We start from the raw sequence: 57,671 nt of genomic DNA, 5'->3' as shown, positions 1-57,671 counted from the left end.
CGTTCCTAGGCGAGGCGCTGCGCGACATATTCGATCCCAAGCTGCGGAAAGACCTATGAAACACGACGATCCGAGACCGCCGCTCTCATCCAGGGGCCCGCTTCTTGAGATCCGTGACCTAAATCTGGATTTCGGCACACCGCGTGGGCGCATTCATGCCCTGCGTAACGTTTCGCTCAATGTTCCGGCCGCCCAGGTGGTTGGTATTGTCGGCGAAAGCGGATCTGGAAAATCGACGCTCGCATACACAGTAATGGGCCTGCTTCCCGAAAATGCAGATGTCGCCGCCGGCAGCATCCTGTTCGAAGGTAAAGACCTGCTCAAAATGCCCACTCAAGCGCGTCGAAACCTGCTCGGCGATCGTCTCTCCATGATCTTTCAGGATCCTATGACCGCGCTCAATCCGGTGCGGACCATCGAGAGCCAGATGATCGATATCCAGCACCACGATCTAGGTAGCCGGAGTGAAAAGCGCGCTCGTGCCCTCGACATGCTTCGCCGGGTCGGAATTCCAGATCCCGAAAGCCGCATCAGCGCCTATCCGCATCACTTCTCAGGTGGCATGCGTCAACGCGTTTGCATTGCCATGGCGCTTCTGGTGAAACCGGCGCTCCTCGTCGCCGACGAGCCAACCACTGCGCTGGATGCAACGCTGGAAGTGCAAATCATTCATTTGCTGAAGGATCTGCAAAAAGAAATTGGTTGCTCGATTCTCTTCGTCTCCCACCATCTCGGAGCGGTGGCTGAGTTGTGTGACCGGGTCGCTGTCATGTATGCGGGCGAAGTGGTGGAGCAGGGGGCGGTCCGGGACATCTTCCACAATCCTGCTCACCCCTACACCCGCGCGCTGCTTGAGTGCGATCCCGGGCGTATCAAAAAAAGCACACGCACTTTGCCGACCATACCCGGCGAGGTGCCCAGTCTGCTCGGCAGCAAGAAAGGATGTATTTTCCCAACCCGGTGTCCCCAGGCATTTGATCGCTGCTTGCAAGAGAACCCGGTCGAGTACCGCATCGGCCTGGACCAAGTCGCGCGATGCCATCTGCTCGATGAAGAGCGGTTGGTTTCGGCATGAGCGCGCTGCTTCGGGTTGAGGACCTACGGGTCCGCTTCCGTACCATGGGTCCGATGAAAGCGCTCGCAACCGGGACGAAAGCCCCTTTCATCGACGCGGTATGTGGTGTGTCCTTTGAAATCCGCAAGGGCGAGACGCTCGCTCTTGTCGGTGAAAGCGGCTCAGGAAAATCCACCATTGCGCGCACGATCATCGGCTTGCAGCGGGCTGTGAGCGGCAGCATCAGCTTCGATGGACAGGAAATTGAGGGACTCGGTGGGGCTGAACGCAAGCCTTACTTGCGGCGCATGGCGATGATGTTCCAGGATCCGGTCGGCTCACTCTCGCCGAGGCTGACCGTTCGGTCGCTCCTGACAGAGCCTTTTCGCATCCACGGATTAAGGCGTCGCGATGCCGGAGGCGAAGCGGAGCGCCTGCTTCGAATGGTCGGCTTGCCGGCAGATTTTGCCCGCCGCTATCCCCATCAGCTTTCCGGAGGTCAGGCCAGGCGCGTGGGTATCGCGCGTGCTCTTGCGCTCAATCCGGACCTGATTATCGCCGATGAGCCGACCGCAGGCCTCGACGTCTCGGTGCAGGGCGAGGTGCTCAATCTTCTCGCGCGGCTTCAGGACGAACTCGGCATGGCGATCCTTATCATCACGCACAATCTTAACGTTGTGCGCCACATGACCGATCGCATGGCAATCATGTATCTCGGCCGCTTTATTGAGGTCGGCCCGACCGATGGCATCTTTGAACACCCGCGGCATCCCTACACTGAGGCGCTGCTTGCGGCCAATCCCGAGCCCGACCCGGATGCGGTGCTGAACCGGATAGAACTCAAGGGTGAGGTGCCGAGCCTGTTTCGGCGGCCCTCCGGCTGCGAGTTCCACACCCGTTGTCGTTACGCCCGGGATATCTGCAGCCGCGTCTTCCCCGAACCTTCAACAAACCGGGAAGACCCGCATCACAGCTTCAAATGCCATTTTCCGCTGGAGCGCGAAACCGCGATGCCGTTGGAGCAGAAACCGCTGTCTTTGGCTGGACCAACCCTGAAAAACTAGTCATCCATCGCTCCTCCCACACCATGCCAAGAAAATAGAAGAAAACAAAGTCGCTAAACCATGAACTCTTCTAGAGTCCCAGGAAGATCCCACCACATGACGCTGCCCTCGATGGCCAATCCCGACCTGGCAACCGTGTTCGACAACAAGGCGCGCTGGAACCTGCCTGATTACCGCCGCAGTTGCTTCCATAACCTCCACACGACGACGCGTTATGCCATGTCCCTTCGCGCGCCCGGCGTGCTGCCGCTCAGGAAAGAGATCGACTGGAAAATCGGCGGGCGTCCCGAGGTCGCACGCTATCTTGCCATGCCACATTTCTCGGCTTTCGTCGTGGTGCGCGACGATCGCATTCTTTACGAAGCCTATGCGCCGGATTTCGGCTCCCACAGGCCGCATCCCATTATGTCTATCACAAAGACGACGCTCAACTTGATGCTCGGCCGTGCGGTGGCCGACGGTCTCGTCAATCTCGACGAGCAAGTAGGCACATATCTGCCGGAGATAGGTACGGGCTACGCTGAGGCAACCATCAATGCGATTGCAGACATGAACGTCGCCAACGACTTCAGCGAGGATACTAGCGACCCCTACGCGGCGATCTACAACTGGGAATCCGCCAACGGCTGGCGCTTGCCCCCGGAGGGTCAGATGGAAGGGACGACACGATCCTTCATCTGCGGCATCACCGGCGGTGACCTGGCAAATCGCACCGGAGAGATGCTGTATAAGTCACCTAACAGCGATGTACTCGGCTGGATCGTCGAACGCGTCAGCGGTCGGCCGCTGCGCGACTGGCTAATCGAGATTGTCGAAGCGGCAGGGCCTCGAGGGATGCTTTCACATGACCTGCGACCGTGCGGGTGTGCCGCTGGTCGACGGCGGCGTCTGCCTCACCGCCCGTGATCTCGCGCGCTACGGCCTGCTCTTCGCGCGCAAGGGCGAGGGGGTCGACGGTCGCCGCGTCGGCGATCCCGATTTCATCGATCAGACACGCCGTCATCCAGGTCCTGTCTACTCAAAGACGCGCGACTGGATACGTTATAGCCGGCAGATGAATACCGACGGAACGTGGCTTGGCCACGGCGGCTACGGCGGTCAGTACATGCTCGCGAATCCGGACACCGGCATCGTTGTCGTCTATTTCAGCGTGCTTGAGAATAGAAGCGCCTCCGATCCCGACTTCAGCGGCCCTCTGATGAAGATGATGGCCGAGATCGCTGCAGACTGATGAGTTTGTCGCCGGCCGCTTGGGAATTAAACGCTAAGCGACGCGAGTCGACCGTGAATCGACCTGAATCAGTGGTTCGGCAATTAGAACGGCTTCTCAAGTTGCGAAACCGGCGCTACTCACGGGCAACGATGCTGGGGCATCGTGAGCACCACGACGGGCGACGCCCAAACACCTGTGCCTAAGTTCAGGGGTGCACTCCATTAGTGTCCGCCACTTTCTGAAATCAGCAGTTCGACGGTTCAACCTAGGGGATGCCGATTCCGAAGTACCGCGTATGGGCGACATCAAGGATGCGATTGACCAAGCTTGAGAAGCTGTGTCCGGCGGTCATCGCGGCCAAGACATAAGAGGAGCGCATACCGATGCTCGGCATCGAGTTGATCTCCAGGACAAAGGGCTGGCCGGAGCGGTCGATCCGAAGGTCGACTCGGGCATAGTCCCGGCACTGGCAGGCACAGAAGGTCGCAACCGAAATATCCCGCAACACACTCGCAAGGCTGCTCCCGATTTGCGCCGGGCAAATCCGCGGCAGCTTCGCGGCCGCCACGTACTTCGCCTCCCAAGTTACAAGACGCGTTTCGCGGTCGCCGAAGTCGAACTCCACCGGAGGTAATACCTCTGGCTCTCCGTTTCCCAGCAACGCGACGGCGATTTCTCGCCCGTCTATGTATTCTTCCACGAGTGCATCCTGCGCATACTGGGTGACGATCACCTCCACGGCATGCCTCAACTGAGCAGGTTCATGTACGAGCTGCAATCCGAGGCTGCTCTCTTCCACACGCGGCTTCACTACCACTGGGAATCGCAGGTCGCCGGTACTCTCGGTGCCGCGACGCATCACGCGAAAGTTGGGCGTCGGCACGCCGCATTCGCGGATGAGCCTCTTGGTGATGACCTTATCGTGCGTCAGTCCAAACCCGAGCGGGCTACATCCAGTGTATGGCACGCCGGCCATCTCAAGCATGGCCGGGACGTGGGTATAACGGTACCCGCCCTGAATTCCCTCCGCCTTGTTGAAGACGATTCCCGAGGGACGGCCTTGCGGATCGGGTGGCATGAACCGCTTGTCTTATGACTTTCCGTCGTTTCGAGGCCAAAGTGGGTTGCCGCCTGCGGGCCTTCACCACCCGCAGGCGGCGGGAGGGGTGGGATCGATGAACCGCCGGTCGTGATGGACCGAGCTAGAGTATGATCGCCCCTCTCTTTTCCATGAGGCCTGAACGGATAGCCGGGTTTCTAGACCCGGATGACAAGCACGGGACACGGAAAAGATGACCGCAACCATAGCACTAACGCTCGGAATCGACATCTCGAAAGATCGCCTCGACGTTCATCTGCTGCCGGAAGGTACGGAGGGGCAATACGCCAACGACGCCAACGGTCTACGCGAACTGATCCGCTGGCTGGCGCCTCTTGCGCCTGCCCGCATCGTCTACGAGGCGACGGGCGCCTACCATCGGTTGCTCGAACGCACGTTGGGTGCCAAGGGCCTGCCGCTGGTCAAGATGAACCCACAGCGCACGCGTGCCTTCGCAAAGGCCGCCGGCCGCTTGTCCAAGACCGATCGGATCGATGCCGCCATGCTCGCCCACTTCGGCGCGCTGATGGCGCCGCAGATCCGGCCGATCCGCAGCGATGCCCTTGATGCGCTTTGCGAACTGGTCGCCGCCCGACGAGCGCTGATCAAGGACCGCACCGCCACATTGAACCGGCAGAAGTCTTTGACCATCCCGCTGTTGAAGCGCCAGGCCGAGCAACGGTTGAAACAAATCGCTGCCCAGATCACAGCGATCGACACCGAATGCCGAACCCATATCACCAGCGAACCCGGTCTCAGACGCCGCTTCGATATTCTCACCAGCATTCCGGGGCTTGGAGAGGCGAGCGCCTTCGCCATCGTCGCTGACATGCCCGAACTGGGTGCACTCGAAAACAAGCAAGCTGCAAGCTTGGCCGGCCTTGCCCCCGTCGACCGTCAATCCGGCCAGTGGAAGGGCAAGAGCTTCATCCAGGGCGGCCGGCAAATGCTCAGGCAGGCACTCTACATGCCCGCCCTCGTCGCCATCCGATTCAATCAGCCTCTTAAGGCAAAATACGAAAGCCTCCGAGCAGGTGGAAAACCTGCAAAAGTCGCCATAACCGCAATCATGCGAAAGCTTGTCGTCCTCGCAAACGTGCTCATCAGGGACGACCGAAAATGGGCTCCAGACATTCCTTGACCAAGACGGATACTCTAGCGTAGCGAGCAGTCCTTTGTCGCCTTCGCACAGCAGCGTCTCGTGACCGCGCTCCTGCAGGGCCGCTGCCATGCTTTCATAAGTCGAGCTGGGACGGTATTCCGCGTCGGGTGAAGGCTGACCGAACTGATTGATCACGCCCGTACGATCATAGTTATAAACGATGGCTACCCGCATGAGCTATTCCTTCGATTTTGCCCGCTGTCACGTTCATTGGCTCGGATTGGCTGACCCCGCAGCCGCCTTCAGACGCAAAAGGAACCAATGCCACTGCTGGGGAATGACAGCGGCACCCGCGACGGATGCGGCAAAGCTTCAATTGGCGAGACCGCACTCAACAGTGCAGCGTCATCGCATTGATTTGGGCGGTTCGGGCAAATTTCCTGTAGATCTCCTCGGCCGGGACTGCGAAGGCCGCTAGGTCGTAACGGATCCTTCACAGTGTCCCAAGCAATCGGCGTGCCAACCAAGAGGCTGTGCGAGCAGGTGGCACAAAACCATGTGTTTCGCACCGCGATTGCGGTACTTGCGTCTCAGCGTGTCGGATTTCGGACATACAGGTCTTCAACCGGATAAGGCTGAACACGACCACATGGGCGACATGACGGCGGTCGCATCTCGTGCCAACTCGAACGACCGCGACCATGATATTCCCTATGACAACGACGCGCTCGGCATCGGAGCATGACCGCATCACCGCATCACCTGGCATCACGCGATTTGCACGCTTGGGTTGGCTAAGGACGCCGCCGCCATTATCGAGTTTGCCGGTTGGCCATCTACGGGTTTGGTGGCGGGGTCCTTCAAAAGGATCGTCCACCGCTGAGAGCGGCGAGGGGCATCTTCCGGCGTCGTTAGAACCAATTCTTCCGAAGGAGGCGCCCCATGTCGCAGTCTTCCGACGCCAATCGGACCTTTACGCTCTCGAACAGGATAGCAATCGTCGGCGTCATCGAAATGAGCAAAGCAAAGTGGCTTATCCGGATCGTGTCTCCTCAGGTGGTGTAACTCGGCGGTTACGAAGCCGATCGCGCGCGCGTCGTAAGTAGCGTTGCAACGAGTGAGCGGCGTGTCGGTGGTCATCGGCGCTTTCGGCAGGGGCTGGTTGTTGACGCTAACCCATTTCGGAAGGACCACCGATGACCGACGACATGATGAACCTGCGCACGCTCGTGGAGAAGACCCCGAATGCAGATCTGCTGCGAGCTGGAGGTGGCGCAGCCACCGGCGCCGGCTATGGCGAGAAGAACCCGCTGCGGCTCGCCCGCGCCGTTGACGAATACCACGACCAGAAAGAAAGCGCTTGTCGATCTCATCCGTCGTAATATGGGCCGACTTGGCGTCGATCGGACGCCCGAACCAAAACGGCATGTCCTCCTAAAGATGAATCATCACGACTTGCGGTGTATAGAAGGACCAGCTGTCGAAGCCCGTCAGCCAGCCCATGTTGGCGGGATCTTGGCAGATGAGCAGATCAAATCTGGCTTTCTCCATGCGTCTTTTCATGTCTTGAACGCGCCGGTCGAACTCATCGGCCAGAAAGGTTTCTGATAGTTCATGTGTACGATCCTTCTCGGAATTGAGCAGGGGCGTCCTCTAGTTCAGCGATATCCATCCCGGCATTCGGCCCCATAGTCGTCGATGCGAGATGACCATAACTGATGTGGTACTCCCCCGAAGCGGCAAGTGTCTTGCGCATTTAGACGGATTTGTCGGCAGCGGGGCGCTTCGCGGTCGACATTAGCCAGCGGTCTCAATCGCTAAACGGCGCCGGCAGACGAGGGCTGCGGTGACACGACCCACGCTCATCAATGACGTCGTGTTTTGGTGACCGGCTGGGAAGCGGCCTGCGAATCGACTTATTTTCCTGCCCAAGATGGCAGCCTTCGGGCGCCCTCGTCCTGACACTTCGAACCTGACAAGGTTACTTCAACAACCGGGGAGCAGGAAAGCGCGTTCGCTTGGCCGCTCGCCGTTGTAGCCTGCTGCTACCCCTGACGAAGTGGCGCTGGGGCGCCCGGAAGAGTCCTGCGCAGCCCCCAGAACATGCCGCTTCCGCTTTATATGCCAGTGCCCCGCGCCACCGCAGCGATCCCACCGCACCCAGCCGCCAACGCCTCGGCCGCCGCAAAGCGCCGCCGAGAGCGTTCGTGGAACACAGGACGAAGCGAACCATGGTGCGCCCGGTCCGCAAAGCCATCGCTTGCCCTCTCCGGGAACCAGATCACCGCTCATGATCCATGTCGTCGAGATCTCCTGCGATCCCGGAAAACAGGCGCGAGCGCGTCCTTCAACCATCCGGATCTCCACATTCGGAAATCGGCCCGCATATTCGATCAGGCTGGCCTTGAGGTTCCGGGCGGAGAATGAAGGTAGGGCCAGATCGTCGGCCGGACAACTCCGTCAAGCAAATTATTGCAATAAGATACTTCAAATAACTTTGCAGAACTTTCGCAATTGAGGCTCGCCGACAATGGTATCGTCCGGCAAGTCTGAGGTGGGACGAATATAAGCCAGCGCCTGTTTACGCTCTGGCCGCCGCACCGCACAAAGCGGAGATCGACGCCAATGGCAAGAAGAGCGCTCATCCTGGTTGAAGGCCACAGGAGTGTCGGTCTGCTGTACGTGAAAGCGGCCCAGCGTCTTGGCCTTCATCCAATTACCCTGTCCGCCGACTATCTCGCGGCGGAAAACATAGAGGCAATCCGTGTCGACACCGAGAATCTCGATGCACTGGTCCGCGAATGTTCCCGGCTGCGTGCGACGTATGACATTGCTGGTATCACTGGCTTCACGGACCTCGACGACTCAGCCTATGCGACAGTTGGCAAGCTCTGCCGATACTTCGATCTACCAGGACCGAACCCCGCATCGATTGAACGATGCTGCGATAAGTTCACTCAACGTCAACTCCTTGCGGCAGCCGGCGTTCCAATGCCCGCTTGTCGCTTGGCAGCGAATGCGACAGACGTAGAAAGCTGTAACGCGGAGATCGGCCTGCCTGTAGTTCTTAAACCACCCGTCGGCAGCGGCAGCAGCGATGTCCGATTGTGCCGCAATGTCGATGAGTTATCCGAACAGACAACCTATCTGTTGGACGGGAAGCACATTGCATGTTTAACCCAAGACACCGATCGTCAGGAAAGGCGATTGCCGAGACTGTCGCGGATATATCATCGCCTCCCATCCCGTGCTGGGGCCGAGCTGATACTTCAGCATGCCGTTGCCTTGATCGCTTGGTCGATCATACCATTTTCGGCTCTTGGCGAAACAGAACAATCTGCGGCCCCCGAGGGGGCTATGTTCTAAATATCAGCAGCCCGATATTTCATTTGGAGGTATGGCAATGGATGTGACGACGCAAATCATAAGGCACGTTCTCAGTTCCGGGTTGGAGACGATCCCTGAGAAAGCGATCGAACGTGCAAAGCTCTCCATCCTCGATACGATTGCTTGCGCAATCGGCGGATCGAACGATCCGATCGCGCACAGCGCGCGTCAATTGGGCGCTTTGCACGGTGGCAAACCAGAATGCACCGTTTGGGTTTCCGGAGAAAAGCTCCCATCGAGCTTGGCAGCCCTTGTTAATGCGACTACGGCCAGAGCCCTTGATTTTGATGAGACGTATGAGACTTATATCAACGGTTGTCACGCAAGCTCATATGATGTCCCCCCGGCCCTGGCACTGGCCGAACGGGATCCTTCTATCACCGGAAGAGAATTGCTGACCGCGGTCGCAACAGCTATCGATCTGCACGTGCGTCTTGCGCGTAGCGTTACCACTTATTCTTCAAATACGGGCCGCGACAATATGGTCTCGGTCTGGGGCGCCACAGCGGTCAGTACCAAATTGCTACGGCTCGACGAAGAGAAAACCCGTAATGCATTCGGAATCGCTTACGCCCACGCCGCCGGCGAATACCAGATGTATGAAGAAGGTGTCCACACTGTGGCGTTGCAGCAGGGATTGCGGGCCCGCTCGGGAATTGAGTCGGCTCTATCAGCTATGGTGGGCTTCAACGGCCCGCGGGAGCCGTTCTTCGGGAAGTATGGTTTCTACAAAGCTTTTGAACCTGAGTTCGACCTCGATATGCTTATGGACGAACTGGGCAACGATTATGTGAACGCTTACATGGGCTTCAAACCCTGGCCGTCCTGCAAGTGTAATCATTTTGGGATCGATGGGCTGCTGAAATTGCGCGAGAAGCACAACTTCGCGGGCGAGGATATTGTTTCAATTGAGCTCGGGTTGAATCATCGCGCTGAGAGTCTTGTGGTTCAGCCGCGCGACCAAAAATGGAACCCAAAGGACCCGGTTGGAGCGCGTTACAGCCTGCCTTACGCCATCTCTGTCGCAGCGCAGTATGGCAGAGTCGCAATTGGCGATTTCCGTCCCGAAGCGCTCCAGGATCCGGCCGTGCGTCGGATTATGGCCGTTACCAAGGCCGAAGTTGATCCAGAGATCGAACGCACTCACGGCCAGTATGGGAATTCGCCGACAACAGTTAAAGTAAGGCTAAAGAGCGGATCAGAACATTTTATTCGTGTGGACAAGCCGTTCGGACATCCGGAAAACCCGGCTTCGCTCATCGATGGCATGCAGAAACTTAAGGATTGCAGCGAAATTTCGATGTTGCCGTTCTCCGAGAAACAACTCGGGTTGATCGGTGACTTCATCCGGGATCTTGATAAGCAGCCCACGTTGGCACCGCTATTTGAGCTGCTAGTGGGCGGTAAGTAGTCTCGGGTGAATGGGGTCCCAGAGGCGAACTGATACAGAGTTAGGCGATTTTCATGAAACCAAATGTTAAAGGTGCTAACTCGCTGTCGAAAGCAGGTTCTCCACATCGTCTGCAAGGAGGAAACAGCCGTCGCCGGTCTGGGTGGTTGTCCTACCTACGCCGGAGAACAGCGTCATTGCATCGACCGGATCAACACCGGAGTGGCTGGTCAATACGAACGATAGCGGCGCTGACAGCAGTCCCACATCGCCGGTCGCAAACCGGAGCGGTGTCTCGTCCTCGAGAATGACCCAGCTGCTTCCTCTCACGAGGGCGAAGACTTAATCGTCTTCGGGACCGGGAAGCGGATCGCCTTAGGCCCGACCGCGGTGAAGCCGCCTGTCACCAGCATACCCGCCCGGGTCAGCTTAAGAATGTCTTAAACGGGTCGTTTGTCATTCTCGCACTCGCGCGAGCTTTTCGGATTTGCAAGTATTCACCGTACGGCCCGCAATTCATATCTTTGCCTCCACACGCCTTCAGAAAGTTGATCCCATGACATTGAGCAAGCGGCGACTGGGTATGCGAGGTCTGCGGGTTGGCGCGATCGGCCTCGGTTGCATGGGAATGAGCCAGTACTACGGGCCGGCGGATGAGGAGGAGTCGATCGCCGCGCTGCACCGGGCGATCGAGCTCGGCTGCGATTTCTTCGATACCGCGGAAGCCTATGGTCCGTACACAAATGAAGAACTGCTCGGCCGCGCTTTTCGCGATCGGCGGGACAAGGTGGTGATCGCCACTAAGTTCGGGTTTCGCTTCAAGAATGGCCGCCAGCTCGGCGCCGAAACCGATAGCCGACCCGGCTCGATTCGCAGCGCGGTCGAAGGATCCCTGCGGCGGCTGCAAAGCGACCATATTGATCTGCTGTATCAGCACCGCATCGATCGCGAGGTGCCGATTGAGGATGTCGCGGGTACGGTCGCGGAGCTGGTGGGCGAAGGCAAGGTGCGCTTCTTCGGCCTGTCGGAAGTGGGGGGCGCCACCCTGCGCCGGGCGCATGCGGTGCACCCGGTTTCGGCCCTGCAGAGCGAGTACTCGCTGTGGGAACGCAACCTTGAGCGGGATGTGATTCCTGTGCTTCGTGCGCTGGGCATCGGGTTGGTGCCTTTCTGCCCGTTGGGGCGCGGTTTCCTCGCTGGTGGCGTCAAACGGGCCGAGGAGTACCCGGAAGGCGATACCCGCCGGATCGACGAACGGTATCAGGCCTCGAACTACGACAGCAATGTAAAGGCAGCTCAGGCCGTGTTCGACCTCGCGGATGCCAAGGGCGCAAGGCCCGCGCAGATTGCGCTCGCCTGGTTGCTGCACAAGGGTGACGACATCGTCCCGATCCCAGGTACTAAGCGACGCGCCTATCTGGAGGAGAATGTCGGCACCGACAGTATCCAACTTACCGACACCGACATGCGGACGCTTGACGAGGCGCTCGCGACAGGAACGGTTTCCGGCAATCGCTACCCCGACTGGGTGATGGCCGGGATCGATCGCTGAACATTCTGGCGCTGTTGCAGGCCGGCCATTGCCTGCGGGCAACCCTCCGGTCACTGTCGCGCCAAGCGAGGTCTGGCAATCTCAAGAAGGCAGCGTAGAGGAGGGCGGCCGGATGTCGTTCGCCTCCCAGGGCTCGCCGCCGGCGACCCCTGGGGAGGCTGCCGCGGGCGGTACCTTATCCATCACCCTTCGCCGACGTCTCCGGCGATCAAGTACGCGGGGAAGGCTGAGTTCGGGCCGCCTGCGGTCAAACGGAAAATTGCGCATCCCGCGCGTCCCGCGGGATGCGAGGTGTCAAGCGCGTTGTGTTCACATCTACCTTCGGCTATTAGCGCTCGGATACAAGCCACGAATTCGAACTTAAGTCGACCTTTCGGCGAGAACCGACTGAAGCGACTTGAACGGCAATGTCGCGCCTTACCAGACGTCGAAGACACAGGCCGGACGCCCGTAACGGGGCTTCAATGCTGCGGCGAAGGCGGTAGGCTGGCAATCACAACGGCGAACCCTTACAACCCGCCTGCGCTCGGGCTGGATTATTCGCACTCGATCCCGCTCATCAAGAACCAGCTGAACGGCCAGCCGGCCAGCTGGGCTGCCCCAAGATCAACACCGGCGGTATCCGACCGACGAAGACCGCAGAACATGCGTATCCGGCAGCCATGAGCACCTAAGCACCGCGGTGCTGGGGCTAAGCTTCGCATGGGATACGCGATGGGTAGTCATGAAAAGAAATTCGACTCCTCGATGCCTTCATAGGTGAGCTAAGATCCTCTCATCATCGCTGGCCCGATAGACCCAGATGACGCCGTCCTCGGGCTCGAGACCGAGGGTCAGTTCCTGGACGAGCACTTCGCTCACGAAGAGGTGCCTGGCGCCACGCTCGATCTTGTAGACGTGATGCACCTCAATTTCCATGTCTGCGCCTATGCCTGATGACAGAAGCTCCCATGCCTTGAGGCGGTTCCAAACCGGCTGGAGGGAAGCCCGCAGCGAGCCGCGGCGGTCTGGTCGGCGCAATCGAAGGCGCGGCTGACTAAGGAGTCCCCCTAGTCTAAGTCTAGATTGGCCTTGTGAGGCTTGTGGAAGATGTAGAAGTCCCCATCCTTGCCCCAATGGATCTGGTGGCTGGAGGTAAGTAATTTGTACCGCGCTTTCGGGGCGAGGCGAAAATAAGAATTCGTATGCTGTATGAACTTGAGTTAATCGTTTAAGATTTCTGTCATAAAAATTTTTTGTATTGAATAATTGGCCGGTATTGACTCGCGTTCCCGTAAATGTTCGACGAAAAGCCTGGTCGACCATATATCCCAACAGTTGGTCGGAACTTGTCAGAACTTCGCGCCGACCAAACTGAACATCATGTGGCGCGCCAATTCCGGTAAGAAGCGCGCGGCTTCATTTACATGCGTGGCCTGCTGCCGGTTTCGTGGACACCGAGATGGGCCAGTGTCTTCGGCGATGCCAAGATGACGACCGCGCTTCTCGACCGACTGACCCACCATTGCCACATCCTGGAAACCGGGAACGACAGCTTCCGGTTCAAAAACAGCTCCGCACACGAGCCTAAAAAAGCGAAGGAGAAAGCCAGAACCTTGACCGTCAACACCGAACCGAAACATACATGAGAGGCGGGTCACTTCTCGGTGGAAATGCCGGGTCAGTTCTCGGTGGAAATCAACAGTGTTCTACTATTCCCGCGATCGCCGAGGCGAACATCCCGCGGCGCATCTCGCCGGCTGGAGCGGCATTCTGCAGGCCGATGCCTACGGCGGCTATGGCGATCTCTATGCGACGGGCCGTCAGCCGGCGCTTGTTCTGGAAGCCAGCTGCTGGGCCCACAGCTGGCGCAAAGTGTTCGAGCTGGCCGATATCGAAGCGGCGGCGCGCAAGAAGGCGCACGGCGAGAAGCCCAACCTGATCTATCCGCTGGCGGTTGAAGCCGTGAAGCGCATCGATGCCCTGTTCGATATCGAGCGCGCGATCAACGGCCTGTCGCCAGGCCAACGCCACGCCGCGCGCAAAGAGCGGAGCGCGCCGCTGGTCACCGAGCTTGAGCGCTGGATGATCGAGACGCGCGACAAGCTCTCGCGCGGACACGATCTGACCAAGGCCTTCAACTACATGCTGCGCCGCTGGTCATCCTTCACCCGGTTCCTCGACGATGGGCGGATCTGCCTATCCAACAATGCAGCCGAGCGAGCCCTGCGCGGCATCGCTCTCGGCAGAAAGTCCTGGCTGTTCTGTGGTTCCGATCGCGGCGGACAGCGCGCGGCCGTTCTCTACAGCCTGATCGTCAGCGCCAAGATGAACGATATCGACCCTCAGGCCTGGCTGTCCGACGTCCTCGCCCGAATGGCCGCCTATCCGGCCCATCGGATCGATGATCTTCTGCCGTGGAATTGGAGGTCCGCAAAACTGCGGACCCAACCAGCTGCGGCCTGATCATGCAGCGCAATAAAGTGCATCACGTCTACACCGTCAACCGTGTCGCCAGCGAACTCGGCGTCACAGAAGCGCTCATCCAGGACCTAACCCTCGGTCTTGAGCCCGAAGACGACGTCATCTGGGTGCCAACGATGACGACGGGATCTTGGCCTTCACCGATGAAGGCTTCGAGGAGGTCAAACTCCTCCTGGAAGAATATCATCGCGTCTCCCCATCGAAAGCTTGACCCGGTACCCAGGTCCTCATGGCTACCGATACGCACATCCGCAGTCTTCACCGGATGGGTACACTCCAGGGCGACTAGTAACCGCTTCAATGTCTGAGCTTCTTTGGCGTTCTTTGCCGACGATCGGCATCAAGTTGTCGGGGTTCCCGGGCGGGCATTCTCCGACGGAGCCTGAGCCTGGGTGTCTACTCGCTATGAGTGCCGACAGACCGAACGTCGCATTGTTGATCTCGCCGCTGCCATCCTAAATTCCAGATGAATCTCAACAGCCTTTAGCCCATCTCGCTGCCAGATGACGGGGATACACAAACTGAATTTGACGCACAGTGCTAGCTCGCGGAATGTCAACGGCGTCGAGGCGCTGTGGTTGTAGAATTCGACGTTGGGAACGGGAACATGCCTAACATTGAGACCTTCCGCGATCTCCAGTGTGAGGCAACCGAATGGCGCCGCTACCTCCACCTACATCCTGAACTGGGCTACCAGCTATACAATACAGCCAGATTCGTTGCCGAGAAGCTTGGCTCCTTCGGTATCAACCACATCGAGACGGGGATAGCAGAAACCGGCATCGTCGCAATGATTCACGGTCAAGGTGGAACGGGTCCGACAATCGGGTTGAGAGCGGATATGGATGCCCTGCCGATCCTCGAAAAATCAAACAAGCCGTGGTCGTCGCAGATACCGGGCAGGATGCATGGCTGCGGCCATGACGGTCACACGGCCATGCTGCTGGGTGCCGCGAAATACCTTGCGAATACGCGAAATTTCAAGGGCTCCGTCGCCTTGATCTTTCAGCCTGCGGAAGAAGACGGCCGGGGCGGCCAAAGGATGGTCCAGGAAGGGATCATGGACCGTTTCGGCATCTCCCAGGTTTTTGGCATGCACAACGACCCAGGCCTTGAGGTTGGAAGATTCGCGATTTGCGATGGCCCGCTGATGGCTGCACTTGACGAGTTCGACATTCTCGTGAAGGGCAGAGGTGGCCATGCGGCCGAGCCGCATAAATGCGTCGATCCGATTGTCATTGCAGCACAGATCATCGTCGGACTGCAAACCTTGGTCGCCCGCAACACGAACCCGATGGACTCGCTCGTCATGTCCATCACCAAACTTGACGCTGGCGAAGCATATAACATTATTCCAGAATCCGCCAAAATAGCTGGCACCGTCAGGACCCTCTCAGCCGGCCTGCGGGACTTTGCCGAGCAACAGATATATACAACCGCCCAATGCGTTGCGCGCGGATTTAGCGGGGATATCGAATTCAAGTACAGCCGCCTTGAGCCTGTCACTATCAACTCTAACTACGAGACCAATCTGGCGATCAAGGTAGCAAGCAGTCTCGTGGGGGCTGCCGCCGTAGACGATAAGATCAAACCTTCGATGGGGTCGGAGGATTTCTCCTATATGCTCGAAGCGCGGCCGGGCTCCTATATCCTCGTTGGTAATGGACATACTGCGGCTGTGCACAACCCGGCCTATGATTTCAACGACGAAGTCCTGCCTTATGGCATCGGCTATTGGGTGAACTTAGTCGAGACGGCGTTGCCCGCATCAAGTGTGTGAAATTGGGGTGCAAAAAGCCATCCGTCCAGGGGAAAATAAGTAGAAGAACCAAAATATGAGCCTTCCCATGGACCACCGACGCTGGGCGCGCGGTGGCGCATCTGGCGCTTGATGGCCGAGGTGACGCGGCGTTTCTGGCCGCTGGTGAAGACCCCGACTTATGGCTCTGCGGTGCGTTGTGGCCGCGAAAGCCGGCGTCGCGGCGACTGGATAATCGAAAACGCCCTGCACTAGACCTGGCCTTCTCGACGACCTCTTGTGCCTCCGTGGTGCGCGCCGTCGGCGGCAGGGCCGGATAGGACACCAATGCCCTGCCCCAATCCTCGGCCAACTCCGCCGTTAACTCGGATCGCCGTGCCGCCGATCAGTCATGCCTTACGCTGCCATGCGACGGCGGACATAGCTGCTCGAGCTTGGACGCCCCAAGTCCGACCGCGCCGCCTAAACAAAGGCCTGGGACGACGGGCTCAGTGCATTCACCAAGCGATCCGTGCAACAAAGGTCTCTTGGTATTACTGCCGTTATAAACGACGCCCCATGCTCATTCGCAACCTCCTCTGGTGTCACACTACCGAAGGCGAATCCAACTCGCGCTGAAAGCGAGGCACATGGCGCTCATTATCGATCACAGGGGATTGGCAAATCTAAGACTATTCGCCCCTGCCCAAATTTTCGGGTGCCGGCCTCTCCAAGGTCTAGCCTCCTCCAGATCACGTGCAACACGAACCAGCGTTGCCTCGTCGCCAAAGCGGCCAACTATTTGCAGCCCGATAGGCATCCCGCTGGAGCTTTGTGCCAATGGCAAGGATACTGCCGGCTGTCCTGTAGCATTGAACACTCCAAGATATTGAAAAAGCGCGGCGTCTGCTTCCTTGAATTCTTCCGCAGAGAGCGTAGGGTTAGTCGTACAATAGATGCTGCCATGTGTTAGGGCCACAAATGGCATGGTGGGAGTTAGCAAGATGTCGTACGGTTCGATCGCCTCACCCACGCGGACCCGCAGTCTTCGCATGAGCTCATGTATGTCTCCCGCATGAAATGGTGATGCCCTTCGGCCATATTCATAAAGCTTTAAATTGGCGGGCTCCAAGGTATCTGCATTGATGGTGCGTCCCATTGCCTGGGCCGCTTCATCGAGTAGATGCGCGCTGCGAGCAGAATTGGCGAGCAATATTCTGAAGTATTCTGCGGACTCGTATGGCGGCTCGATTTCAGCGACCCTGTGCCCCAACTCCTCAAGCAGAGTGGCAGTCGAGTCGACAGCCTCAAGCACTTCCGGCTCCACATCAACAGCACCCCATTTTGTCATGGCAACCCCAACCTTTAGGGCCCCTGTCGGCTGTGAAAGTTCTTCTTGATAGGAACGTTTCGGCTGGACGACGATAAAAGGATCGCCAGGATGAGAGCCAGAGAAAACATCCAGTGCGGCAGCCATATCGCGCACGGTCCTGCAGATAACAAACTCTCGAGCACGACCTAACAACGCGTCTTGATTGTTTGGACCACCGGACACGCGGCCTCGAGAGGGGTTCAGCCCAATCAGCCCGCACCAGGCGGCTGGCACGCGAATTGACCCGCCGCCGTCGTTACCATGTGCGATTGGAGTAATACCGGCAGCGACCGCAGCTGCCGATCCCGAGGATGAGCCACCTGCCGACCGATTCAAATCCCACGGATTGCCAGTAATTCCATTTAGAATCGATTGGCTCATGCCCGATGTCCCAAATTCAGGCATCGTTGTTCTCCCGAGCGTCCTGAGCCCCGCCTCCCGGGCGCGGCGAAAGAAATGACTTTCGGTGTTGGGTCGATAGCCCTTAAACAGACGGCTTGCATTTTCTTGTAGGCGGCCGGCCTCGCTCGCTCCGGTGTCTTTCCGAAGAAACGGAACGGCAGCAAAAATCCCTTCGTTCGAGCCGACGACAGTCTCGGCATCTTCGTAGAACTCGATGACAGCATTTATCCGCGGATTGATCTCAACGTGCGCGTCGCGCGCTAAGCGCGTTAGTTCCAAGGGAGTAATTACAGCCGCTTTCACGAGAGACGCCAAACCGGTAGCATCATACCGGACATATTCATCGAGCCTCATCGCTACTGTCCTCTCTTCGCGTGGTGCTGGCGAAGCGTGCGACACCCGGGGGGCGCGGGCCTGCCAAGGAACTCTTTTCTACGGCGGCCTGCCGCTACCCGCAGCGCGCGAGGAAAGAATTGCGGGCTCTCACCAAACATCACTTTCGATCGTGATGTCCGAAAGGGTCAAATGCTGTTTCTAGATTTTGACCATCTCGAAACTAGATGCCGAAGGAGCTTTGGTGTCCAAAAATCTAAGGAGTATGATTTGCATCATCTGCTTGTTGCGGCCCCTCTCTGGAGCGATCGGGTAGGATTGCTCTGTTTGGAACGAGAGGAACGAACCGATGTCGAGCGCACGGCGCTGATTTACCATCTGCGCGCGCTTTTGCTGGAGCATTGTCATGGCGTAGGGGCGGCGCAAACTGGGGGCGATGGGCTTCCAGTCTTCGCCGACGAGGACGATCCCCGGCTGCCAGCGCGCAGCGGGTGCTGATCGAGGACTTGTGCACCGAGTGGTGCAGCCTTGATGAGCGGATTGCGGCCCTCGATGCGGAATTCGTGCATATCGCAGGCCAGGACGAAGCGGCTCGTCGCCTTTCGACTATCCCTGGTATCGGCGTCATCAACGCCACCGCACTGACGGCGTCGGCGACGCACGGAGCTTCGGGCGCGGTCGTGCCGGGGTCCATCTGGAATCCAAATCGACATGCCCCTGACGGCCGCAGTAGGAGCGATGGCATTTACCATCGGGGCAACGGGGATCACAGGCCGCGTCCCGAGCCGTGGCTGACCGGCGCCATTTCAATTTCCTGGCTACCCTGGGAATGAGTTCGCGAACTGCGGAGACGGCCAGAGAACGCTCATCTTTCGATTACGTGCTCCGGCAACTCTCGCGATAGATCGGCCTCCGGTAGACTGAGAGCAGGAAAATGGTCTGCCCATCTCGGTCCTAGATGGTCGCGATATGGATTCTGTGCTTACCAACCCGGGCGCGCCCATACATTCTGAAATCCTAATCCGAACAATGACGGAATTGTAAAGATATGTCGTGTTTGAACATCGATGAGAAAAAGCAACCGCTCATTGCCGTCTCGACGGATGTCCGCCAACTCTACAACTATCTTTGGCATGCGGCACCTCAGCAGTATCTGGAGGCGGCGGTCGCCGCTGCCGGCGTATTTCCGGTGCTGGTCCCTTCTTTCGGCGATCGGCTTGACTTCGAACAGCTCCTCGACGCTGTCGACGGTGTGATGATCACGGGCTCCGGGTCCAACGTCCATCCCTCGCTCTATGGCGGTGACGCGAGTGAAGCCAATGGCCCTTATGACCCTGCGCGTGATTCAACCACGCTCCCTTTGATCCGCAAGGCAATCGACCATGCGGTTCCGCTGCTTGCCATCTGCCGCGGTATTCAGGAACTGAACGTCGCACTCGGCGGCACGCTCGCGACCGAAATCCAGGATCGTCCCGGCTCGCCTGACCATAGGGCGCCGCAGAGCGATAGCCGGGACGAGCAGTTCGCCATCCGCCAAACTGTGACCGTTAAGCCGGGTAGCTGCCTCGCGGGCGTAATCGGCGCAGGCGATATCAAGGTGAATTCCCTCCATCGCCAGGCGGTCGATCGGCTGGGCACGGGGCTCCAGGTCGAAGTGGTTGCGGAAGACGGAACCGTGGAAGCAGTCTCGGTGCGGACTACAGGTGCCTTCGCAGTCGGCGTCCAGTGGCATCCCGAATATTGGGTGAAGTCTGACGAAGCGTCCATGCGCATTTTCCGCGCGTTCGGAGATGCGGTTCGAGCGCACGCGGCGGGCAGGATCGGCAACCAACAACCACAATCCGATTGAAATCGTGGCCAGACGATCATAGACCGCCGGCCCGGATCCTCTGCCATAGCACTCGAGCGCGATAGCGACTTCCTCACTGTGAACAGGGGCCTCGAAAGCCTGCGGCCGGATGCCAGGTTCCTCGATTCTCCATGGTCTTGTGAGAAATTCGGCAGTTCAAATCACCGCTTGATCGCACCGCAGCGGCAGGGTGCGACGCGGCTCCGCCCGGCGTCACTGACGCGCGAACTTTTAGCAGCCATGATCGCAAGACGTTGCGCAGTGGAGCGGACAACACCTTCCTCGCTCAGTTGGTGTCGGGCCCGTTGGCATCCTGCACGGTGGACTCGGCCACCGTTCACGATGATTGCCCATCCTCGGTGTAGGGGATGAGCGTTTGCTGGTGAAAATCTCGCCTTTGACGAGCTGCTGCTTGACTGCCGTCGCCGAAGTCCTTTCCGGCATGTGCGTCGCACTTGCGATCCGCCGCACGATGCGAACAATCTCCCCCCACTCATACTAGGCACCCATGCGGAGACCGCTCCTCGATAACGCGTTGGCGCAGCATGGGCGAGGAGCGGATTGCAGCCCTGCTGCAGGAAAGCCTGGAGGTCGCCGCGTCATCGTTGACACCACCGTGCAGCCGAAGAACGTCTGTTTCCGACCGACGCCAAACTCTTTCATCGCGCCCGTGAGCGGCTCGTTCGCCTGGCCAGGAAGGCGGGCTCGACCTGCGCCAGTCCTATGTGCGGGTCGGCAGGCGGGCGGTGATTATATATCAGCGCTACGCCCGTGCCAAACAATTCAAGCGGGCCAACAAAGCCTGCGCAGGCTCTGGGCGCACCATCCGGGACATCTCCCCCAGATCACTGCGGCGCGACAATGAAGCTGCGAGCGTTGCGTCAATCAAGGGATCTACCGCATATTTGGTGCAGGGACAGCGTTCCTTTGGTTGTCTCGTCTGTTTCTACGATCTATAGCGGCTGCCAGCAGCCTGTTTCTCAGCAGCGGATACCCAGAGCGCCCATACATCTGGCGCGTGATGGTCTTGAGACGGTTGATTAGTCCCTCGACGGGACTGGTGCTCCAGGGCTGGGTGATGCGGCCCCAAAAAAGGCGCAATGTCACGGCTCCCCGCCCGCTGCAAGCCAGCGCTCGACCGTCCTCACGCTCATGCCGTCCGGGGCGCGATCTGTCGCGGCGACATGCCGGTTGTCCGCAAATGGACTTCAGCATAGAGTTCACTGCGCTGGTTACGGCCGACCGGCGCAGGCCATCAAGCTTCGGGGAATTCCGCTGATGGTTCCGGATTGGCGTCGTCATCACCACCCATCTCGGCCATCATCGCCTTTCCGGCGGCACCGACCGCTTGGGATGGCGGCCTAGGGTCAGACGCAACGCTTCGCCCAGATTCTGGAGAAGATGCCAGCGGTCGGCGGCCCTGCATTGCATCGGGAGCACCCCAACGGGCGCCGTCAGCATAAACGCCGACACAGATCAGCCACCCGGCGCATGTAGTGGCTGTGGACGCGACGTTGTTCGGCAGCCGCAGGAGGGACAGCTGTGGGAGAAATTTGGACAATCGAAAGCTCGGGCGAGACCAGCGAACGGAAGGCATGGAGCAGGGGCGAATCACCGGCGTCGACTGCGATTCCGACTGTATGGACTCATTCGCACCGCTCGTGAATCCCGGCCCTGCGCCAAATATGCGGAAGATCCCAGAATTGTCGCGCCACAGATCACCGACGAGGCGGCGCTCGAGGCCAGCTTCCGTTGGCCACTCTACCAAGCCTCGACCATTCTACCAATTTTTGTGGCTGTTGAGCGCTGCGCTTCACATCCGACCTAAGCAGCTTACGGCTTAGGACCGCATTGTTCACGGTCGACTAACTATCCTCATCTCATCATCGACCCGCGTCTTTCTGGTGCTCAAAGCACCAATGTTGGGAATGATCACCCTGTACTTTTGGGCACCTGCGCTGGCGCGGAGAGGTGAGAGGCCGCTATTTGTTCCTGTTCGGTCGGAAATGGAGTGATCGACCAATCGATCAAGTCGACTGCATGCTGAAGTATCGCCTCGGTTCGAGCAAGGTCGGGTGAAACGGCGAAGACATAGCCCATAGAGTCCCGGTAATCGCCTTTCCTGACAATCGGCGTCTTGGGCTTAGCATGCAATTTGACCTCGGCGACACCTGATACGGCAGCCGCCCGGCTGTCGCCATCGATCCAATCGAGGATGCCATCGCGATCAGGAAGCAGGGACCGCCAGGCCGCAATGTGCGAATGCGTTTTGCGCAAATTCCATTCCTCCCCGACGACAAGCTTGATATGCTCGGTGACAAGATCGACACCGTAAGCCAGCTGAATGTGTTGAGGGCCGCCACCGAGACGCGGATTGACTTCAATGACGACTGGGCCACGCTTCGTCCACCGGAGTTCAATGCACGTTGGCCCCCAGCCAAGGCCAAGAACTCGCAAAGAGCTCAGCGAAACGTCGGCCATACAACTATGCTCGTCATCAGTCAGTGGGGCCGGAAAGATGCCCTGACGAAAGAGGAAAAGCGGTGGGCGGTCGAATTCAGAAGCCTCAATCCCAAAGACCTCATTTCCCATTATATGAGCGATATAGTGGGGACCTTGTGCGAATTCTTCAACCAGTATCCTCGGCGAAGATCGCCATATGTGCTTCCCGCCCAACAGATAGGTCGTATGTTCGGCTACCTCATCAAGATTGCGGCACAATCGGACACCGCTGCTGCCGCTGCCTACGGTCGGCTTAAGAACCACCGGCAGGCCGATTTCCGCGGCAGCGCTTTTTACCTCCATCGCATCCGCTGCCAAGCGATAAGCAGGCATTGGAATGCCGGCATCCGCGAGGAGTTGACGTTGATCGAATTTGTCGCAGCACCGTTCAATCGATGCTGGGTTCGGTCCTGGTAACTCGAAATGACGGCAGAGCTTGCCAACTATCGCATAGACTGACTCGTCGGTGCCCGCAAAGCCTGTGATGCCAGCAATATCATAGGTCTCACGCAGTCGGGAACATTCGCGGATCAGCGCATCGAGATCATCTGTATCGACCCGGATTGCCTCACTCCTTTCCGCCGCAAGATAGTCGTACTGAGTTGGATCAGCCGACAGGGTAATTGGATAGAGGCCAAGACGTCGGGCCGCTTGGATGTATAGCGGGCCATTGTTCCTTGTGCCTTCAACCATGATGAGTGCTCTTCTTGCCATTTGCGTTGATACCTCCGTTCGTGCTGTGCGGCGGTCTGAGCCCAGGCAGGCATCAGCATTTTATCCGCACCTGAGCTCAGATTTCACGGTGAAGGTACCATTGGCAGCGATCTGCGGTTGCAAAGATTCTGTGAAGTTAATTTGAAGGATCTTTCGCGATGCCCAAGAGCACCGTGAGCAGAATCTCGTGATGCCGCTAGATCACAAATCCAGGTGCACGAGCTATTCGACGTTGCCGGTGTGATCGAGAAAAGTTGCGCTCATGGCCGGTCCTCCGAGTCGCGGTCGAGAGAATCCCGCATGGTTACCAGCACGCTAAGGCGTCGTCCGGCGGTTGATGAGTCGATTGTGATGTCGCTTCGTCCCGTGTTCGACAAACGCTCGCGGCGGCGCTTGGGCCATTGGTATCGCCCCCAGCACCATTGGACGGGCGCTGTGCCAGGTGCGTAGCGGCGAGGCGTTCGATCCCGGGTGCGTGCGCCGGCCGGAGGCCGGCGGCAAGCTGAAGAGCGAGACGGACCCGAGCCTGATTGACGACCTACGGGCCCTCATCGAGTGAGGTTTGTGGGGCTGGGATTCCGTTTTGTCGGAGCTGCGACTAGCATCATAGTGTGATCGATGAATCGGCCATTCGTCAGCGATATGAGATGGGGGACCCCCAGTCGCCGCTACTTTGGACCTGCAAGAGCTTGAGCAAGCTGGCCCCGCGCGCTGTGCGACATAGGCCATCAGATCGGTCGCACGCTGGTGGGCGAATAGGCCAACCGCAAGACGCGCGAGGGGGCGAACCATCCCGATCGCGACGCCCAGTTCCACTGCATCAACGACCAGGTAGAGGCGGCGCTGGCCGCCGATGAACCCGCGATCTCGGTCGATACCAAGAAGAAGGAACTGGTCGGCGATTTCAAGAATGCTAGCCGTGAATGGCATTCCCAAGGGTCGCCGCCGCAGGTGCGGGTGCACGACTTTATCATCCCGCAGTTGGGACGCGCGGTGCCTACGGCGTCTACGATATCGCCGACAATACAGGCTCGGTGAGTATCGGCATCGATCACGACACCGCGTCGTTCGGGATCAACCCTATCGGCAACTGGTGTACGCAGATGGGCCGCGAGCGTTATCCGGATGCCACGCGCTTGATGATCGCCGCCGACGGTTGCGGCAGCAATGGTTCTCGGGTGCGGTTGTGGAAACTGGCGCTCCAGAGGCTCGCCGACGAGCTGCGCATGCCGATCACCGTCTGTCACCTGTCGCCCGGCACCAGCAAGTGGAACCGCATCGAGCATCGTCTATTCGCGTTCATCACCGCCAACTGGCGCAGCAAGCCGCCGATCAATCACCACCGACGCGGGATTGAAGGTCGCAGTCAACTCGATCCCAACACCTATCCAGCCGGCGTCAAAGTCTCTGACGCCGAACTGCACGCGGTCAATCTCGTCCGCCACGCCTTCCATGGCGATTGGAACCACACCATCCAACCCAGCGCCCCGCTTCCAACCAGTTATTCGCGGACGACACCTAACAGTTGTGATTCCGCCCTGGTGTCCAAGCGTGATGATTGCCGGACGTGGCCGAGTGAGACAAGACGTTTAGGCCTTGCCGGCTCCATCTCGGTGCCAGATGGCGATATACACAAACTGAATTTGACGCAAACTGCCCCACGAACAACAATCGGCTAAACGATGGCGCTCAGTAGCCACAGAATAATAAAACATGGGAACGTCTGATGTTCGGCGCGAAATCTATCTGCAGAACGAGCACCAGCGTGGCATGGATACCTCAACCAAAATCCCGATCTCGACTATCGGGTGCACCACACAGTGAGGTTCGTCATCGAGAAGCTGGCTTTGTTCGATATCGATCACATCGAACGGGCATCGCTGAACCGATATCATCGCCGGACCCATGTGAAGGCGGAGCCGGGCCCACGATCGATGCACGCGTGCAGCTGTGCCGGTCACGCGGCCATGCTGTGTGTCGCGAAAAGCCACTGCCGATCCTCGTGGGATCTATTTGGCAGGTAGGCGCGGATAAACCGCGTTTAACCAAGAAAAGGGGAACGGAAAATGATAATATCTCGACGCGACGTTTTTAAGATGAGCATGGCAGCTGGAGCCGCATTGTCGGTTCCATCGATCTTGCGTGCACAAGCCGCGCCGGTTGATGCGGGAACGGTCCGCATGGTGATGAGTGGCGACCTCAGCGCCTTCGATCCGATCTTCACAACGGCTGGCATAACCTTCAACCATTCCTTGGCGGTTTATGACACACTGTTCTCACTCGACTCCAAGCTGATGTCACAGCCGCAAATGGTCGGGAAATGGGGTCTTTCGGACGACAAAAAGACCTATACTTTCGAGCTCCGCGATGGTCTGAGCTGGCACGAAGGCACCCCCGTTACAGCGGCGGACTGTGTGGCCTCAATCCGTCGTTGGGCTCAAGCTGATGAAGGCGGAAAGCTGATCATGGAGCGGACTAAGGATGTCTCCAAGAAGGATGACAGGACCTTCACCATCGCGCTCAAGGAACCGTTGGGTCTGCTGATCGATCTGCTCTCTGGCTGGACATACTACCCTGCAGTGATGCGCGAGAAGGACGCCAACCGCCCCGCCACCGAACAGGTAACCTCGAACATAGGATCTGGACCGTTTAAGTTCAATCATGCTCTTGCCAAGCCCGGCGCGAGCTTCACCTATGATCGCAACGAAAAATACGTACCGCGCAGCGAGCCAAGCAACGGATTCGCCGGCGGGAAGATCGTCAAGATCGATCGGGTCGTCTGGAACAATATAGGTGACCAGCAGACGGCTTTGGCCGCGTTGCAGGCCGGTGAAGTTGATTTCCTCGAAGCTCCGCCTGCGGATCTTTACTCGGTGATCGAGGGTGATCCCGACCTAGCGCTTCAAGTTCTCAACAGCGGTGGCGTCGTACAGTGCCTGCGCATGAATTGTCTTCAGAAGCCATTCGACAACGCTAAGGCGCGCCAGGCGATGCTCTACCTGATCGATCAGGAGGCATTCTTACGGGTAACGTCACCCGACCCAAAGTACGGCAAAGTCGTTACTTCCATATTCGGGAACGACATGCCGTACTCCAATGACGAAAATACTGGATGGTTCAAGAAGGGGGCCGACCCGGAAAAGGCGAAGCAACTCTTCCAGGAGGCCGGATATTCTGGCGAGAAAGTGGTCATCCTCCAACCCACGAACATAGCGACCTTCAGCAATGCCTCTCAGCTTCTTGCGGCCGAGCTGCGCAAGATTGGGATCAACGCCGAGCTTGCGGCTGGCGACTGGGGCGCGGTTGGCGCCCGCCGTAAGAACAAAGGTCCCGTTGATAGTGGCGGATGGAGCATATTCATTACCGACGATGCAAATGCTGCCCTCAGCAACCCGATAAGCCAAGTCTTCCTTACCGCGAATGGCGAGGAGGGCTGGTACGGTTGGCCAAAGAGTGATGAATATGAAGCCCTTCGCGCGAAATGGGCAGACGTGGAAACGCTCGAAGAGCGCAAGGCATTGGCACGCAAAATGCAAAGCGTTTGGTGGGATTTCGCCGGTGACGTTCTGTTGGGCCAAATTGTCTCCCCAATCGCGCGCCGCAAGACGCTGACGGGTCTCATTGAGGCGCCGCAAGGCGTTGTCCCGATGTGGAACATGCAGAAGGGCTGAGGATATTGTGGGCACCTACATCCTCCGCAGGATGGTGTCGACCATCGCCGTCATGGCGGTGGTCGGGGTCTTCGTCTTCCTGCTTCTCAGGCTCGCGCCGGGCGACCCTGCCGCCATCATTGCGGGCAAGTCGGCCACGGCGGAGATGATCGCCGGCATCCGAAACAAATTCGGCCTGAACGATCCGATGCCTGTCCAGTTCGTACGTTGGGTGTGGGACTTGCTCGGCGGCGATCTTGGCACGTCGATCTTTGCCGGACGGCCAGTTCTCGAGCTCATCTCGCAGCGACTGGAACCGACCCTTTCCCTCTCGATCCTGACGATGATCTTTGCAGTGACTGTTGGGGTTTCCTTCGGCATCGTTGCCGCATGGCGAACGGGGGCTTTCGCCGATCGTCTCTTGAGCGTGTTCGCGGCACTTGGTTATTCCGTCCCGGTGTTTGTCATTGGCTATTTCCTCATCTACGTCTTTGCTATCAGGACCCATTGGCTGCCGGTCCAGGGATATGCGCCGATCAACAACGGCATTGGGCTGTGGTTTGTGCACCTGATAATGCCCACCCTGGCATTAGGTCTTGGCTACATCGCTTTCATCGCCCGCATCGCTCGGGCGAGCATGCTCGAAGTTTTGTCGGAAGACTATATGCGGACGGCCGCCGCCAAGGGCGTTTCGTCCTATGCAATGCTTTTCCATCATGCCTTGAAGAATGCGGGCGTCCCGATCCTCACCGTGATCGGCTTAAGTTTCGCAGGTCTAATCTCTGGCGTCGTCATCACGGAGACGGTGTTCAATATACCGGGTGTCGGTCGTTTGGTGGTCGATGCGATCAACAACCGCGACTATCCCATCATTCAAGGCGTGCTTATCCTGGTTTCGGGTCTGTACGTGCTTATCAATCTCGCGGTCGACCTTTCCTACACCCTAGTCGACCCCCGCATCCGGTACTGAAATGACGCTCTTCTCTGCACCAATTCAAACAGTCCCGACGGACCGCCTGCGAATATCGGACGTTCCATGGCTGGCAAGGCGGCATCCACTCGTCCTTGCAGGCGGTGGCTTGTTGGCGCTCCTGATCATTCTGGCGCTCGCCGCCCCACTTTACGCCGGGGATCCTGTGAACATAGATACCTTCAAGCGACTTCAACCACCCTCCGCCGAGATGTGGTTCGGAAGCGATAATCTGGGCCGTGACGTGTTTGCCCGAACGACGTTCGGCGCTCAGATCTCCCTCATGGTTGGATTAACGTCGGCGGCGGCCGCGGCTTTAGGTGGTGTCCTGATCGGTGTCATCGCAGGCTACATCCGCAGCTTTGATAACATTGTCATGCGGATTATGGATGGCCTGATGTCGATCCCGACGATTCTATTGGCCCTCGCCCTTATATCACTGACAGGCCCTGGGATCGGGATACTTATCGTTGCCATCACGATCCCCCAGATGCCAAGCGTCACACGGCTGGTTCGTTCGGTGGTCCTCAGTGTTCGGGAGCGCCCTTATGTGGAGGCTGCGGTCTGCGGAGGCGCCCGTCTGCCGAGGGTGCTGTGGCGGCATATCTTGCCTAGTACGCTTGCGCCTCTCATGGTCCAGAGTGCCAATGTCTGCGCAGATGCGATTCTGACAGAGGCCGGGCTGAGCTTCCTTGGCGTCGGCGTTCCGCCGGAGATCCCCAGCTGGGGCAATATGATCTCAAGCTCTCGGCTCTATCTTTCCATCGCTCCATTGACGGTTTTCGCCCCCGGCATCTGCCTTGCTGTTACTGTATTGGCTGTCAACCTTCTTGGGGACGGCCTGCGAGACCTGTTTGACCCGCGCGCCAAGCGGAGGCGCTAACATGCATGAAACCACACGGAGCGGCGTCCTTCTCGACGTCCGAAATCTGGAAACGCGTTTTTACGGCGAAGACAGCGTCACCCGTGCCTTAGCCGGCATCAGCTTCCAGGTTAATAAGGGCGAGACGCTTGGGGTCGTTGGCGAATCCGGATGCGGAAAGAGTGTCACCGCTCTCTCGATCCTTCGCCTGCTGCCGAGGCTGATCGCAAGGACTGTCGGCGGCGAGGTTCGCTTCCACGGACGCGACCTCCTCGAGTTGTCCGATCGGGAGATGCGAAAGATCCGCGGCGGCCAAATCGCCATGATTTTCCAGGAGCCGATGACGAGCCTGAATCCCGTCTATACGGTCGGCCACCAGATCGCCGAAGCGGTGCAGATCCACACGAAAGCGTCCCGCTCCGTTGCCATGGCGAAGGCCGAGGAGATGCTTCGTCTCGTCCGCATCGCGGACCCCGAGCGCCGCGTCAACAACTATCCGCATGAAATGTCGGGCGGTATGCGCCAGCGCGCCATGATCGCCATGGCTCTTGCCTGCTCACCGGAACTGTTGATCGCCGATGAGCCAACCACCGCGCTTGACGTCACCATCCAGGCACAGATCTTGCGGCTCATCGTCGATCTGAAAGAGCGCACGGAAACGGCCGTGATGTTCATCACGCATGACCTGGGGGTTGTAGCCGAGACATGCCAACGCGTGATCGTGATGTATGCCGGCCGGATCGTCGAGGAGGCCAACGTGATCGATCTGTTTGCGCGTCCGGCGCACCCCTACACCCAAGGCCTCATGCGATCGGTGCCGGATCCGCGGCGCGGCCGTCAGCGCCGCCTTCCAGAAATTCCCGGGATCGTGCCAAACCTGCGCGAGCCCATTGTCGGATGCAGTTTTGCTCCTCGCTGCCCGTTCGCGATCGACATTTGCCGCGATAAAGCGCCCGCCCTGCGGGATGTCGGGTCGCGCCACGCTGCGGCTTGCTGGCGTGCAGAAGAGGTCGTTGGCGCATGAGCGGTCCTCTGCTGAAAGTCGAGAATCTGACCAAGTACTATCCGCTCGGTGCGGGAATCTTGAAGAAGAGGATTCCGGTGGTGCGGGCGGTGGAGGATGTATCCTTCTATGTCGAGGCGGCCGAGACACTCTGCATCGTCGGCGAATCCGGCTGCGGCAAGTCCACCGTCGCGCGGCTCTTGATGCGGCTCATAGAGCCGACGAGTGGGCGCGTGCTGATCGACGGAACCGATATCGCAGGTCTCAAGAAACACGAGCTTCGTGCTTGGCGCCGGAGAATGCAGATGGTCTTTCAGGACCCTTATTCGTCGCTGAACCCACGCCTCACAGCTGGACAAATCATTACTGAGCCTGTCGAGAACTTTGAGCGGCTCAGCCGGAAGCAGCGTCACGCGCTGGCCGCGGATCTTCTCCAGAAAGTCGGATTGGCCCCCGAGATCATGCAAAGGCTCCCGACCGAGCTGTCGGGTGGCCAGCGGCAGAGGCTATCCATCGCGCGGGCGCTGTCGCTCAACCCCTCTCTCATCATCCTTGACGAGGCGGTGTCAGCCCTTGATGTCTCCGTGCAGGCGCAGATCTTGAACCTGCTCATGGATCTGCAACAGCAGATGGGAATCGCCTTCATCTTCATCTCGCATGACCTCGGAGTTGTAGAGCATATCGGGCGTCGAGTGGCAGTCATGTATTTAGGGCGGATCGTGGAGCTTGCGCCCTGCGAGGCGCTCTTCGCCAAGCCGGTCCACCCCTATACCGAGGCGCTGATCGCAGCAGCTCCGGTGCCGGATCCGACGCGAGCTCGGCTGGACGTGCCCGTTGAGGGCGAGGTGCCAAGTCCGATCAACCCGCCGAGCGGTTGCGCGTTCCACCCGCGCTGCCCGCTCGCGGTCGAGCGGTGCCGCATGGAAATGCCGCCTTTGGTGCTCATGGCAGATGGGCGCGTCGTGGCCTGTCATGTGCGTGCTCCGGCGACATACATCTCGGGCCAGCCGGTTGAAGCGGGCGATCAGTCGCTCGGTCCTATGACTCTGTCATAGTCATATACTCTTCCCCCGGTTGCATGTCGCGAGCACACGGCTAAGACAAACAACGAAATCATCTGCCAAGTACGTCTAGAGAAGAGATAAGGGGTGATCTGTGGCGAAACGTTCTGCCGACATTGGTTTTCATCAAGGCCAAAGAGGATATGATACCGTTGGTTCAGTTGCGACGAATATTGCTAACGGCTTCTCGATGGTAGCAGTTGGCGACCTCATCTTGTCACGGCCGCTGACCAAATACCAACATCCCGGCTTCGACCACATCGTTAAGATCCTTCGTGACGCCGATGTTACGTTCGGCAACATGGAAACCCTAATCTTGGATATCCGCTCGTTTAAGGGAAGTCCCGAGGCTGAGCACGGCGGCGCTTATCACATCAGCCTTCCGGAGATCGGACCTGATTTGAAGGCGATGGGATTTAACATCGTAGGTCGTGCGAACAACCATACGTTGGATTGGGGCCTTGAAGGCATGCGCCAGACGAGCCGGGTGCTCGATGAGAACGGGATTATACATGCGGGTGTTGGAGAGAATCTTGCACAAGCCGCCGCCAGTCGCTTTCTTGAAACCGCACGGGGTCGGGTAGCGTTGCTGTCGTTTGCTACTACGTTCGCGCCAATGTCTCGTGCGTGCGATCCCGCCGGTGAGGCACCAGGTCGACCAGGACTGAATGCCCTTCGTTTGGCGAGAAGCATAGTAGTTCCGCCGGAAATGCTCGAAAGCTTGAGGCGGATACGCAATGCGTTGCCCGAACCCGAGACGGGCCGTGAGGATCCAAACCGGGTCGTGCTCGCTGACGTGACATATGAAGCGGGCGACAAGGCCGGCTACAGCTACAAGCCCGACCCGCGTGATGTCGCCAGCATTCTACGGAACGTTCGCCGGGGCAAGCAGTTCTCTGACTTCTGCATCGTGACGAACCACGGCCACGAGCCCGGGAATTGGAGCCAGGAGACACCTGATTACGAACAGTCGTTTGCACATCGGCTCATTGATGCAGGGGCAGACACATACATCGGACACGGACCGCATTTGTTGCGAGGCATCGAGATTTATAAGGGCCGTCCCATCTTTTATAGCTTGGGCAATTTCTTTTACGATGACTTGCGGACGCCCGTGGGGGCTGACATGTTCGAGGCTTACGGCAAGGACCCACGGTTCGACACGGATGCCGAGGTAACGGTCGACGAGGAGGCAAAAGGATACCCGACGGCAGAAGGATTTGTGGAAGCGCTCTCCGCACCGATCTATTATGAGAGCGTTATCGCCGGTTGTCGCTTCGAGCAGAACGAGCTTGCCGAATTGCGACTTTACCCAATTGAGCTCGGCTACGCAAAGAGGTTTGCCAACCGGGGCCTCCCACGGATAGCCCCTCCAGCGCAAGCAAAAACCATTCTGGAGCGTCTTCAAAATCTCTCGAAGCCATTTGGGACATATATCACCATCGAGAACGACGTCGGAGTCATCAGACTGAGGCCCACCTCGCCCCGATGACCCGGCTCGGGTGCCTGAATAGCTAACTGAGCCAACAGGCGCGCACTACCGGTGACGCGGCCCGAACAGAGTCCCAGCACGTCAAGCGGCAGTGCGCCAATGCGAGCGGATATCGACCGCGCAAGTGGTGCCGACTGTGACCACACCCGTCAATCAACGCGTGTGCTGTGGCTGACTGAAGCGATTAATGGCATGTAAGATCAATATCCGTGTGGCTCGGTCTCCCGGTCGGAATCGCCTGAGCCTTGCTGCTGGCACGGTCAACTTCTTCCTCAGCTCCGACGTCACCGTAGCATCTCAAGTAACACGTCCGACACGTCAGGTCGCTCTGTCGGGTCCGCGACACAAGCTTGTCGATTCGATCTCTGGTTGGTCTCAGGCTAAATCGCTGAAAGGGATCGCAAAATTCTGTCTCTGGCCCGACCAGCCAAATTGGTATGCGGTTTGCAGCGTTGGTTGCGAGCCGGTGGAAACTGCCAACGGGCATCATATCGGCTGATATCGCAATCAATTGACGGAAAGGAACATGGCAGGACTACGTCAGATCCATTCGAGAAGGGGGCACTGCTAACCGGCAATGCCCTCCGACTCATAACGGACAACGGACCAACTTGCACCCGACCGTCCTTCTGGCTTCGTCGTGATTATCGTTCCCGTCTTAAAGCAACAATTGGACCTGTCGCAGCACGTCGAACAATTAATTCCCGTCCATTGCACCGAGAGACTGCAGTCGCTCGTCGGCGCAGTGATCCATCATCGAAGAGGAAATTTGCAAATGAGAAAGTTCGTTGCCGCCAAACTTCATTGTATCACTGTGACCGACGCGAATTTGAACTATCACGGTTCAATAACTCTGGATCCAGATCATTGCGACGAGGCGGGTATTTTTCCGATGGAATTTGTCGAGATCTGGAACAAGGCTTCAGGCGCGCGAATCAGCACGTACGTCATTTACGGCGAGCGGGGTTCTCGTTGCTGTGTGCTGAACGGAGCCGCTGCTCGCACCTGTCAGGTCGGGGATGAGATAATCGTTTGCTCCTCCGCATACATCGAGGAGCATCAGATGATAGAGATCAAGCCGCGAGTGTTGACGTTCAACCGGGACAATTCTGTCCGCGACCGCATGTTTTACGACGGTTGGATCAACGATGATGGAGCGAAGACGTTCACGGTTCGCGAGGGCTCTCCTGGCGGTAACGCCCTAGAGATCCCGAGTGGGGCCAACCGCCGATAGCTTACGGCGGACTAGGCGGTGAGGCCCGCCGTCATTGGCGTACTCGTCCGCTTAGTACCCTGATAGTCCGCCGTCATGCTCCAGCAACCACAAATCGCTGACAATGGTGCCTTCACCGCAAATCTGAGGTCAGGCATGGCTGAAAAGCTGATCAGGAAACACAGAAAGTTAGAGGCAACAGCCAATGGCAAGAAGATCTTTCATCCTCGTTGAAGGCCATGCGAGGGGTAATGGTCTGCGATACATCCAAGCGGCCCGACGTCTTGGCCTCTATCCAATTACCCTGTCGGCTGATCCAACTCAGTACGACTATCTTGCGGCGGAAAGGAGTGAGGCAATCCGGGTCGATACAGATGATCTCGATGCGCTGATCCGCGAATGTTCCCGACTGCGTGAGACCTATGATATTGCTGGCATCACAGGCTTTGCGGGCACCGACGAGTCAGTCTATGCGACAGTTGGCAAGCTCTGCCGTCATTTCGAGTTACCAGGACCGAACCCAGCATCGATTGAACGGTGCTGCGACAAATTCGATCAACGTCAACTCCTCGCGGATGCCGGCATTCCAATGCCTGCTTATCGCTTGGCAGCGGATGCGATGGAGGTAAAAAGCGCTGCCGCGGAAATCGGCCTGCCGGTGGTTCTTAAGCCGACCGTAGGCAGCGGCAGCAGCGGTGTCCGATTGTGCCGCAATCTTGATGAGGTAGCCGAACATACGACCTATCTGTTGGGCGGGAAGCACATATGGCGATCTTCGCCGAGGATACTGGTCGAAGAATTCGCACAAGGTCCCTTTTATAGCGCCGAGATAATGGGGAATGAGCTTATTGGGATTGTTCGCGTGGACTTCGGCCCCCCACCGCATTTCGTCTTTCGCGAGACGACCTGTCCGGCCCCGCTGATTGATGACGATCATGAGCGTATCGTTGATATTTCGCTGAGCAGCTTGCAGGCTCTCGGCCTTGGCTGGGGGCCAACGAACATCGAACTCCGGTGGACGAACCGTGGCCCAGTCGTCATTGAAGTCAATCCGCGTCTTGCTGGCGCGCTCGAGCCTCAACTGGTTCAGCTGGCTTACGGTGTCGATCTCGTCACCGAGCATATCAAGCTTGTCGTCGGCGAGGAATGGAACTTGCGCAAGACGCATTCGCATACTGCGGCCGCGCGATTCCTAGTTCCTGATCGCGATGGCACCCTCGATTGGATCGATGGCGGAAGTCGGGCGACTGCCATAACAGGTGTCGCCGAAGTCAAATTCTATGTTGAACCCAAGAGGCCGATCGTCAGGAAAGGTGATTTCCGAGACTGGATCGGACACGTCATCGCTGTTTCTCCCAGCTTTGCTCAGACTGAGACGATACTTCAACGCGCGGTCGATTTAATCGATTGGTCGATCACACCACTTCCGGCCCTTTGCGAATAGTGAACAATCTGCGGCCCCCACCCTCGCCAAACCAGCCTAGGTGGCGCCGAGTAAGAGGTGATCGTCGCCAGCACCAGCATAAGGCTCTTAGCGGCAATACGTCACTTCTGGCTGGCGCCACTGACCGTAGGGCGGAAAGCTTATGGTCCATCCCTCTGCTAAATGACGAACGACAGAACGCAACAGGTTGGAGCAACGAGCAGGTGGCTGTCGCAGTGAGATTCCAGTCAGCCTTCGCCGCTCCTGCGCCTTCTGCTCCATGGAGCAACATACCGCGCGGCGGGGCGTTCCTACGCCTTCGTCGGAGAGGATGATTGGCGACTTTTACAAGTCGCCGGTCAAAATACCCGCTAAAACAAGAGGAATCAGGAAACTAGACGATCGCCTTGGGGCTTGAGCGGTTGTTCGGCCAGAATTTCCCGCCGACATGTGCGACGAATTCTGGAGAGCGGCGTCGAGATCGATCTGGTTCCGTCGGTGGTTGAGGACGTTTCGAGAAGGTCCTGGGGTCGAAGGATAAGATCCACCTCGGGATAGGGTAATTTCTTAAAACGCGATGGGTTGAAGCTCAAAAATGTATTGGACGGTTAGCATCGTTTGATCCCACCCTGGTTAGGCGCGTCAGCTTGGCTTACAAAACTCGAGCATAGGCATCCTGAGACCATTTTGATGATACAGCCTCTAGTCTTCCCCCCTCCCTTTCCAGTAGAAGAATATCGTGCGCGCCTTTCGGCGCTGCGTGCCATCATGGCTAACCAGAGCGTTGACCTTCTTATTGTCAACCAGCATGAGCACATGGACTATTTCGCCGGCTACGCGCCCACGGCGGCGATGTATCAGGCCGTGCTTATCCCTATTGATGGAGAGCCATTTGCTGTGATCCGTGCCCTTGATGCTTCGGCCTTCAGCGAAGCGAGCTGGCTCAGCGATTACGTAGCATTTGGGGACAGCGAGAACCCGATTAGGATTGTAGCTAAGACGATCGTCGACCGCGGGTATGGAGCCTCCGCACTGGGTGTCGAGTACGACAGCTACTTTCTCACCGTAGATCGGGCGCGAGCCCTCAAAACCATGATGCCAGATGCAAGGTTCGTCAGCTTCTCTACCGTTATGTGGGAAATGCGGCAAATCAAATCGCCGCTTGAACTCGCCTGCCATGAAGTAGCCGCGCATATCTGCGATCGTGCTACGACGGCAGGGTTCTCCATGGCTCGGGCCGGCGTCAATGAGCGTGAGGTCTTAGCAACAATGATTGCCGAGGCGTTACGCAGTGGTGCGGACAACACGTTCCTCGTTCAGTTGGTGTCGGGCCCGCGTGCGGCATCCTACCACGGCGCGCTCGGACACCGCACGCTTGCCAAGGGGGACATCGTGCATGCAGAGCCAGTGCCGCAATTCCGCGGTTACGCTTCGCGGATGATGCGACCGAAATTGATCGGTACGCCAACCGATGAACAAATGCGGACCGCAGAAACGGTGGTCCGAATACAGGATGAGCAATTCCGCGCGATGAAGCCCGGAACGGACGCAAAGGAGGTGGACCGTATCCTGCGCGAGGGCATATTGTCTGCTAGACTGCGCGACAGCTATACAAATATCACTGGCTATACGCTCGGCCTAAAACACCCACCCCGTACCAGTGATTTCACCCGGGTCTTCCTCGCCGACAGCAATTGGAAGCTGGAGGAAAACCAGGTCTTCCATATGTATGCACCGGCAGGTGGTATGGCATTTAGCGAAACCATTGTCGTTGCAGCGGACGGCGGAAAGCGTCTGACTGGAATGCAGCGCAAGCTTTTCTACTGAGGTCGATCCATCCAGAGGTCATCGATAATCGCCACTCAGCCGATCCAGAACCTTGGAACGCGTCCGATCGCGGGGCGGCGCGGTCGATGACTGCCATGCATGCATCAATATCCGGCACTGTATAAAGGAATTAACATATGACAACAATAGGTGTTTTGTGCCTGTCGAACGACGGCGACTATATTGGCCAGAATCAGGACTTTGGTCCAGGCATTGCCGATCCATCCCGCTACACTTCCCATCCGGTACTAAGCCAAATCCCAGGAGCTTGGGCGAGCAATGTTGTTTCAGGTGATCCTGCTTGCGAAAATGGGTATATTAAGGCTGCTCAAGAGCTTGTACGGAAGGGAGCCTCCGCGATTACGTGTGACTGCGGTTTTACTGTGCGATACCAAAAAGCAATTGCGTCATCTGTATCGGTGCCAGTATCTACCTCGAGCCTGCTCCTACTCCCAACCCTGCTGTCCAGCATCCCTGCGAGCAAGAAGATAGCTGTACTCACTGCTGACTCACGGTCCCTAGATGCCGGCATTATAGCCACACTTGGTATCAATGAGCCATCGAGATTGGTTCTCGAAGGGCTGGAGGATACAGCAACCCACGCCTACATGTGGGCCGAGAAAGGCGAGATAAGTGTCGACGACGTCCTGGCCGACACCGATGACATCATCGCCCGTGTTCGAAAACATGAAAATGTCGCGGCTATTCTGTGCGAATGTACTATATTTGTGCGAGTCTCGCCCCGAATCCGGAGGGTCACAGGACTTCCAGTCTATGATGCATCACACAACGCAGGTCTCCTTATGGCTGCCCTTTGCTAAGTGTTGGCACGGGCCTTGGAGTGCAGACCAGATTACCACTACGGAACACGCTGGACTGGAAAAAATCGCAAAGTTCTGGACCATACTTCTGGCGCAGCAGTAGTTCGAATCACGTAATCTTGCAGGCTCTGAACAGTCGTCCCTGAAGAATGTTGCTGGCACCCAATGGGAGTTGTGAGCAGCCCTCGGACCACGGCGAGTCACTCCTCGAATGTTGGCCAAGCTGATCGCGGCGGGAGTGGCTTTGAGGTGGCTGCGAGCATTGCCAGGAAGAAGGCACACGATGCACTGCAGAGCATTCACTGCCTCGCCGCCTGATAGGTAGCATACCGATCCTCTCATACGCGCCTAGTCAGCTCCTTGTAACAGAACCCAGCTCTCTCATGCTCTTATCAGACCAATGTTCGGCGACGATCAGTTTTACCTGGCGCCACCTGCGCTGGTGCGAGGAGGTAAGGGGGCCGTAGGTTGCTTATTCGCCAAGAGTCGGAAGTGGAGTGATCGACCAATCGATTAAATCAACAGCACCCTGAAGTATCGCCTTGGTCTCAGCAAGAGTGGGCGAAGCGGCAATGACATGTCCGATCTTATCGCGCTCATCACCTTTCCTGACGATCGGCGTCTTGGGTTCAAAATACAATTTGACCTCGGCAACGCCTGATACCGCCGCCGCCCGACTTCCGCCATCGATCCAATCAAGGACACCATCGCGATCAGGAACTAGAATCCGCGCGGCCGCAGTATGCGAATACCTTCTGCGCAAATTCCATTCCTCCCCGACGACAAGCTTGATGTGCTCGGTGACGAGATCGACCCCGTAAGCCAGCTGGATCAGTTGAGGAGTGGGCGAGCCGGCAAGACGCGGATTGACTTCAATGACGACTGGGCCAGGCTCCGTCCACCGTAGATCGATGTTCGTTGGTCCCCAACCAAGGCCCAGAGCTTGCAAGCAGCACAACGAGATTTCGGCGATCCGCCTACGCTCATCATCCGTCAGCAGGGCCGGTTGGATGTACTCACGGCAGACGAAATGCGGCGGGGGACCGAAGTCAGCGGCGGCAATCCCAATGACCTCATTTCCCATTATATCAACGCTATAATGGATGCCTTGTGCGAATTCTTCGACGAGTATCCTTGGTGAAGACCGCCATATATGCTGCCCGCCCAATAGGTACTTCGTATGTTCGGCTACCTCATCAAGATTGCGGCACAATCGGACCCCGCTGCTGCCGATGCCAGTGGCTGGCTTAACGATCACCGGCAGGCCGATCTTCGCGGCAGAGCTTTCTACATCCGTCGCATCCGATGCTAAGTGATAAGCAGGCATTGAAACGCCGGCCTGCGCGAGGAGCTGACGTTGAGCGAATTTGTCGCAGCATCGTTCAACGGATGCTGGGTTCGGCCCCGGCAGATCGAAGTAACGGCAGAGCCTGCCGACTGTCGCATAGACTGACTCCTGGGCGCTGGTAATGCCAGCGATGTCATAGGTCGCACGCAGCTCGGAACATTCGCGGATCAATGGTTCGAGACCATCTTTTTCAACGGGGATCGCCTCAATTCCTAATGCCGCGAGATAGTCGTATAGGGCTGGATCAGCTGAGAGGGTAATTGGATGGAGATCGAGGCGCTCGGCCGCTTGGACGTATAGCGGACTATTACTTGCGCCTTCGAGCAGGATGAGAGCTCTTCTTGCCATGCCGAGTGAACCTCGCTGCGTGCTGTGCGGCGGCCCGAGGGCAAACCGGCATCCACTGTTAGCCGTGCCAGACCTCGAACTTGCGGTGAACGTACCATTGCCAGCGAACTCCGGCCGTAAAGATTCTGTAACTTTATTTGAAGGTTTTCCTTTGGTATGTACATCCGGCTTGACGCTTGCGGTTGGTACGCCCCCCGGATGGAAAGCAGCGGCCGCTGGCGGTTGCCGCTCTGGAAGACAAGATCGTCCAAGGAGCAACCGTCATGGTGCTCAATGCTATCTAATGAAGGCGACTTCTGCGGCTTCTCTTACGGGTTTCGGCCCGGGCGAGGGCCGCACGATGCGTTGGACGCCCTGTGCGTGGCGATCGACAAGCGGAGGGTGAACTGAATTTTCGACGCCGGCATCCAGAACTTTTTCCGTAGCGTCAGCCAAGATTGGCTCGTTCGTTTCCTGGAACGCAGGATCGGCGACTAGCGCATCATCCGCCTGATCCAGAAGTGATTGAAGGCGGGCATCCTCGAAGACGGGATCGTGACTGTGGATGACGGGGGAAGGGTCAGGGTCGGTGATTTCGCCGCTCCTCGTCAATGTCTACCTGCACTACGTCCTCGACCTGTCAGCGCTGGCGACATCGCGAGCCCCCGGCGACATGATCATCGTGCGCTATGCCGATGATGTGATCGTCGGTTCGAGCATGAGGGCGACGCCCGTCGTTTTCTCGATGCGATGCGCGCGAGGCTTGAGGAGTTTGCGCTGTCGCTCCATCCGGACAAGACCCGCCTGATTGAGTTTGGCCGCCTCGCGGCGGTCGACCGCAAGCAGCGCGGGCTCGGCAAACGGAGACCTCCGCCTTCCTGGGGTTCACGTTCATCTGCGGAAAATCACGAGGGCGCTTCCAGCTTAAACGGAAGACCCGCGGCGATCGCATGCGGGCGAAGCTTCAGGACATTAAGGTCGAGCTGCGAATGCACTGGCCGATCCCCAACCAGGGGAAGTGGCTGGGCCAGACCGTTGGCGGGCAGTTCGCATACTTCGCGGTTCCAACGAATGTCCGGCCGCTCACGGCGTTCAGGTATCGGGTGATCGACCTCTGGAGGCGTACGCTTCAGCGACGCAGCCAGAAGGACGGCGCTATGTCGGAACGGATCGCGCAGTTAGCCAACGACTACCTTCCCAAGCCTTGCAACCTTTATCCATGGCCTCGCGCCCGCTTCGCCGTCAAACACTCGAGGTAGGAGTCCCGTGCGGGGAAGCTGCCTGCGGGGATCTGTGCGGGGGGCGTCCAGTAATGGACGTCCCTACCGCGAAAGCGCGTTCTCATCCATCGCGCCAAAAGCTCTCGACCAATTCAAGACGCTGATCCGGCTCTGTCGCGGCTGGCCAAGGAGCTGAAGCCATACCTCAGAGGTTGGTGCGGCTACTTCTGCTTTTGCCAAACTCGCGGGCGCTTACGCACTTGGAAGCGTGGATCCGCCGATGACAACGCATGTATCTCTAGCGGCAATGGGGGAACGGCACAACCGCTTCAAGGAACTGCGCCGTCATAGCATACCAAGTGCGGAGCTGCGGTTCCCGCCGGTTCACCGAGGGGCTTCTGGCGCATGTCAGGACACCCGGCGGTCCAACGGGCCCTGGTAACCATTACTTCGAGTCCCTCGGCCTCCCGTACGGAACCGTATGCCCGGTGACGTGGGAAAAGGCGGCGCCGTGAGGCGTCACCCTATCCCGATCAATCCCAAGAATCCACACCGCCTACGGACCCATCTTCACCATTATATCGCTTCACGTACGCCAGGATCACGGTCGCTGAGGAGAGAGAAGAGCGGGGGGCGGCTATCTGAAAACGCGATGGCACCGTCCGGAACATTATATTGGCGAACTCAACGCTAAGTGGCGCATAGTTGGGCGGGCAAGCGGATCGAACTGCGTCCGCTGGTCAGCACCGCCGGAAAAAATCGAGCAAAGTGAAGTGCAGATTAAAGATGTCCTCCTTGCGCCAGGCAATGGCGCATTTTTCTATGACGATCAGGCTGCCATCAGGGTCGGCGCAACCCAGGACGGCTTCGTCTATGGCGGAGAACCGATAACGCCCGGGTTCCCGTCCATTCGTATTCCCGCATCTTCGCTCAGCGTGGGGCTCGTCCTTACCGACGGCTCCTTAGCTTGGGGCGACATGATGAACGTCCAGTACGCAGGTGCCGGCGGACGCGATCCGCTGTTTGATGCAAATCAAATCTCATATTTGACGTCGCGGATCGTGGCACCACGGCTTCTCAATGTGGATGCGTCTCGCTACCTTGAAGCCTGCGCCCAAGTCTTCGAGCCATTCGACGATAGGCGGCTACCCCTCGCTATTGAGTACGGCGTTAGCCAGGCGCTACTTCGAGTAGTGGCTCATCTTCACCGCAGGACGATGGCAGAGGTCATATGTGCTGAATTCGATCTGCCGCTGCCGGCACGCAGGGTGCCGATTTACTGCCAAAGCGGTGATGCTCGCGAAATCAATGTGGACAAGATGATTTTGAAGGGCGTGGATGTGCTTCCCCACGGCCTGATCAATTCCAGGCAGAAATTCGGCGTCGACGGCCAGGTCTTCATGGAGTTCGTGAAGTGGGTTGCTATGCGCACGCGCGAAATCGGCCGGCCGGGATACCAACCGATACTGCATTTCGATGTGTATGGCTGGATCGGATCGGAAATCGGCCTGGACCTGCAACGCATCGCGGACTTCATCTGCAGGGTCGCTGATGCTGTTCCAGGTTTTACGGTTAACATCGAGTCCCCTGCGGATTTTGGCTCCACCCAAGCCCAAATTGACAATTATGCTCAGATTGTATCGATTTTGGATAGCCGGGGTTCCAAGGCTCGCATCGTCGTGGACGAGAGGTGCAACACACTTGCGGATATTCGGCTCTTTGCCGAAGCGAACGCCGCGCATCTGGTGCAAATCAAGACGCCAGACGTCGGCTCAATCGCCGATACGGCGCGCGCAGTTCTCATCTGCAAGGCGAACAAGGTAGGGGCGTATGTCGGGGGAAGCTGTACCGAGACGGATCTCTCCGCCCAAGCTTCAGTCCACGTTTCGGTAGCGACCCAGGCCGACATGATGCTCGCAAAGCCCGGAATGGGTGTCGACGAGGGCTTCTCTATCGTTGGGAACGAACAGAGCCGGCTGTTCGCGATGCTGAACCGTCGTCGGGCTGATGTCGAACAAGTTGGATGAAAAGCGGTGTATCGCCATGCAGAACTGCCTTGAGGGGATCACCGTCGTTGCCGTGGAGCAGGCCGTTGCTGCACCTTACGCGTCGTCTCGCCTTGCGGACGCTGGCGCCCGAGTAGTCAAGGTCGAAAGGCCCGAAGGGGACTTTGCCCGGAGCTATGACAAATTGGTGCGGGGGCAAAGCGCTTACTTCGTCTGGCTTAATCGAGGTAAGGAATCGGTTTGCCTGGATCTGAGATCGGAGGCGGACCGTGATGTCCTGGAAACGCTAATCGCCGGTGCTGACGTCTTCATTCAGAACCTGAAGCCGGGCAGCATCGAAAAACTGGGTTTCGGGTCTGCTGATCTCCGTCGACGCTTTCCGCGGCTGATCACCTGCGACATCTCCGGTTTCGGGGAGGAGGGGCCGTTTTCCCATCTGAAGGCTTACGATCTTATCGTACAAGCCGAGACAGGTTTGTGTGCGATCACGGGAACGCAACACGGGCCGGCGCGGGTGGGAGTGTCGGTTTGCGACATTTCGGCAGGCATGACGGCCCATAGCGCCATTCTTCAGGCTCTGTTCCATCGGGAGCGGACAGGTGAGGGTGCCCGGATACAAGTTTCGCTATTCGATGCTGTGGCCGATTGGATGAACGTACCGGTTCTGCAGCATGACCATAGCAGCTACGAGACGGTGCGCGCCGGCGTGAATCACCCGTCGCTGTCCCCCTACGGTGCCTACCGTTGCGCCGATGACAAGGACGTCGTCTTCTCCGTTCAGAATGACCGGGAATGGGTGAACTTCTGCGACAAATTCCTCAAGCAGCCCGAGCTTACGCGCGAGCCCGGGTTTGCCGATAATATGGAGCGGCTCGGTAGCCGTGCTCGCCTCAATGAGATTATCGAACGGCGTTTTTCCGAACTATCCAGCGAGGAAGCGATGCAAGAGCTTGAGGCGACTGGCCTGGCATACGGTCGTTTGAATGAGATTTCGGCTGTTTCACAGCATCCGCATGTTCGCAGAGTGCAGGTCCGCACACCTGAAGGGATTGTCGAGGCTATAGCGCCTGCGGCGATTTTCAACTCCGAGAGACCCTCGTTGCGCCCTGTCCCAGCACTTGGCGCACATACGGAGGCTGTCCGCGAGGAGGTCCGAGCGCGCTTACGCCTAAGGGCTGCGTCCGCGTGAAGACACCGACGTCCCTATGCGCCGACGCGCTCACAATTGACGAAACCATCGCTACTATTGGCCTGGTCGGTTCAATTGGCCCTAAGGAAGGTCGCTTCACTGCCAAAGCACCCACGCAAATGGAGAGAAGGAGCGTCCTCGTGAGCAGGGACACCGTTCCAGTCGTCCACAGCGCGAGCTCCATTCCTCGATGGAGATCCCTGCTTTTTGTCCCCGCCCACGTCTCCCGGTTCGTGGAGACAGCGTATGACCGCGGTGCAGATGCCGTCATACTCGACCTCGAGGACTCTGTTCCCCAGGATCAGAAGGGCGAGGCACGGCGGCAGCTCCCAGAATCCGTGACAAAAGTGGGTCGTAACGGCGCGTCGGTTTTGATCCGCGTGAACCGTGGCCTGCGCGCGCTGGCTGCCGACCTTGAAGCAGCGGTCGTCCCAGGCGTCAATGCGCTTGTCCTTCCCAAGGTGGAGTCGGCCGAGTGGGTGATGGAAGTCGCGGATGCCGTGACGGAACTTGAGCACGAAAGGTATCTTGACGCGGGAAGCGTTCGTTTCGTTGCCCAGATCGAAACACCGGGTGCATTGACGAGACTCGCGGCAATAGCTTCGGCCCATCCACGGATGGCTGCGATGGCGCTTGGCCCGGAAGATTTCAGCGCGGCCGTGGGCGGGACACCTGGTCCGGAGCTCCTTCTAGGACCGAATCTTTCGGTCTTGTTCGCCGCCCGCGCGAGAGGTCTGCTGCCTCTGGGATTCGTTGGAAGTATCGGGGAGTTCTCGGACACGCAGAAGTTCCGCGATGTCGTCATGCAGGCAAGGCGGCTCGGTTTCGTCGGAGCGTTGGCGATTCATCCGACACAAGTTGCCATCCTGAATGAAGCCTTTTCGCCTAGCGCAGAGGAGCTCGAGTGGGCCCGGCGCGTGCTCGTGGCCGAAACGGATGCTGGGGCAGAGGGTAGAGGTGCTTTCGCCTTGGACGGAAAGATGGTCGATGCCCCGGTTGTCAGGAGGGCCCGTGAAATCATTGCCATGGGTCCGAAAGCCGAGTTGGGCGTTTGAGCGGCTGATTTGGACCAGACTGGGACGACGACACCAAGGTGCTCCACTTGCCTCGGCCGTGGATTGCCACCGCGATTGCTGCAGCGCGGCACAATTATTGCTTTCGCGCCATCGCTTTTCGAGATAGATAGGGAGGAAGCTGGGGAAGTGCCTCAGTTGGGCTCTTCAAGTCATGGAAATTAGGCAGTTAAAATACTTCGTCGGCGTAGTCGAAGCAGGCAGCTTCACGAAGGCCGCTGCGTTCCTCAATATCGCTCAGAGCGCGCTGAGCCTGCATGTGCGTCAGCTGGAGGAAGGCTTCGGCACCCAGCTGCTAATACGCGACAGGACCGGCGTGAGCGTGACAGCGTCAGGAGCCAAACTGCTTGAGCGAGCGCGGGCGATTCTCAAGGAAATTCGACTCACCGAGGCGGAATTGACCAACACAGCTGCTTCCCCTGCTGGGGAGGTGACCATTGGCATTCCCTCTGGAGCCGCTCGCGTCCTGAGCGGCCCCCTGCTTGAATCAGTGAGAACCGAACTGCCGAGGGTCTCCCTCAAGATGATCGAGGGTATGACAGGACCGCTCGAGGAGTGGATGGCTGCCGGACGCTTCAATCTGGCAGTTCTCTACCGCACCGCGGACAGTGTTGGGCGAATGACAGTCCTGGCGCGCGAAGAACTTTGTCTGGTGGTGCCGTCAGGTGAACCGCCTTTCGAAGACTCGATATCTCTGGCGGATCTGCACGCGTTTCCGCTGGCCGTTCCCATGCGCAATAACAACGTCAGACGTTCGGTGGCTGACGTCGTAGCACAACACGGTTGCGCGCTGGACGTTAAGTTTGAAGTGGACTCCCTCTCCACGATTATCAACATGGTCGTGGAGGGAAAGGCACATTCTATTCTCGCTCCGTCGGCCGTTCAGAAAGAAGCTTCCCAAGGGCTGGTCCGGACGGTCAAGATCATCGATCCGGTGATTACCCGCTCCGTCGTGCTTGCTGTAAATCCGAAAGATGAGCGTTCTGCGGCCGTCTCCGCGGTCCGCAAGCTTATTCCGAAGGTTGCCAGAGAATTGATTGAGAGCCGGGGCTGGGCAGCCGCGGCTCCTGACGCGGTCTGATAACTCTTCGACCTATCTGGCAACGCTATGTCCTCTTGCGGCCACAAGGATCAGATCGATCTGGATTCCAGATGGATTTCGGCAATATTCGATATTTGACCCACCGCGACCATCGCGATGAAACTGGCTGAAGCGAGTTCAGCGGTTTCGATATCGAAAGCGGTGCTCGTATGGCCAGAATTCACACGAGCGGAGCACGCGATGTCCGACGCCAGGAGCCACGAACTCTTCATCAACGGCAAATGGCGGGCCGGTGGTAGCAGAGCCACATTGCCGGTGATTAATCCGGCAACGGAGAAGGTATTTGCCTCGGTCGCCTCTGCGACGGTGTCGGATCTGGATGAGGCCCTCGCTTCGGCGGAATGGAGCCGCAAGGCGTGGTCCTCGCGGCCTGCAAAAAAACGTGGCGAGATCCTGGTAGCAGCCGCAAGAATCTTAGCAACAAAGATTGAAGCAGCAGCCAGGGACCTCTCGGCTGAACAGGGAAAGACGATTGCCGAAGCGACAGGTGAGTACACGCGCGCCGTCGAAACGCTGGAATGGAACGGCAGACACGCCGAAGAGCTGTCGGCCCCGATTCCGATGGGCCCGAACCGGATGATCGTCCCGGAGCCCCTAGGTGTCGTTGCTGCCTTTACGCCATGGAACTATCCGGCCGTTCTCATCGCCCGCAAGCTTGCCCCCGCGCTGGCGGCAGGCTGCCCGGTGATCCTCAAAGGGGCTGAAGAGACCCCGAGCGTGGCGATCCATATCGTTAAATCGCTGCGCCAAGCAGGAATCCCAGAGGGCGTGGTGAATCTGGTGTTTGGTGTGCCGGTCCATATATCGCGGCATCTGCTCAGTTCGCCAATCGTGAAGGTCTTGACTTTCACAGGTTCAACAGCAGTTGGAAAACAGCTGGCCGCGCTCGCCGCGAAAAATTTGCAGCGTTGTATCCTTGAACTGGGTGGACACTCGCCGGTTATTGTATGCAAGGATGCCGACCTGACAAAGGCCATACCGGCTATTTCGGAATACAAGTTCGAGTGTGCGGGCCAGAGCTGCAATGCGCCCAGCAGGATTCTCGTGGCTCGGCCTCTCTACGGTGAATTCCTGTCCCGGATGACCGAAGCGGTCCGCAAGATCAAGATAGGCCAACCGGACGACCCTGCAACGGAGATGGGACCGATGGCGAACGCGCGGCGAATTGAGGCCATGCGGTGCCTGACCAAGGATGCATTCGATCGTGGCGCCCGCATCGAGACCGGTGGAACCCGCCTCGACAGACCGGGCTTTTACTGGCCGCCAACCATCCTGACGGGCGTGCCAAAGGATGCCAGAGTGCTTCATGAAGAGCCGTTCGGACCGATCCTCACCGTGGCGCCGTTCAACACGATCGAAGAGGCGGTCGAGGAAGCCAACGCCACTGATTATGGCTTGGCCGCTTACTTTTTCACCGACGCTGCCGATACGCAACGAAAGCTGACCAACAGTCTTTCAGCAGGCGCTGTCAGTGTGAATTACCTGAAAGGGGTTTCCGCGGACGCGCCGTATGGAGGCGTCAAACAGAGCGGCTATGGATATGAAGGAGGCGAGCAGGGGGTGCGGAGCTTCCAGATCCTGAAAATGGTCAACGGCCTCAGCTCATTTGGATGAAATCCGTTGGGAAATAGAACACGGACCATTGCCGGCAAGGACATCACAAGGAGCGTGGCCGACGCCCTTCAGTACATCTCGTACTACCATCCTCCAGATTATATCCGCTCTCTTTCGAAGGCATATGTGCGCGAACAGAGTCCGGCGGCAAAGAACGCAATAGGGCAGATTCTGCTGAACTCCCGCATGGCGGCCTTCGGGCGGCGTCCGATCTGCCAGGACACCGGCCTCGTGGTGGTCTTCGCAAAGGTCGGCATGGACGCCCGCATCAAATCAACGGTCAGTTTCGCAGACCTCGTGAATGAGGGCGTCCGTCAGGCATATCTCGATCCTGACAATCCCCTTCGGGCATCGATCGTTGCCGATCCGCTCGCCGGACGGGTCAACACCCGTGACAACACGCCGGCGGTCGTCCACGTCGACCTTGTGCAAGGTAACCAGATCGAGATCACCATTGCCGCAAAAGGCGGCGGGTCAGAGAACAAGGCGCGCTTTGCCACCTTGAACCCCAGCGGGTCAGTTTCCGACTGGGTGGTTGACACAGTCTCGACGCTTGGAAGTGGGTGGTGTCCACCTGGCCTAATCTCCGTTGGCATCGGTGGTAGCGCTGAAAAGGCGATGCTGCTGGCCAAGGAGGCTATGAACCAGCCCATCGATATGGCGGAATTGATCGCCAGGGGGCCATCAAGTGCGGAGGAGGCACTGCGGGTCGAGCTTTATGAACGAATTAATGCCCTCGGCATCGGCGCTCAGGGCCTAGGCGGCCTGACGACAGTCGTTGACGTCAAGGTTGCGACTTATCCTACCCATGCGGCGTCCAAGCCCGTGGCGCTCATTCCGCAATGCGCCGCCAACCGGCACCTGAAGTTTACCTTGGAGGGCTCTGGACCCATCAGGCTTCAGCCGCCCGACTTGAGCGAATGGCCCAATATCGGAACCGACGAATTGAGTCCAGCCGGCGTACGAAGAGTCAACCTCGATGCGTTGACCAAGGAAGAGACGACATCATGGCGCTGCGGAGAAACGCTTCTTCTGTCCGGAAAGATGCTGACAGGCCGTGATGCCGCTCACAAGCGAATGGTTGAGTTGATCGACGCCGGGAAGCCGCTTCCGTTCGATCTGAAAGGACGCGTCATCTACTACGTTGGACCCGTCCGCGCCGTGAGAGATGAGGTCGTCGGACCGGCCGGCCCAACAACCTCCAGCCGCTTGGACGATTTTACGGACAAGGTGCTCGCCGAAACCGGGCTTTTCGCGATGGTGGGCAAAGCGGAGAGGGGACGAGCTGCCATCGAGTCGATTGTAAGACACAAAGCGCCGTATCTCATCGCAGTGGGTGGGGCTGCCTACCTGATATCAAAATCGATCAAATCAGCGCGGCTCATTGCCTTCGAAGACCTGGGCATGGAAGCGGTCTATGAATTCGCAGTGCAGGATATGCCTGTCATCATGGCTGTGGATGTTGAGGGAAACTCCATTCATAATTCCGGGCCTCTTGAGTGGCGTAAGCGCATGGCTGCGGACAGCATCGCACGCAACATCGGCGTTTGAGCCTTCCTACCAAGCTCGGTTGGTCGGCGTCAATTCCATTGTCGACAACGGCTTAAGAGTACAAAGTCATGAAGTCGAAACCCAATCCTGCGCGCCTGGACCCTTGGGACTTCCGGATTCTCTCAGAGATTCAGGCAGACGGCCGGATTTCAAAAAGCGAGCTTGCAAAACGCGTTCATCTTTCGGCGTCGGCTTGCTCGGAGCGGCTCCGTGCACTCGAGGTCGCAGGGATTATTGAGGGGTTCTATGCGCGGCTGAGTCCGGCCCTCATCGGCGGCATGGTCTTTGTCATGGTGGAGGTCGTGCTGGAACGTCATCGCCTCGAGGACCAAAGACACTTCGAGACTGCGATCCAAGAATTTCCGGAAATCCTGGATTGCTGGGCTATCGGCGGGCGGATCGATTATCTGATGCGCGTCGCATCTCCTTCTATGGCTGCGTATCAGGGTTTCATGGAGGGACTGCTGCAGGCAGGCTTGGGGATCGATCAATATTACAGTCTTGTCGTGACCAAGCCAATCAAGTCCAATTCTCCAATCCCCTTGTCCGCACTAAGGCGACGGTAAACGCCGACGCCTTCGTTTCCACGGCTTTTGGTCCCGATTCCGCGAATTCGTCGGCGAAGGACGTGCATTCCCGCGAAACTGGAGAGGCGTTTGCGGTATGCTAATTGCTAAGGAGGCGGCCGGCCGAGTGCCCTCCGCCAATCCATCGCGAGGAGAGGGACTATGCGATTGAGTAATCTGGGAACCGAGCAACTCAGAGAGAAGGATCGAAGCTTCGTCTTTCATCCGTCTACGCATCTGGCCAAGCACAGCCGAGGCGAGACCCCAAATCGGATCATGGCCGGTGCGGAAGGCGTGTACATCTGGGATACCGAAGGCCGAAAGAGCCTCGACGGTTTCGGTGGGCTCTACTGCGTCAATATGGGATATGGCTGCACGGAAATTGCCGAGGCCATTGCCCGGCAAGCCCACGAATTGCCGTTCGCCCATGTCTATGCAAGTCAAGGAACAGAGCCAGTCGCCCTCTTGGCAGAGGCCGTGGTCGAGTATTTTGGTCAGAACATGCGAAGGGTCTTTTTCGGCCTCTCAGGTTCCGATGCCAACGAAACCAACATCAAGCTGGTCTGGTACTACAACAACATTCTGGGCCGCCCCGAAAAAAAGAAGATCATCTCGCGACATCGCGGCTATCACGGGTCTGGGCTGGTCACCGGGAGCCTGACGGGCCTTGCCTTCTTCCATAATTTCTTCGACCTGCCGTTGGATCTGGTGCGCCATACCACGACGCCGCACCACTATCGCCAGGCGCATGACGGCGAAAGTGAGCAAGCGTTCTCGGAGCGCTGCGCGGATGAACTTGAAGCCCTTATCCTCGCTGAAGGCCCGGAGACCGTTGCAGCTTTTATCGGAGAGCCCGTGCTTGGGACAGGCGGTATCGTTCCGCCCCCAAAAGGATACTGGACCGCTATCCATGGCGTGCTCGACAAGTACGATATCCTCCTCATCGCCGACGAAGTGGTCTGCGGGTTTGGACGAACCGGCGAGAAATTCGGTTCCCACCTCTATGGCATGCGGCCGGACTTCGTGACCATCGCCAAGGGTTTGAGTTCCGCCTACCTGCCCATCTCCGGGTCAATCATTGGCGACCGCGTCTGGTCGGTCTTGGAACAAGGAACAGAGAAGCACGGCGCCCTCGGTCATGGCTGGACATATTCGGGTCACACGCTTTGCGCTGCGGCCGCGCTCGCCAATATTCGACTCCTAAAGGAAAGAAATATCTTGGAGCATGTCCGCGATGTCGGACCGTATTGGCATACGCGCATGAATGCCGAACTGGCGGGACACCCCATCGTCGGCGAGGTTCGTGGTGTCGGAATCCTCTCCGCCGTAGAGCTGATGAGAGACCCAAAGCAGAGAATACCGTTTGAACCCGATCTTCAGGTCGGCGTTCGCACCGCCGCTGCTCTGTTCGAGAACGGTGTCATCGGCCGCGCAATGCCGCATGGCGATATCCTCGGCTTTGCCCCACCTTTGATAATCACCCGGAAGGAGATCGACATAATCGTCGACGCAACCGCGAAATCAGTCGAGACAACCTATCGCGCGCTGAAGGCTGAGAGTGCGATATGAACAGAGCCCACGCGAACGAGCCCCGGGTTCGACGACATCCCGGTAACCAACGTGGTGTTCCCTGGGGTGAACTTTCCCACGGACCAGACGCTTTGACGTCAGGCCGTCGTTAGGACTGGTCGCCCATTGGCGTCCCATTGGTGAAGACGGGTTGACAGCACATTTCGCGCCGAGCCGACCGAAACTGCTAAACTTCAAGCCGTCAGATTCTAAGCATGCTTCGGATAACATCGATCGCAAGCGAAAACCAAACCAGTTCTGCCGCCGCTGTCCTGTTGCCCAACGACCAGGGCGTTTGTGCGGCGCGCCCTGCCGGTGTACCTCCCCGCCGGCAGGGCGCCTTTTTTGACGCGCTGGATCAGGGTGATTGTCGCGCGCCCGCAATCGAGAGTTCGAGAAGGAGGTCAGCAGCATGTCCGGATGGCACATCGAGCTTCGATATTTCTATTACACCATGGCAACCACCCGACAATCGCAGCTTCCGACGCGCGGATACGGCAGCCGGCGTCGAGGTCGCACGCACCTCGTTTCATATGATCGAAGGTCCGGGGAGTAGCCACCGCGGTGAATTTTCTCCAGCGTCAAATTCTCAGGGCGAGCCTTTTCGCCTTAGCTGGCAAGAACTCCGAAAGTCCCAGGTTTAATTGAAAACAGCCGCAGGAGAAAATGCAGCTCGTCTTCGAAACTTTGCTGGAACAGTTGTCTTTGAGCGTTGATGAAGTCGACTTCCACAACGCACTGGCCAGCGCCGCCGGCGCCTTCGACATTCCCGCATTCGCCTATCTGTCTCTGGTGTCTGATCGCGTCACAAAACCCAGGCTGATATCGAACTATCATTCTGGCTGGACGTCGCACTACTTGCGCCACCAATATGAAAGGATCGACCCGGTCATAGAATGGGCAAGATGCAGCGAATATCCCTTTCAGTGGGGACCGGATTTCGGCCATGCCGGCATTTCAACGCGACAGCATCAGCTTTTCGATGAGGCTGCCGAATTCGGCATCTGCTGCGGACTGACGATTCCACTTGTCGATCGCCGCGGCGGTGTCGCTGCGATGACCTTCGCGGCAGACAGGCTCGATTCGACCTTCCTGCGCATCGCCGAGCAATATGAACAGGCGCTCGAGATTATGGCGATGTGCTTTCACATTGGCGTTCGCCGCAAGCTTTCGTGTGGTCTGGCGGTGGATGGTGTTTCGTTGACGCCCCGTGAGTACGAATGCCTGGAGTGGACGGCGAAGGGCAAGTCCGCCTGGGAGATCGGCTGTATCTTGGGAATCAAGGAGCGCACGGCCGCTTTCCATTTGGACAATGCCAAGAAGAAGCTCGGCGTGCGCACCAAAAATCAGGCAGTGACACTGCTGGCCTCCTCACGATCATCAATTCTCTGAGGGACAGAATCCCTCTTTGATCTACCTGTGCAAATGCACAGGCAGTCGCGGCATGAAGGTTCGCCTCCAATGGCAGGGTCATACCTGCGAGGAGACCATCATGATTGAGCGTATTGCGCCCGGCTGGTACGGCGCCTTTGCCGACGAACTTCACGAAATGCACTGCCTGCGCTACCGCGTCTTTAAGGAGCGCCTCGATTGGAACGTGAGCACGACCGGCGGCTTCGAGATCGATTCATTCGATTCCCTGAAACCGCACTATCTTGTGTTGCGCGATTCCGCCGGTCGCGTCGGGGGCTGCGGACGCCTCCTGCCCTCGACAGGGCCGACGATGTTGCGAGATGTCTTTTCGAGGCTGTTGGAGGGGAGAACGGCACCCGAGCAACCGAGTGTCTGGGAAAGCAGCCGACTCGCCCTTGATCTTCCACCGTCTGCACCGAAGGGCGGTGGGAGTATTGCTGTCGCGACCTATGAACTCCTCGCTGGCATGATCGAGTTCGGTCTGTCGCGGCAGCTCACCCATATCGTCACGGTTACGGATTTGCGCATGGAGCGAATCCTGCGTCGCGCCGGATGGCCGCTGGTCCGGATCGGTCCGCCCCTGACAATCGGCACCAGGCGCGCCGTTGCCGGCTGTTTGGATGTCTCAGAGGCGAGCCTTGCTGCGGTCCGCCACAGTGGCAGTCTTGGCGGTCCCGTGCTGTGGGCGCCGGTGCTCTGCACGGGCGCCTGACATGGCTATGATAGGTAATGACGCCGACTGGCCGGACTGGCAGGATGAGAAATCTTATCGCTATACGCGGCACCTGACGCGACGCGGCTGGGCCTGGGAATTCCTGCGGCGCAATCCGGCCTTCCAGCGTGACTGCAGGCACGCGCTTGAGCACGCAGAATTTGCAGAAAGGTGGTTCGAGGTAGAAGTGGTGAGATCGTCGCTCGATCTCACGCAGTGGGGGCTCCTGTTTCGCAAGCTCGTTGAGGCCTGATGCGGCTGTGTTCTGGTGCTCCCGCCAATGCCCGCATGTCCTGCCGGTCATTGCGAAAAAGGCACTGTCGCCCGAAACGCTTTCGTTTGATCTCGCTACATTGCCATGTCGGGCGGCACTCATGATCACGGCGGACGGTCGACAGCACGTCATGCTGCGAAATGCTCACCGGGACCTCCAACTTGTCGTGGAGGGCGCGGAGGTTTTGCGCCCCGTTCGGCTTTCCGTCGACGCGATCTGGCCCGCCGATCGGATGAGGCAGCACCTGAATGCGCTCGAATGCCTCAATGCTTTTCACGCGACTGGACAATTTCCCGACAGGCTGTTTCCCCCCGAAGCGCGCGCTAGCCGTCTGCGCTTTGTTCTTCAGGCGCTCGACGGCTCGCTAGGCGGGGCATCGCATCGCCAAATCGCAATGGCCCTGTTGGCTCGACAACGCGTCCATGCCGACTGGACGGATCCGCGCAACCACCTTCGCGATCGAATCCGCCGTGCCGTCCGGCGCGGTCACATGCTCATGGATCGTGGCTATCGGGATTTCCTCGTCTAAGATGATTGGAATAGCTCACCTGGAGCCGGTCAGCGCGCGAACAGTTCTTTGTATCCAGTCGTAACCATCCAGTTTGCCCGATCGAGATGGCTGCGAACCGCCATTCGGGCGCGCTCAGGTTCTCGCATCGGATCGATGCCGAGGACGAGCTGCGCCATCTCGTCTTCGCTGGCATCGTCGGCGGACGCGTCCAGGAGCCTCATATAGATGGTGAAGTGCTCATTGTCGTAAGCGGTCAGGCTGTCCGACCAGGGGACTTCGTCTTGGACTTTGCGTTTCATCGCGACCCTCTTGCCGGTTTGGGGTTTGTTGTGATCGGGCACGGCTTCTCCTCGGTTGGCTCACCATAGCGAATAGGAACGATCGTTCCTAGAACGATAGTTCCGGTTCTGGTCCCTATCTCGCCATGGACCTCACGGAAGTCATGGCGATCAACATGCGTCGTTTGCGCCATGATCAGGACCTGACGCAGGAAGAATTGGCTGCCCGCGCAGAGCTGAGCATGCGCTATGTGGGCTCGATCGAGCGTGCTCGGGTTTCCGCAAGTGTCAGGGTGCTTGGCCGGCTCGCAAAAGCGTTTGACGTTGATCCTTGTGAGTTGATTAGGCCGCCGCAGTAACAAAGGCGATCAGTCCATGCCGGATTGCCGAAATCGATCTGGATGACGCGCAACCGCCGCCCATGAACTGAGCCCGCTTTTCTTCGACATGGTCTCGACCATACAGTTTGCTCCATGGCGCGGCTTGCCTTGTGGATTGCAAATATATCCTAAAATGGGATAATCCGAAACTGGGATTAGTCGATGAGCCGGTTCCCTTCTGGCCGGTTCATCTGATGCCGAAATCCCTTCGATCGCCCCGCCAACGCCGGCTGCTGGAACAGCTGATAGCGGCGCGCAAGAACAAGGGCTTAACCCAGGCCAAGGTTGCCGAAGCGCTTCGCCGCCCGCAGTCTTTCGTGGCCAAGTATGAGGGCGGTGAACGTCGCATGGACGTCATTGAGTTCCTCGATGTAGCGGAAGCGCTCGAAATCGACCCTTGCGAGGTTCTCGCACGTGTGCGTCGCTTGCGTGACCGATAGCTTGTGCTGCTTGGCAAGCGACAAGTCACCAAAATCGTAGCCCTGGATTTGCTGCCCCCCGGCGGCAGATGGTTCGGGCACATCGATGGCATAAACTCAATGGCTTTGACTTGCTGACCTTCGCATGGAGAGAGCAAGCTGGTCTGACGAAATGCACGCAGGATCAGGGAGAAGGCCGGCTTGACGCAGGAGCAGCTTGCCGAGATCTCCGGCTTCAGCCAGCAGTACATCAGCGGGCTGGAGAAGGGAAAAAGGAACCACCATCGTCACGCTTTTATGAACTGGCACAAGCCCTCCGTGTCAGCCACATCGAAGGGGTGCGACCTAACTGACCAGGATAAGCGCTATTTGGAAATGGCGCCAACGCGCCGCGGACATTTCGACCGCATCCGTCATGTAGATGATGCTGCGTACACTCGGATAGGCGAAGAACGGCACGACGTGCTGCCAGTCGCGCCGCCAGCTCTGAGTGATCGCCGGGTGTCGCCGGCCTCGAAGTCCTGCAGAGCCTTCATGCCGGCTTAGCGTCCGCCCCCGGCAGAGGGCGCTGAGCGTCGGCACAACGGCTTCGCGACCTTCCGCGACACGAACAGATGGCGGATCAGGTGCACGATGCAGGTTAGCACTGTCGCCTAGGTAGAGGTGGCGCCGCTCGCCTCCCAGTTGGCCAAGCAGTTTGCCAGCTTGCCGTCTTACCAGCACCTCGCCAGTCTCGTTGCGTTCTTGTTTAGGCCTTGCAACAGATCCTTCAACGAAATTTATGGAATCTTTGCGACCACAAATCGCTGTCAATGGTACGCTCACCACAACTTTCAAGTTCAGTGGTGGCAGAAATCTGATGTGGTTATGTCCCGCTGCCGAACAGCATTTGCGAAGAGCCCGACATGAAAAAGCGAGCAGGACGAGGGGTTCGGTTCTTCTATTTGGCGCCGTGCTGACCAATGATGATACTTCTCGATCGCCTGATGACAGCAGCACATCTTGATCGCCTACGGATCCTGGGCCTTTGCGCGCATGCCGACCTGACTGTCCGCGAACTGGCGGAGATTCTCGATCTTCGTCGGGAGCGCGTCGCGCGACACGTCCGGATGCTGGCCAGAGCCGACTTTCTTTGCGGCAACGGACAACGTCCTTGGTCCTCATATCATCTCAATGCAGGGGGCAAGGACGGAGGGTTGGTTCAATTCCTGGTCGATCTCCTGCCCCACGACGATGGGTATCATAAGCGGGACCTGGAGCGGCTCGAGGCGGTACAGACGCGTGGTCGAAGGGGACTGCTGCTTAATCGTGAAAAGATCTGCCTAGGTGGGAGACTACCATGAATAACTCCGCTGACGCAGCCATCGCAGAGCCCGGCACATTCGGACGGTCTTCCTTGGTCCATGTCGATTGCCGCGTTCAGGAACTGCTTCTACGTCAGAGGCGGCAAGAGCGGACGATGCTCAAACTCATCGCATCTGAGAACTTTGCCTCCTCAGCCGTACTGGAAGCGACCGGCTCTATCTTCGCGAACAAATATGCCGAGGGCTACCCGGGTGCGCGCTACTACGCGGGAAACGAGATCGTCGATGAGCTTGAGACCCTCGCGATCGAGCGCCTGAAAGCGCTATTTGGCAGTGAGCACGCCAACGTCCAGCCTTATTCGGGCTCACCAGCCAACCAGGCTGTCTATCGCGCGATTTTGAGCCCCCGTGACAAAGTCATGGGCTTGCCTTTACCCGAAGGCGGCCATCTGACTCATGGGTGGTCCGTCAACTTTTCCGGCACTGATTATCAACGCGTCCCCTATGGGCTGCACGAAAAGACGCAGCAGATTGACCATGACCGCTTGCGCGAGACCGCCAAGCGGGAACGCCCGAAGCTAATTTGGGTCGGCGGAACTGCTTATCCGCGTATTTTTGACTACGCGGCAATGGCAGAAATCGCTCTGGAGGCGAACTCTTATTTCGTGGCCGACATCGCCCACATCAGCGGCCTGATTGTCGCTGGAGCGCATCCGAATCCCGTGGTTCATTGCGACGTCGTCACCAGCACATCTCACAAGTCGATCCGCGGCCCCCGTGGAGGCTTTATTTTGTCGAAGAATGAAGATCGTTATCAGGCGCTCTATCATCCCACGAGCAAACACAATCTCGCCAAACGGATTGATCGCGCGGTGTTTCCTCAACTGCAAGGTGGGCCGCACATGAATATCATCGCCGCGCTCGCTGTTGCTTTGCAGGAAGCCGCGACCCCCTCTTTCCGCACCTACGGTCACCAGATCGTCAAGAATGCCAAGGCGCTGGCCGAGGCGCTTCTGGGTCGTGGTTATGATCTGGTCACCGGCGGGACTGACAATCACATGCTGATCCTTGATCTTCGGGACCGGCCGCTATCAGGCAAAGCCTATGCCGAGCGCCTGGCAAGAGCAGGCATCATTACGAACTTTAATATGGTGCCGGGCGACCCGCGCGACCCGACGGTCACAAGCGGAATCCGCTTGGGGTCGCCGGCAGTGACGTCCATGGGCATGCGTGAAGGGGAAATGGTGCAGATCGCCGCT

At 58.2% G+C, this 57,671-nt stretch carries 43 protein-coding genes and 8 pseudogenes (2 of these 51 running past the window's edge); 42 read left to right on the top strand and 9 right to left on the bottom strand.

Going from position 1 to position 57,671, the window contains the following annotated elements; genetic code table 11:
• The 5 genes from EB233_RS29775 to EB233_RS32230 all read left to right on the top strand — a co-directional run.
• On the top strand, positions 1-59 hold the 3' portion of the coding sequence (locus EB233_RS29775; RefSeq protein ID WP_081288643.1) for an ABC transporter permease. 835 nt of this gene lie to the left of the window's left edge; the window shows 59 of its 894 coding nt (coding positions 836-894); its start codon lies off the left edge, out of view; its stop codon occupies positions 57-59.
• Entirely contained in the window at positions 56-1,075 is a 1,020-nt protein-coding gene (locus EB233_RS29770; protein ID WP_064987166.1) for an ABC transporter ATP-binding protein, read from the top strand. The genes EB233_RS29775 and EB233_RS29770 overlap by 4 nt, the downstream gene beginning before the upstream one ends.
• Positions 1,072-2,118, top strand: coding sequence for an ABC transporter ATP-binding protein (locus EB233_RS29765; protein ID WP_064987165.1), 1,047 nt, complete (start codon positions 1,072-1,074; stop codon positions 2,116-2,118). Before EB233_RS29770 ends, EB233_RS29765 begins: the two co-directional genes overlap by 4 nt.
• A gap of 96 nt (positions 2,119-2,214) precedes the next feature.
• A complete protein-coding gene (locus EB233_RS32235; protein WP_064987164.1) occupies positions 2,215-3,024 on the top strand; it encodes a serine hydrolase in 810 nt (269 codons plus the stop codon).
• On the top strand, positions 2,963-3,349 hold the full coding sequence (locus tag EB233_RS32230; RefSeq protein ID WP_081288640.1) for a serine hydrolase: 387 nt from the start codon (positions 2,963-2,965) through the stop codon (positions 3,347-3,349). The genes EB233_RS32235 and EB233_RS32230 overlap by 62 nt, the downstream gene beginning before the upstream one ends.
• A gap of 247 nt (positions 3,350-3,596) precedes the next feature.
• Here the strand turns inward: EB233_RS32230 and EB233_RS29750 are convergent.
• Positions 3,597-4,418 (bottom strand): annotated as a pseudogene (locus EB233_RS29750) (D-alanine--D-alanine ligase family protein); the annotation flags it as partial.
• A gap of 205 nt (positions 4,419-4,623) precedes the next feature.
• Here EB233_RS29750 and EB233_RS29745 point away from each other — a divergent pair.
• Both EB233_RS29745 and EB233_RS29740 read left to right on the top strand, forming a co-directional pair.
• Positions 4,624-5,571, top strand: a complete 948-nt coding sequence (locus tag EB233_RS29745) for an IS110 family RNA-guided transposase (RefSeq protein ID WP_064987162.1) — start codon at positions 4,624-4,626, stop codon at positions 5,569-5,571.
• Between the two features lie 1,157 nt (positions 5,572-6,728).
• Positions 6,729-6,857: pseudogene (locus EB233_RS29740) on the top strand (IS256 family transposase); the annotation flags it as partial.
• Positions 6,858-6,966: 109 nt separating this feature from the next.
• Here EB233_RS29740 and EB233_RS29735 read toward each other — a convergent pair.
• Positions 6,967-7,083, bottom strand: a complete 117-nt coding sequence (locus EB233_RS29735) for an aminopeptidase P family N-terminal domain-containing protein (protein ID WP_155765413.1) — start codon at positions 7,081-7,083, stop codon at positions 6,967-6,969.
• 1,074 nt (positions 7,084-8,157) lie between these two features.
• On the opposite strand from EB233_RS29735, the pseudogene EB233_RS29730 reads away from it, so the two are divergent.
• Both EB233_RS29730 and EB233_RS29725 read left to right on the top strand, forming a co-directional pair.
• Positions 8,158-8,700: pseudogene (locus EB233_RS29730) on the top strand (ATP-grasp domain-containing protein); the annotation flags it as partial.
• Positions 8,701-8,935: 235 nt separating this feature from the next.
• A complete protein-coding gene (locus EB233_RS29725; RefSeq protein ID WP_064987174.1) occupies positions 8,936-10,330 on the top strand; it encodes an MmgE/PrpD family protein in 1,395 nt (464 codons plus the stop codon).
• Positions 10,331-10,405: 75 nt separating this feature from the next.
• On the opposite strand, the gene EB233_RS29720 is transcribed toward EB233_RS29725, so the two are convergent.
• Complete coding sequence (locus EB233_RS29720) at positions 10,406-10,639, bottom strand: cupin domain-containing protein (RefSeq protein WP_064987160.1); 234 nt, start codon at positions 10,637-10,639, stop codon at positions 10,406-10,408.
• A gap of 226 nt (positions 10,640-10,865) precedes the next feature.
• Here EB233_RS29720 and EB233_RS29715 point away from each other — a divergent pair, with 226 nt between their 5' ends.
• Positions 10,866-11,861 (top strand): aldo/keto reductase, encoded by a 996-nt coding sequence (locus EB233_RS29715; RefSeq protein WP_064987159.1) that lies wholly within the window; start codon positions 10,866-10,868, stop codon positions 11,859-11,861.
• Between the two features lie 753 nt (positions 11,862-12,614).
• Here EB233_RS29715 and EB233_RS29710 read toward each other — a convergent pair.
• A complete protein-coding gene (locus EB233_RS29710) occupies positions 12,615-12,779 on the bottom strand; it encodes a hypothetical protein (protein WP_155765410.1) in 165 nt (54 codons plus the stop codon).
• Positions 12,780-13,303: 524 nt separating this feature from the next.
• Between EB233_RS29710 and EB233_RS29705 the strand changes: the two are divergent.
• From EB233_RS29705 to EB233_RS29695, 3 genes and pseudogenes are all read left to right on the top strand, one after another.
• A pseudogene (locus tag EB233_RS29705) lies at positions 13,304-13,489 on the top strand (ATP-binding protein); the annotation flags it as partial.
• Positions 13,490-13,538: 49 nt separating this feature from the next.
• A pseudogene (gene tnpC / locus EB233_RS29700) lies at positions 13,539-14,306 on the top strand (IS66 family transposase); the annotation flags it as partial.
• A 625-nt stretch (positions 14,307-14,931) separates the two neighbouring features.
• Positions 14,932-16,104, top strand: a complete 1,173-nt coding sequence (locus tag EB233_RS29695) for a M20 aminoacylase family protein (RefSeq protein WP_064987157.1) — start codon at positions 14,932-14,934, stop codon at positions 16,102-16,104.
• Between the two features lie 625 nt (positions 16,105-16,729).
• On the opposite strand, the gene EB233_RS29690 is transcribed toward EB233_RS29695, so the two are convergent.
• Positions 16,730-18,190: an amidase gene (locus tag EB233_RS29690; protein ID WP_064987156.1), complete on the bottom strand. Its 1,461-nt coding sequence runs from the start codon at positions 18,188-18,190 to the stop codon at positions 16,730-16,732.
• Positions 18,191-18,660: 470 nt separating this feature from the next.
• Between EB233_RS29690 and EB233_RS32385 the strand changes: the two genes are divergently transcribed.
• From EB233_RS32385 to EB233_RS29675, 3 genes and pseudogenes are all read left to right on the top strand, one after another.
• Entirely contained in the window at positions 18,661-19,002 is a 342-nt protein-coding gene (locus tag EB233_RS32385; protein WP_155765409.1) for a hypothetical protein, read from the top strand.
• Positions 19,003-19,226: 224 nt separating this feature from the next.
• On the top strand, positions 19,227-20,018 hold the full coding sequence (locus EB233_RS29680; RefSeq protein WP_425487724.1) for a gamma-glutamyl-gamma-aminobutyrate hydrolase family protein: 792 nt from the start codon (positions 19,227-19,229) through the stop codon (positions 20,016-20,018).
• A 515-nt stretch (positions 20,019-20,533) separates the two neighbouring features.
• Positions 20,534-20,950 (top strand): annotated as a pseudogene (locus tag EB233_RS29675) (IS5/IS1182 family transposase); the annotation flags it as partial.
• Positions 20,951-21,950: 1,000 nt separating this feature from the next.
• Here EB233_RS29675 and EB233_RS29670 read toward each other — a convergent pair.
• Positions 21,951-23,234: an ATP-grasp domain-containing protein gene (locus EB233_RS29670; protein ID WP_171892273.1), complete on the bottom strand. Its 1,284-nt coding sequence runs from the start codon at positions 23,232-23,234 to the stop codon at positions 21,951-21,953.
• Between the two features lie 400 nt (positions 23,235-23,634).
• On the opposite strand from EB233_RS29670, the pseudogene EB233_RS31985 reads away from it, so the two are divergent.
• The 10 genes and pseudogenes from EB233_RS31985 to EB233_RS29615 form a co-directional block, all read left to right on the top strand.
• Positions 23,635-24,715: pseudogene (locus EB233_RS31985) on the top strand (ISAzo13 family transposase); the annotation flags it as partial.
• 585 nt (positions 24,716-25,300) lie between these two features.
• Positions 25,301-26,905: an ABC transporter substrate-binding protein gene (locus tag EB233_RS29655; protein ID WP_064987252.1), complete on the top strand. Its 1,605-nt coding sequence runs from the start codon at positions 25,301-25,303 to the stop codon at positions 26,903-26,905.
• Positions 26,906-26,912: 7 nt separating this feature from the next.
• On the top strand, positions 26,913-27,854 hold the full coding sequence (locus tag EB233_RS29650) for an ABC transporter permease (RefSeq protein ID WP_155765415.1): 942 nt from the start codon (positions 26,913-26,915) through the stop codon (positions 27,852-27,854).
• A 1-nt stretch (position 27,855) separates the two neighbouring features.
• Positions 27,856-28,737 (top strand): ABC transporter permease, encoded by an 882-nt coding sequence (locus tag EB233_RS29645; protein WP_064987250.1) that lies wholly within the window; start codon positions 27,856-27,858, stop codon positions 28,735-28,737.
• Between the two features lies 1 nt (position 28,738).
• Positions 28,739-29,740, top strand: coding sequence for an ABC transporter ATP-binding protein (locus EB233_RS29640; RefSeq protein WP_064987249.1), 1,002 nt, complete (start codon positions 28,739-28,741; stop codon positions 29,738-29,740).
• Complete coding sequence (locus EB233_RS29635; RefSeq protein WP_064987248.1) at positions 29,737-30,774, top strand: ABC transporter ATP-binding protein; 1,038 nt, start codon at positions 29,737-29,739, stop codon at positions 30,772-30,774. Before EB233_RS29640 ends, EB233_RS29635 begins: the two co-directional genes overlap by 4 nt.
• Before the next feature lie 100 nt (positions 30,775-30,874).
• Positions 30,875-32,272 (top strand): CapA family protein, encoded by a 1,398-nt coding sequence (locus EB233_RS29630; protein ID WP_064987247.1) that lies wholly within the window; start codon positions 30,875-30,877, stop codon positions 32,270-32,272.
• Between the two features lie 775 nt (positions 32,273-33,047).
• On the top strand, positions 33,048-33,506 hold the full coding sequence (gene panD / locus EB233_RS29625) for an aspartate 1-decarboxylase (protein WP_064987246.1): 459 nt from the start codon (positions 33,048-33,050) through the stop codon (positions 33,504-33,506).
• A 184-nt stretch (positions 33,507-33,690) separates the two neighbouring features.
• The gene (locus EB233_RS29620; RefSeq protein WP_171892272.1) at positions 33,691-34,929 is read left to right on the top strand and encodes an ATP-grasp domain-containing protein; all 1,239 of its coding nucleotides are present in this window, start codon (positions 33,691-33,693) and stop codon (positions 34,927-34,929) included.
• A gap of 669 nt (positions 34,930-35,598) precedes the next feature.
• Positions 35,599-36,735, top strand: a complete 1,137-nt coding sequence (locus EB233_RS29615) for a M24 family metallopeptidase (protein WP_064987281.1) — start codon at positions 35,599-35,601, stop codon at positions 36,733-36,735.
• Positions 36,736-38,028: 1,293 nt separating this feature from the next.
• Here EB233_RS29615 and EB233_RS29610 read toward each other — a convergent pair.
• Positions 38,029-39,252, bottom strand: coding sequence for an ATP-grasp domain-containing protein (locus tag EB233_RS29610; RefSeq protein ID WP_064987282.1), 1,224 nt, complete (start codon positions 39,250-39,252; stop codon positions 38,029-38,031).
• A 1,322-nt stretch (positions 39,253-40,574) separates the two neighbouring features.
• Here EB233_RS29610 and EB233_RS32380 point away from each other — a divergent pair.
• The 13 genes from EB233_RS32380 to EB233_RS29545 all read left to right on the top strand — a co-directional run bounded on the left by EB233_RS32380 (position 40,575) and on the right by EB233_RS29545 (position 54,049).
• Positions 40,575-40,802: a group II intron maturase-specific domain-containing protein gene (locus EB233_RS32380; RefSeq protein ID WP_081288679.1), complete on the top strand. Its 228-nt coding sequence runs from the start codon at positions 40,575-40,577 to the stop codon at positions 40,800-40,802.
• A gap of 422 nt (positions 40,803-41,224) precedes the next feature.
• Positions 41,225-42,478: a methylaspartate ammonia-lyase gene (locus EB233_RS29600; protein WP_064987283.1), complete on the top strand. Its 1,254-nt coding sequence runs from the start codon at positions 41,225-41,227 to the stop codon at positions 42,476-42,478.
• 16 nt (positions 42,479-42,494) lie between these two features.
• Positions 42,495-43,646 (top strand): CaiB/BaiF CoA transferase family protein, encoded by a 1,152-nt coding sequence (locus tag EB233_RS29595; RefSeq protein ID WP_064987284.1) that lies wholly within the window; start codon positions 42,495-42,497, stop codon positions 43,644-43,646.
• A 140-nt stretch (positions 43,647-43,786) separates the two neighbouring features.
• Positions 43,787-44,701 (top strand): HpcH/HpaI aldolase/citrate lyase family protein, encoded by a 915-nt coding sequence (locus EB233_RS29590; RefSeq protein WP_244277768.1) that lies wholly within the window; start codon positions 43,787-43,789, stop codon positions 44,699-44,701.
• A gap of 172 nt (positions 44,702-44,873) precedes the next feature.
• Entirely contained in the window at positions 44,874-45,800 is a 927-nt protein-coding gene (locus EB233_RS29585; protein ID WP_064987286.1) for a LysR family transcriptional regulator, read from the top strand.
• A gap of 201 nt (positions 45,801-46,001) precedes the next feature.
• Positions 46,002-47,435: an NAD-dependent succinate-semialdehyde dehydrogenase gene (locus tag EB233_RS29580; RefSeq protein ID WP_064987287.1), complete on the top strand. Its 1,434-nt coding sequence runs from the start codon at positions 46,002-46,004 to the stop codon at positions 47,433-47,435.
• 6 nt (positions 47,436-47,441) lie between these two features.
• Positions 47,442-48,986, top strand: a complete 1,545-nt coding sequence (locus EB233_RS29575; RefSeq protein WP_064987288.1) for a fumarate hydratase — start codon at positions 47,442-47,444, stop codon at positions 48,984-48,986.
• 68 nt (positions 48,987-49,054) lie between these two features.
• Positions 49,055-49,552, top strand: a complete 498-nt coding sequence (locus EB233_RS29570; protein WP_064987289.1) for an Lrp/AsnC family transcriptional regulator — start codon at positions 49,055-49,057, stop codon at positions 49,550-49,552.
• A gap of 162 nt (positions 49,553-49,714) precedes the next feature.
• Positions 49,715-51,121: an aminotransferase gene (locus tag EB233_RS29565; protein WP_064987290.1), complete on the top strand. Its 1,407-nt coding sequence runs from the start codon at positions 49,715-49,717 to the stop codon at positions 51,119-51,121.
• A 666-nt stretch (positions 51,122-51,787) separates the two neighbouring features.
• Entirely contained in the window at positions 51,788-52,513 is a 726-nt protein-coding gene (locus EB233_RS29560) for a LuxR family transcriptional regulator (protein WP_064987291.1), read from the top strand.
• 100 nt (positions 52,514-52,613) lie between these two features.
• Entirely contained in the window at positions 52,614-53,246 is a 633-nt protein-coding gene (locus tag EB233_RS29555) for an acyl-homoserine-lactone synthase (RefSeq protein WP_064987402.1), read from the top strand.
• Position 53,247: 1 nt separating this feature from the next.
• Complete coding sequence (locus tag EB233_RS29550) at positions 53,248-53,499, top strand: transcriptional regulator domain-containing protein (RefSeq protein WP_064987292.1); 252 nt, start codon at positions 53,248-53,250, stop codon at positions 53,497-53,499.
• Between the two features lie 121 nt (positions 53,500-53,620).
• Positions 53,621-54,049 carry a DUF2285 domain-containing protein gene (locus tag EB233_RS29545; RefSeq protein ID WP_244277769.1) on the top strand — a complete coding sequence of 143 codons (429 nt, stop codon included), beginning with the start codon at positions 53,621-53,623 and terminating at the stop codon, positions 54,047-54,049.
• A 29-nt stretch (positions 54,050-54,078) separates the two neighbouring features.
• On the opposite strand, the gene EB233_RS29540 is transcribed toward EB233_RS29545, so the two are convergent.
• A complete protein-coding gene (locus EB233_RS29540) occupies positions 54,079-54,330 on the bottom strand; it encodes a DNA -binding domain-containing protein (protein WP_027033327.1) in 252 nt (83 codons plus the stop codon).
• Between the two features lie 125 nt (positions 54,331-54,455).
• On the opposite strand from EB233_RS29540, the gene EB233_RS29535 reads away from it, so the two are divergent.
• Together EB233_RS29535 and EB233_RS29530 are read left to right on the top strand one after the other, a co-directional pair.
• Positions 54,456-54,668: a helix-turn-helix domain-containing protein gene (locus tag EB233_RS29535; RefSeq protein ID WP_064987294.1), complete on the top strand. Its 213-nt coding sequence runs from the start codon at positions 54,456-54,458 to the stop codon at positions 54,666-54,668.
• 215 nt (positions 54,669-54,883) lie between these two features.
• Positions 54,884-55,129 carry a helix-turn-helix domain-containing protein gene (locus EB233_RS29530; protein WP_080680407.1) on the top strand — a complete coding sequence of 82 codons (246 nt, stop codon included), beginning with the start codon at positions 54,884-54,886 and terminating at the stop codon, positions 55,127-55,129.
• Between the two features lie 357 nt (positions 55,130-55,486).
• Here EB233_RS29530 and EB233_RS31975 read toward each other — a convergent pair.
• Positions 55,487-55,755 (bottom strand): annotated as a pseudogene (locus tag EB233_RS31975) (transposase); the annotation flags it as partial.
• A 692-nt stretch (positions 55,756-56,447) separates the two neighbouring features.
• On the opposite strand from EB233_RS31975, the gene EB233_RS29520 reads away from it, so the two are divergent.
• A protein-coding gene (locus EB233_RS29520) for a serine hydroxymethyltransferase (RefSeq protein ID WP_064987295.1) crosses the window boundary here: on the top strand, positions 56,448-57,671 show its 5' portion. Its footprint extends 114 nt past the window's final position; 1,224 of the gene's 1,338 nt are visible here — the first part of the coding sequence; its start codon is at positions 56,448-56,450; the stop codon falls past the right edge of the window.

The organism is Mesorhizobium erdmanii, assembly GCF_013170725.1.
GTDB lineage: Bacteria > Pseudomonadota > Alphaproteobacteria > Rhizobiales > Rhizobiaceae > Mesorhizobium > Mesorhizobium erdmanii.
Note: the sequence above shows the minus strand (reverse complement) of the source record. Positions and strands in the feature narration are given on the sequence as shown.

Bases quoted from the DNA above. Each gene is read 5' to 3' on its own strand.
- EB233_RS29770 (WP_064987166.1), top strand. From the start codon at position 56: ATGAAACACGACGATCCGAGACCGCCGCTCTCATCCAGGGGCCCGCTT.
- EB233_RS29765 (WP_064987165.1), top strand. From the start codon at position 1,072: ATGAGCGCGCTGCTTCGGGTTGAGGACCTACGGGTCCGCTTCCGTACC.
- EB233_RS32235 (WP_064987164.1), top strand. From the start codon at position 2,215: ATGACGCTGCCCTCGATGGCCAATCCCGACCTGGCAACCGTGTTCGAC.
- EB233_RS32230 (WP_081288640.1), top strand. From the start codon at position 2,963: ATGACCTGCGACCGTGCGGGTGTGCCGCTGGTCGACGGCGGCGTCTGC.
- EB233_RS29745 (WP_064987162.1), top strand. From the start codon at position 4,624: ATGACCGCAACCATAGCACTAACGCTCGGAATCGACATCTCGAAAGAT.
- EB233_RS29735 (WP_155765413.1), bottom strand. From the start codon at position 7,083: ATGGAGAAAGCCAGATTTGATCTGCTCATCTGCCAAGATCCCGCCAAC.
- EB233_RS29725 (WP_064987174.1), top strand. From the start codon at position 8,936: ATGGATGTGACGACGCAAATCATAAGGCACGTTCTCAGTTCCGGGTTG.
- EB233_RS29715 (WP_064987159.1), top strand. From the start codon at position 10,866: ATGACATTGAGCAAGCGGCGACTGGGTATGCGAGGTCTGCGGGTTGGC.
- EB233_RS29710 (WP_155765410.1), bottom strand. From the start codon at position 12,779: ATGGAAATTGAGGTGCATCACGTCTACAAGATCGAGCGTGGCGCCAGG.
- EB233_RS29695 (WP_064987157.1), top strand. From the start codon at position 14,932: ATGCCTAACATTGAGACCTTCCGCGATCTCCAGTGTGAGGCAACCGAA.
- EB233_RS29690 (WP_064987156.1), bottom strand. From the start codon at position 18,190: ATGAGGCTCGATGAATATGTCCGGTATGATGCTACCGGTTTGGCGTCT.
- EB233_RS29670 (WP_171892273.1), bottom strand. From the start codon at position 23,234: ATGGCAAGAAGAGCACTCATCATGGTTGAAGGCACAAGGAACAATGGC.
- EB233_RS29655 (WP_064987252.1), top strand. From the start codon at position 25,301: ATGATAATATCTCGACGCGACGTTTTTAAGATGAGCATGGCAGCTGGA.
- EB233_RS29645 (WP_064987250.1), top strand. From the start codon at position 27,856: ATGACGCTCTTCTCTGCACCAATTCAAACAGTCCCGACGGACCGCCTG.
- EB233_RS29640 (WP_064987249.1), top strand. From the start codon at position 28,739: ATGCATGAAACCACACGGAGCGGCGTCCTTCTCGACGTCCGAAATCTG.
- EB233_RS29635 (WP_064987248.1), top strand. From the start codon at position 29,737: ATGAGCGGTCCTCTGCTGAAAGTCGAGAATCTGACCAAGTACTATCCG.
- panD (WP_064987246.1), top strand. From the start codon at position 33,048: ATGAGAAAGTTCGTTGCCGCCAAACTTCATTGTATCACTGTGACCGAC.
- EB233_RS29620 (WP_171892272.1), top strand. From the start codon at position 33,691: ATGGCAAGAAGATCTTTCATCCTCGTTGAAGGCCATGCGAGGGGTAAT.
- EB233_RS29615 (WP_064987281.1), top strand. From the start codon at position 35,599: ATGATACAGCCTCTAGTCTTCCCCCCTCCCTTTCCAGTAGAAGAATAT.
- EB233_RS29610 (WP_064987282.1), bottom strand. From the start codon at position 39,252: ATGGCAAGAAGAGCTCTCATCCTGCTCGAAGGCGCAAGTAATAGTCCG.
- EB233_RS29595 (WP_064987284.1), top strand. From the start codon at position 42,495: ATGCAGAACTGCCTTGAGGGGATCACCGTCGTTGCCGTGGAGCAGGCC.
- EB233_RS29585 (WP_064987286.1), top strand. From the start codon at position 44,874: ATGGAAATTAGGCAGTTAAAATACTTCGTCGGCGTAGTCGAAGCAGGC.
- EB233_RS29580 (WP_064987287.1), top strand. From the start codon at position 46,002: ATGTCCGACGCCAGGAGCCACGAACTCTTCATCAACGGCAAATGGCGG.
- EB233_RS29570 (WP_064987289.1), top strand. From the start codon at position 49,055: ATGAAGTCGAAACCCAATCCTGCGCGCCTGGACCCTTGGGACTTCCGG.
- EB233_RS29565 (WP_064987290.1), top strand. From the start codon at position 49,715: ATGCGATTGAGTAATCTGGGAACCGAGCAACTCAGAGAGAAGGATCGA.
- EB233_RS29560 (WP_064987291.1), top strand. From the start codon at position 51,788: ATGCAGCTCGTCTTCGAAACTTTGCTGGAACAGTTGTCTTTGAGCGTT.
- EB233_RS29555 (WP_064987402.1), top strand. From the start codon at position 52,614: ATGATTGAGCGTATTGCGCCCGGCTGGTACGGCGCCTTTGCCGACGAA.
- EB233_RS29550 (WP_064987292.1), top strand. From the start codon at position 53,248: ATGGCTATGATAGGTAATGACGCCGACTGGCCGGACTGGCAGGATGAG.
- EB233_RS29545 (WP_244277769.1), top strand. From the start codon at position 53,621: ATGATCACGGCGGACGGTCGACAGCACGTCATGCTGCGAAATGCTCAC.
- EB233_RS29540 (WP_027033327.1), bottom strand. From the start codon at position 54,330: ATGAAACGCAAAGTCCAAGACGAAGTCCCCTGGTCGGACAGCCTGACC.
- EB233_RS29535 (WP_064987294.1), top strand. From the start codon at position 54,456: ATGGACCTCACGGAAGTCATGGCGATCAACATGCGTCGTTTGCGCCAT.
- EB233_RS29530 (WP_080680407.1), top strand. From the start codon at position 54,884: ATGCCGAAATCCCTTCGATCGCCCCGCCAACGCCGGCTGCTGGAACAG.